The following is a 57,671-nucleotide window of genomic DNA, read 5'->3' on the forward strand; positions in this document are numbered from 1 at the left end:
TCTTGAACAATTTGTAATTTAAAAGACATTGTGTAGTCCTTTTGGGTGCGCTTTACATAGCGGCTTTCTTGGGCGTTTTCCATAACGATGAATTTTGTGTATCGTTATTTCAGGACAAGACATATTTTACATATAAAAAACTCATTCGTTATTGAATGAGTTTTTTTTATATTTTCTATTTATTTTTTTCTATTCCGAATCCTCTCCCTCCCATTTTCCAACAACTGATGTTGCCAAAGCATTTCCTAAAACATTTGTTGCACTTCTGAACATATCACAAAAATGATCAATAGGCAAGATTAAAGCGATACCTTCAATTGGAATTTTAAACATTCCGCAAGTAGCTGCAACAATCACTAAACTAGCTCTTGGCACTCCTGCTATTCCCTTGCTAGTAAGCATCAAAACTAAAAGCATTGTCATTTGAGTTCCCATATCCAAATCGATTCCATAGGCTTGAGCGATAAATAAACTAGCAAAAGTCATATACATCATACTTCCATCTAAATTGAAAGAATAGCCCAAAGGCAACATAAACGCCACTATTTTATCTTTTATCCCAAAACGTTCCAATTCTTCAGTTAGCTTTGGAAAAACAGCTTCGCTACTGGTCGTACTAAAGGCAATGATTAACGGACCAACAATGTGATTCAATAATGTTTTCATTCTTTTGCCAAGAAATAGGAAACCAATAGCTAGAAGAAAAATCCATAAAGATCCTATTCCAACCAAAAATGACCCAAAAAATTTGATGTAAGTAAACACCAACTCATTTAAATCTTTGATAGCAAAAACTCCCGCAATAGCTCCAAAAACACCCATTGGAGCAAACTTCATTACATAATTCACCATTTTAAGAACGATATGAGATAACACTTCTATAAAATGAGTAACTGGTTTGGCATAAGTACCAATTGATGCTGCTGCTAATCCAAAAAAGATAGAGAAAATTACAATTTGAATAATTTCATTATTCGCCATTGCCTCAACAATGCTTTTGGGAATAATATGTTCTACAAAATTTTGGGTAGAAAAACTTTTGGTATTTCCTGTCACTTCTGCAGCAGTAGATAAATCAATATTAGACAAATTCAGTCCAACACCAGGTTGCAATACATTGACCCAAAATAATCCTATTAAAAGCGAAATAAAAGAAGCGCTAAAAAACCAACCTAATGCTTTTCCGCCCACTCTTCCAACGGTTTTTACATCTCCTAATTTAGCAATTCCAGGGACTAATGTACTAAAGACCAATAAAGCAATTATCATTTGCACCAATCGAATAAAAACAGTGGCCAATATTTTTATCTTATCACTAAATTCTTTGGCAAAAGTTGCATCATAATTATGATGAACAAAAATTCCAAAAAATGCTCCTAAAAGCATTGCAATAACAATTTGAACAGTAAGATTTCCTAAAAAGGATGTTTTTTTGGTTTCAGTCATTTTTTTTGGGTATTCAGCATAGAGAGCGTTCTGTTTGCAGTTCGAACTGAAACTACAAATTATAAACCCAGAATACTATTTAAAGTAAGTTTTATTTATCAAATAAAAATCTGCCAGTACTAGAGCTGCCATCGCTTCGACAATGGGCACTGCTCGAGGAACAACGCAAGGATCGTGACGCCCTTTTCCTGTCATTTCGGTAATATTTCCTTGATTGTCTAAGGATTCTTGCTTTTGCATAATGGTCGCCACAGGCTTGAAAGCAACTCTGAAATAAATATCCATTCCGTTGCTAATTCCACCTTGAATTCCGCCCGAAAGATTGGTTCTAGTAGTTCCGTCTGGATTGTATAAATCATTGTGTTCGCTTCCTTTCATTTTTGCGCCACAAAAACCACTTCCAAATTCAAATCCTTTTACAGCATTTATAGAAAGCATCGCTTTGCCTAATTCGGCGTGTAATTTGTCAAAAACCGGTTCGCCCAATCCAATTGGAACATTTTGAATCACACAAGTTACAGTTCCGCCAACAGTATCACCATCTTTTTTGATTACTTTGATGTATTCTTCCATTTCTGCAGCCATCTTTTCATCTGGACAACGCACTGGATTGCTTTCAATTTTTGAAAAATCTAATTCTTGATAAGGTTTTTCTAAAAATAATGGGCCAACAGAAGAAACGTAAGCATTGATTTTTATTTCAGGAAGAACTTGTTTTGCAATGGCTCCTGCCACTACTCTACTGGCTGTTTCACGAGCTGAACTTCGTCCGCCACCGCGATAATCTCGAACGCCATATTTTTTTTCGTACACATAATCGGCATGACTAGGTCTGTAATTGTCTTTTATGTGTGAATAATCGTCCGACTTTTGATTGGTATTTGGAATGATAAACCCGATTGGAGTTCCGGTAGTTTTACCTTCAAAAATTCCAGATAAAAATTGAACATCGTCTGGTTCTTTTCGTTGGGTCACAATTTTGGATTGCCCGGGTTTTCTGCGTGACATTTCGAGCTGAATAGCATCAAAATCTAATGCGATTCCAGATGGACATCCGTCAATTATTCCGCCTAAAGCTTCTCCGTGTGATTCTCCAAAAGTGGTTATTCTAAATAGGGTTCCGTAGCTATTTCCTGCCATTATAATTAGTTTTGAACAAATATAATATTTTAGTTCAAAGTTCAAAAGTTAAAAGTACGAAGATTTGAATATCATTTCATAATCAACTGATTATTAATTCTTTTTTTATCTTTTGTAAATTGAAATTAATTTTTATATAAAATTTTACTCAAAAAAATTATACCTTTGTTTTATGAAAAAAATAATCTTCACCGAAAAATCACCAGCGCCTATTGGACCATACAATCAGGCTGTTCTTAAAGGAAATACTCTTTACACTTCAGGTCAAATTGCTATAAATCCAGCAACTGGCGAATTGGTCGTTTCCGATATCGAAAGCGAAACCAAACAAGTTATGGAAAACATGAAAGCCGTTCTTGAAGCAGCTGGAATGACATTCGAAAATGTTGTAAAATCAACTATATTCATTATGAATATGAATGATTTTGGGACTATCAATAGCGTTTATGGTTCTTATTTTGACGAAAAAACCGCTCCAGCTCGTGAAACGGTTCAAGTGGCGGGTTTGCCAAAAAATGTAAATGTCGAAATTTCTATGATTGCTATTTTATAGCTATAGCATCTATGAATAATTGAGCCGAAGCTTCATTTGTAGCTAATGGAACGTTGTGCACATCGCAAACACGCAACAACATATTCACATCCGATTCGTGTGCGTGACTTGATAAAGGGTCTTTGAAAAACAAGACCATTTTAGTTTTTCCTTCAGCAACTCTTCCTGCAATTTGAGCATCGCCTCCTTGTGGACCAGAAAGCATTTTTTTTACTTTAAAGCCAGCACTTTCGGCCTTTGATCCTGTTGTGCCAGTACCAATAAGTTTTATATCTTCTCGTTGCAAAACCGTTTTGTTTTTGTTTAAAAACTGAACCATATCGGCTTTTTTACCGTCGTGAGCAATAATTGCTATTTCCATTTTCAAATTAATATAAAATCTGTTAAAGAATTATTTGTTGGCAACATGATATGCAATAAGGCCATCTATTGGTCGTCTCAATACATTTCCTAATTTCATTTCATATTTATCAAACATAACTTGCAGTTCTTCTTTTAGATAAAATGCTATCGAACCTACGAAATGTACAGGAACTTCTTTACAATTATCATATTGTTGAACATAGTTTTTGATGAAAGATTTCATCCCTTTGAAAATGATTTTTTGACAAAATGGATGCTCTTTATTTTGGATAAGAAACTTTGCAAATGTGGCTAAATAGGCATTTGGATTAGGTTCTTTGTATAATTTATTTTTAATGAAATCAGGATCTAAATCATACTCTTTTTCAAATTCTACTGCCAATTCTTTAGGCATTTTATTGAAATAATATTTTCTGATTAATTCTTTACCAAGCACATTACCACTACAATCATCCATCACGATGTATCCTAATGATTGCACTTTTTGATGCAAAACTTTCCCGTCAAAATAACTACAGTTTGACCCTGTTCCAAGAATGCTAACAATGGCTTCTTCTCCTTTTGGGGTTGTAGCATACACCGCAGCATAAGTATCTTCTTGAACGTCAACAATTGCATTTGGAAAATAGTCTTGAAAAATTCTAGAAAGATCGATTTTCATTCTATCGGTTCCACATCCTGCACCATAAAAGAATAGATGTGTTGCTTTTTCTTTATTTTGCAAAATATCAAAACGATCGTTTAATCTTTCGACTATTTCATTTCCATCAAGAATTTCAGGATTTAAGCCTAATGTTTGTGTGGTGAAAAGTATTTTTCCATCTTCATCAATTGCAATCCAATCGGCTTTTGTAGAGCCGCTATCCACTAATAATCTCATTGGGTTTCAAGTTTTAGGTTTCAGGTTTTAGGTGGACTAAAAACTAAAAAAAATTAATAAAAAAATCCCGCTAAAATAAATCTAACGGGATTTTGCTTTGTAAATATAATTATTTTAAGCTTGTGATATGCACAGCAAGGTCAATTAATTTGCTTGAATACCCATACTCATTATCATACCAAGATACTAGTTTGAAGAAAGTTGAATTCAAACCGATTCCTGCAGTAGCATCAATGATTGAAGTTCTTTTATCAGAAATAAAATCTTGAGAAACAACAGCATCTTCAGTATATCCTAAGATACCTTTCATTGTAGTTTCAGAAGCATTTTTCAAAACAGCCATAATTTCAGCATAAGAAGTTTCTTTAGCTACTTTTACAGTTAAATCTACTGTAGAAACGTCTGCAGTTGGAACACGGAAAGCCATTCCTGTTAATTTACCATCTAAAGAAGGGATAACTTTTCCTACTGCTTTTGCAGCTCCTGTTGAAGATGGAATAATATTAATTGCAGCAGCACGTCCACCTCTCCAGTCTTTTCTTGAAGGACCATCGGCAGTCATTTGAGTTGAAGTTGTAGCGTGAACAGTTGTCATTAAAGCTTCAACAATTCCAAAATTATCATTGATTACTTTAGCTAAAGGAGCTAAACAGTTTGTTGTACAAGAAGCATTAGAAACTACTAAATCTGAAGCTTGTGCAGTTTCGTGGTTTACTCCCATAACAAACATTGGAGCATCAGCAGAAGGAGCAGAAATAATTACTTTTTTGGCACCTCCTTTGATGTGCTCGTTTGCAGTTGCAACAGTTGTAAAAATACCTGTACATTCAGCTACTACATCCACATCTACTTCATTCCATTTCAAGTCAGCTGGGTTTCTTTCAGCAGTAATACGGATATTTTTTCCGTTTACATATAATTTACCTTCTTTTACTTCAACAGTTCCATCAAAACGACCGTGAACTGAATCATATTTTAATAAATAAGCCAAATGATCTACATCTAACAAATCGTTGATTGCTACAACTTCTACATTGTCTCTATTAAAAGATTCTCTAAAAACGATTCTTCCAATTCTACCGAATCCATTGATTCCTAATTTTACTTTTGACATTTTTTGTTTGCTTTAGGCTTAAAGAACCCTCTTTAAGCGGATTAATTATTAATTTATTATTGTTTATTATTTAATTATTCTTTTGGACAAAGCCATATTAAATCGACATGATTTCAGAAACTCGAAGCAATTCTCTATCAATTACCGATTCTCCTTTTATAGCTTGTAATAATGGTGTTAGGGTAACCTCGTCATTTAACATACCCACCATAAAATTTGATTTTCCTTCTATTAGACTTTCTACTGCTTTCACACCTAATCTACTAGCCAAAACTCTATCGTAGCAAGAAGGCGCACCACCTCTTTGCATATGTCCTAAAACTGACACACGAATATCATATTCTGGTAAATTAGCTTCAACAAAATCTTTTAATTCGAATACGTTTTTACCAATTTTATCTCCTTCGGCAATGACTACAATACTAGATGATTTTCCAGTTGCTTTACTCTTTTGAAGTGATTCTAGCAATCTTTCTAATCCTAATTCAGCTTCTGGAATCAAAATTTCTTCAGCTCCTCCACCAATTCCAGCATTTAAAGCAATATGTCCAGCATCACGCCCCATTACTTCTACAAAGAACAAACGGTTGTGTGAACTTGCTGTATCCCGAATTTTATCGATACATTCAACTACTGTATTCAATGCTGTATCGTATCCTAAAGTATGGCTGGTTCCGTAAATATCGTTGTCTATAGTTCCTGGAATTCCCATAACTGGAAAACCATATTCTTGATTGAAAATTTCAGCACCTGTAAAACTTCCGTCTCCTCCAATTATTACTAAGGCATCAACTCCTACTTTTGTAAGTTCATCAAAAGCTTTTTTACGTCCTTCTGGAGTTCTAAACTCTTTTGAACGAGCCGATTTAAGGATTGTTCCTCCTTTATTGATTATATTATGAACACTTCTTGCTCCCATTTCAATAAAGTCACCTTCAATCATTCCTTGGTAACCTCTATATATTCCTACACATTCTATGTTGTGATAAGCGCAAGTTCTAACTACTGATCTAATAGCTGCATTCATCCCTGGTGAGTCTCCTCCAGAAGTTAATACACCTACCTTTTTTATTGTTTTTGACATTATTTAAGTATTAAAAGCGTAAATTTAATAAACATTCGGCAATTTTAAACCTTTGTTTTTAATAAATTAGTAAAACCCCTCAAATTCAAACGTTATCGTTAATAAGTTACATATTTATTGTAATAAAAATAATAATTGCCTTGAGAAACGTTAATTTAATGCAATACTATTTTTATTAACTTACTAATTTATGCGAATTCAAAATGAGTTTAGTCTTCCTCTGGAGCTCGCCCTTCTGAGTTGGGATTTAGCACCTTCGAATTGGGTTTATTCGATTTGGATGGGTCACTTTTTTCAGGTGCAAAATTGGAATCGTGGTCTATTACTCCTGGATTTGGAGCTTTTTCGATTTTTGTATTTTTAAATATTTTATTAGCTAACTCTTTGAAAGTATCAAAATCTACTTCGTATGAAATACCAACTCCCTGAGTATAACCAATTCCTTCTCCTATATAACTAATGTCGTTTTCTCTATTAAAAAAGCGCAGATTTACGGTTCCATCTTCATTAACTCTATATAAAATTTCGACATCACCAACAACCGCTGTTTGATTTATTCCCCCAAAAGGGACTCCGACTTTTCCGTTTATGGTAATTCTGTCATTAATTTTAGAAGAAATTGAAGCTACAAATCTTCCGTCAGTTTCTTGTCCTGTAGTTTTATCGGCTCCAATAATATCTAAATTTACTTGAAATTTTTCGTCATCAGAGTGTATCATACTTGTTAATAGACTTGAAGCCGTTTCAAATGCACTTTGCGATAATGCGGATTGACTCACCCCATCGGAACTTAAAAAACTTCCTGTAGATAACAAATATAAAGCTTGTGTTTGTCTTACTTCTTTGTCATTTAATTTATATTCTATTTCGGATTTCATCACATTACTCACCGTTGGAAATTCAAAATTAAAATCCGGTTCTGGACTTGTCAAATCTCCTCGAACACCTATAACAACATTTACATCAATCTTTTTATTATAAGAACTATTTTCTAGCAAAACAGAGGGATTAGCAGAGGCTTTATAAACAGCTTCTAAATTCAAACGGGCTTTCATCGGATTGCCTTCCCAAGAAATATAGCCTCCTTTTTTTACTATAAATTTTTTGTCGATTATACCTCCATATTTAAAATTATACTCTCCTTCATAGGCTTGAAAATCTCCCCACATATTAAACTTTCCTAATGTGTTTATTTTAAGAAGTAAGGTTCCATTTCCTTTTCCTTTCATTCCATGACCTGTGTTTCGATCTAAAATAACTTCTACTTCGGCATTTGGTGTAATATCTAAGTCAAACTCTAGTTCAAGCCCTTTGTAATTTCTAGAATTATCTACAATTCCTTTTTTAATATTAAACTTTTCTTTGGCCGTTAAAAAATGTAAAAAATCATTTTCGCTGACACTTTCCGAATCATTTATAGGGATTTTTAATGACGATCCTTTTTCAGATTTTGCATCAACTTTAATAAACAAAGCATTTGTTGGGCCTTTGATGGTTGCTGTTCCATTAATAAAGGCAACTCCATAATAAGCAGCGTCTTCAGAATCTTTGGTGTCAAGTACTAATAATCGCTTTGAATTAATTCCTAAATCCAATTTCCAATCTGAAAAATTACGGTGTTCTACACTTCCGTTCAAATACCCTTTGGTTCCAAATTTTGTATCGGTAAGCAGATCGTTTTTAAACAAAAACTTCTCGTCTGTCAAATCTACAATAGACCTTTTATTTAAGGTATAATCAACATTCAAATAAGGAATTTTTAATCCCGCATCATCTATATAAATACGCCCATTAATTTCGGGCTTATTAATATTGCCTTCAATACTGGCACTCCCTGTTGCAAAACCTCTAATATTCGAAACGACTTCACCGCCAAGCGGGCTTAAAATCCCCAGATTGAACTTGTCTAATTTTAACTGCAAGTTCAAAATGGTATTTTTATCTTCTATTTCAAAACTTCCATTAACCCCGAAAGACTCTACATTTTCATTTTCGATTGAGGAGTTAAGATAGAATTTTTTTAAACTTTCATCTCCTGTAATATCAAAATCCAAATTCCCTAAATTGGTATTATTAATATTTAATTTGTCTATTTGAATAGAAGCTGTGGGCTGAAAAACATTTACATTCTGTTTATAATTGACTAATGCATTCAGATTTCCATTGATGACAAATTTCGGATCAGATGGAGTAATTTGATTTAAATCAACATTTTTAAAACTCAATTTCAAATCTTTATACGTACTTCCTTTTATATCACCCAAAAAGGTAATTTCTTGTTCATTATGAGTTAGTATAATATTGTCAAAATTGAAATTTTTGAATGATTTATCAAAAACAATTTGATTATTAGATGTCTCTTTTTCATTCAAATACCAGAGATAATCTTTAAGTTTTATTTCGGATTTATTTAGTCCAACTACATTATTATTGTCTTTATTTATTGTGTGATACAAATTCAGATTAAAGTAATCTTGACCTTTTGAGCCTCCCTTAAACTCTGTACGAAAGAATAAAGTATCTTTCATTGTTACGTTTATCAAACTAAAATCTCGTATTTTATAATACTTAGTTTTGATGCTATCAAGTTCAATAAAAGCATTATACAACGGGTTTTTATTGTCAACTTTCACCCTAATATTATCGAAAGTATTGGTCGAAGCCGTGATTTTTGGCGAATTAAAATTGAGCTTAAATTCTCGACTATCTGAGTTAATATTTCCCTTTACGACTGTATGGGTAGCAATAGAAATTTCTGGATAAAAAATTTCGATTATTTTATTATAAATTGTAAAATTAAATTTCAAAAACTGCCCTTTTTTTACCGCAATAGGTTTGTAATTGGTATAAAGACTTCCTAGTGAATTGGTAACTAAATTTTGTAATTGATTGAATTGGAATTTTCCAACAATTTCACCTTCAACGATATCGGGAGAGTTTACTGTAATGGTTCTCACACGGTTTGAATCAAAAGTAGAATTGATATATAAATCATCAAAACGATACGTTGCTTTTGTGTTTTGATAAATGACTTGATTAACAAACACATCACCTTGTAGATTGTCTATTGTATTTCCTGCTAATTTCACCACAATATCTCCTTTGAATTTGGAAATAGCATCTTTCATGAAATTTAATTTTTTCAAATCAGCATTTTCAACATTGATATGAAAATCATATTTTGGTTGTTTTTTACTCAAATCGACCAAACCGTCAAAATTCAAATTCAAATTAGGATCATTGGCTTTGATTTGTCCTTTATATAGTCCTTTATTAAAATTTCCGTTCAGACCAATATTTGAATAAGTGTATTGGTTGTAATTTATTTTAGAAATTTCTCCTTTTAGAGTTGTATTCAAATATTTTTCAGAAAAACCGATACCATCAACATCCAAATTCAAACTTGTTTTTCCAATATCTTTTCGGTTAATGAAAGCGCCAATGTCAAAATCATCTAAGATAACCGTGCCATCATAGGCTGCCTTGTCTGTTAAATTCATGTTTTTTATTCTCAAATCAGAATTTAGATTACCAATTTGAGAGCTCATTGCAAAATTTGCGTCTAATGAAGTTGTAGTAACCTGAGCATCGCCTATCAAATTAATTGTACCCAATTTTTTCAAAATCACAGGCAATCTCTTACCCAAAACATTAGGCAAAATGGTTACTAAATCATCATAATTTGTAGAAAGTCTATCAAAGTTGGCATTCATATAAAATGCTCTGCCTTGACTTGGAAAAAAATTTTTAAAATTTATATTTCCAACAATTTGAGATTTCTTAGAGTCTATTAATCTTAAGTTCGATAATACCAAATTATTTAACGGTCCTTTGATTCTTCCCTTAATTTTAAACAGTTGATTTTTACCCAATTCATCATAAAAACAACGAATATCATTCGATGCCAAAGTTGCTTTTTCGAGTTGAATATCAAAGGCTACTTTATCGGTAAAATGAGCGAAATCCTCAATTTCATAATTCATCACCACCGATCCTTTTACTTTTGATTCTTTGGTAATTAATTCCAAATTTTCGAGTTTAATATGCTTTGTAGTATAACTAAATTTGGTTTTTAAATCTTCTACAAAAATACCTCGATGATCTTGAAATGATAATTCATTGACAGTTGTACTCACTTCTGGTCCATAGATTCTTAAGGCTGTGGCGGCTAAATTAATTTTTGTGAAATCGACATCTTTCGGGTTTTCTCTATTTTCATCAATTAGAGAATACCTTCCGTTTGTAATTTTTACTTTGGTCGCCGTTAACAAAAAATGCTCTTTAGATGGTGGAGCCCCTGTATCAAAAGCGGCAACAAATTTATCAAGATTGGAAATTTTTTCTTTTTTGTAAGTTTTCATATTGAAATACAAACCATCGGCTGCAATATCGCCAAAAATCAAATTGACATTCATCAATTTATCAAAGTCTAAAATATTGGTTTTGATACGATTGGCATAAATAAGAGTATCTTTGTGATGATCTAAAATCAATACTTTTTTGAGTTTTACTCCACCAAAAACGGTTAGCGAAACTTGTTCGACATTGATGTTTGTCTTATATTTTTCGTTGACAGCATTTGTCACATAATTTCCAATTGCAGTTTGAACAAAAGGTAGTGTCAATGCAATGCCAAGTACCAATAATAGTAGGATAAGTCCAAGAAGGATACGTAATACTATTTTAATTATTTTTTTGATACCTACTGTAATTTTAATGAAATGAAAAATATATTTGCCCCTTTAAAGAAAGTCTCTTTGATAAAAATTCTTTAATTTTGGCTTCTCCGTAACGTTTCTATTACGGATTGTCAAATATAATTCAAAATTTGTGCCTTTTTATGCAAAATTCCGAGGTTTTTATTCTTGCTATCGAAAGTTCTTGCGATGACACTGCTGCAGCTGTTTTACAAAACGATAAAGTTCTGTCAAATGTTGTTGCTAATCAATTGATTCACAATCAATACGGAGGTGTTGTGCCAGAACTTGCTTCTCGTGCTCACCAACAAAACATTGTTCCTGTTATTGATGCTGCACTTCGCAAAGCGAATATAACAAAAGAGCAATTATCTGCCATTGCCTTTACTCAAGGTCCTGGATTAATGGGTTCTTTATTGGTTGGGAGCTCGTTTGCCAAGTCATTATCGTTGGCTTTAAACATCCCGCTAATTGCTGTAAATCATATGCAAGCACATATTTTGGCTCATTTTATTGACGAAGAAGGGTTTGACAAACCAACATTTCCTTTTTTGGCCTTAACTATTTCGGGTGGACATACTCAAATCGTGAAAGTAAACCATTTTTTTGACATGGAAATTATTGGAGAAACCACCGACGATGCTGTGGGAGAAGCTTTCGATAAAAGTGCTAAAATACTAGGACTTCCCTATCCTGGTGGACCATTAGTAGATAAATATGCTAAGCTTGGAAACCCAAAAGCATTTGTATTTACCAAACCAAAAGTTCCCGGATTAGATTTCAGTTTCTCGGGATTGAAAACGGCCATTTTGTATTTTATCCAAAAGAAAAAACTAGAAAATCCGAATTTCATCGAAGAAAATCTTAATGATATTTGTGCCTCCATTCAACATACCATCATCGAAATATTGATGGATAAATTAAAAATGGCTGTCAAAGAAACAGGCATCAATCAAATTGCTATTGGCGGAGGAGTTTCGGCTAATTCTGGCATTCGAAACACTTTGACCGAAAATAAATACGGTTGGAAAACCTACATTCCAAAATTTGAATACACTACCGATAATGCTGCAATGATTGGAATTGTAGGTTATCAAAAGTTTTTATCCCAAAATTTTGAAACTTCTTCTGTGGTTTCGAAAGCACGAATTCAATTCTAAACTATGCAATTATTTTACAATCCAACAATTGATGAAACCACCGAAACCTTTTCTTTTGACAAAGAAGAAAGCAAACATATCATCAAAGTATTGCGAAAAAAAGATTCCGATATTTTGTTTGTAACCAATGGGTTCGGCTTGCTATTCAAAACCGAAATCACTTTAGCGTCGGACAATAAATGCACGGTTCAAATTCTTTCTTTTGAAAAAGTAGAACCTTCAAAATATCAGTTACATTTAGCCGTTGCGCCCACCAAAATGAATGACCGCTACGAATGGTTTTTAGAAAAAGCCACCGAAATTGGCATTAACGAAATAACCCCAATTATATGTGATCGTTCTGAAAGAAAAGTGATTAACAAAGAACGTTTTGAGAAAATTTTACTAACGGCTATGAAGCAATCGAATGTTTTATTTCTTCCTAAATTGAATGACGCTATCAGTTTCAAGGAATTTATAAAACGCAAAAACGATGGTTTAAATTTAATCGCACACTGCGAGGAAACCGATAAAAAAACTCTAAAATCAGTTTTAAAAACCAATGAAAACGTCACTTTATTGATTGGCCCCGAAGGCGATTTCTCTGAAAAAGAAATTGCATTGGCAGTCGAAAATAATTTTATTGCGGTTTCATTAGGAAATACACGATTAAGAACCGAAACGGCTGCTGTAGTTGCTTGTCATAGTGTTGTTTTTTTTAATGAAAGTATCTAAATCAAAACTAATGAAGAGACTGTTTTATTTATTGTTGCTAATTTCTTGCTCCTCTTTTTCACAAGAAATTGCCTTGCTGAAATACAGTGGTGGTGGCGATTGGTATGCTAATCCTACTTCATTACCCAATTTGATAAAATACTGTAACACCAACATCAACACCAAAATAAAACCCAAACCAGCTACTGTAGAACCTAGTAGTCCCGACTTATTTTCCTATCCTTTTGTTCACATGACTGGTCACGGAAATGTAGTTTTTAGTGATACCGACGTTCGCAATCTGAGAAATTACTTGACTTCGGGAGGTTTTATTCATATTGATGACAATTACGGAATGGATCAATACATTAGAAAAGAAATAGCGAAACTATTTCCCAATACCAATTTGGTAGAAATTCCCGCCAATCATCCTATTTTTCAAAAACCGAATTTGTTCGCCAATGGTTTACCAAAAATTCACGAACACGACGGAAAACGACCACAAGCTTTTGGGATTTTTATAGATAATAGATTGGTTCTTCTTTATACTTATGAATGTGATTTGGGGGATGGATGGGAAGATGCTGAAGTAAACAACGATCCTCTAGCAGTTCGCGAAAAAGCATTAAAAATGGGTGCTAATATTTTGAATTATATTTTTAATAATTAAACTACAACCATATGTAAATGTCTTTTATGTAAAATATTTGCCAATTTGACAAATTTGTTATATAATTGTTAAAAATTAACTTAAACCACTAATTATACAACACTTTTATTATGAAAAAAATTATCTTATCGGCAGCAGTTGTACTGATGCTTATTTCTTGTCAAAACGAATCAACTGAACCAACAACTAGTGCTATTACTCATCGTCTCTGTGCTTCACACGATGTTCTTCAGGAGCAATTAGAAGCCGATCCAACTTTAGCCATTAGAATGAACGAAATTGAAGCTTTTACGCAAAATAGAATTTCAAAATCAAATTTTAGATTAGTTAATGGTAAAGTTGTAATTCCAGTTGTAGTAAATGTTTTGTACCGAACTGCTTCCGAAAATATTTCTGATGCTCAAATACAATCTCAAATTGATGTATTAAATCAAGATTTTACTGCTACAAACACTGATTTTGGTAGTGTTCCTGCAGAATGGTCAGCAATAGCGGCAAATGTTGGAATTACTTTTGAGTTAGTAACTATCAACAGAAAATCTACATCTAAAACTTCTTGGGGAACGAGAGATGCTATGAAAAGTACTAAAAAAGGAGGTTTAGACCCTACTTCACCAACAACGACTCTTAATCTTTGGGCTTGTACTATTGGTGGTGGAATTTTGGGTTATGCACAATTTCCTGGTGGTTCATCTTCTACTGACGGAGTTGTGATTGATTCAAAATATTTTGGTCTTTCTGGCACAGCAAGTTATCCTTATAATTTAGGTAGAACAGGAACTCATGAAGTGGGTCACTGGATGAATTTACGTCATATTTGGGGAGATGCTTCTTGCGGAAATGACTTAGTTGCCGATACTCCAGTTGCTAAAACTTCAAACTTTGGAGTACCTGCATATCCTTATGTAAGCACTTGTTTGCCAGCACACAACGAAATGACAATGAATTATATGGATTATACTGACGATAGAGGAATGTATATGTTTACAAACGGTCAAAAAGCAAGAATGGCTGCCATATTTGTATCTGGTGGTCCAAGAGCTGCAATTGGTCAGTAATGTTATGTTTCATACGAATACAAAAACTCGCTATTTTTAGCGAGTTTTTTTTATCTTTATCCTCAAAATTATTCAAAGATGATTACATCAAAAATTATTGCAAACGGTATTTTAAGAGCTATTGCCATTTTAGTTTTTACAGCACTATCATTCTATTTTTTATATTTAATCCAATCGGTTTTAATTTATCTGGTCGTGGCTTTAATCCTTACTTTAATAGGAAATCCAATCCTTGATTTCTTTAAGAAAAAATTAAAATTCAAACATACTTTGGCTACTATTGCAACTGTTTCAATATTTATTATGCTTATTGCTGGTTTTATTTTGATGTTTATCCCATTAATTACTTCTCAAGGAGAAAATTTATCCTTGCTAAAATCTGCTGAAATAGAACGTAATATCACTCAATTAAAAACCCAAACTTTCACCTTTTTAGAAAATCATAATATTGACACCTCCAGAATGATGAAAGAAGCCAATTTAGCTTCCAAAATAAATTTAAATTTTATACCTAATTTCTTGAACTCCATTTTAGGAACCATTAGCAGTTTCGGCATCGGATTAGCCTCTGTATTATTTATTACTTTTTTCTTTCTCAAAGACCGATTAATGTTCATCATTGGTGCTAAAAAAATAATTCCAGATACTCACGAAGAGAAGATTCTGAATTCAGCACACAAAATAAATCATTTGCTTTCTCGCTATTTTATTGGCTTATTGCTTCAATTATTTATTGTGTTTATTTTGTATATCATTGTATTGTTCATCTTTGATATTCCAAATTTGTTCATCATTGCGTTTTTATGTGCCGTTTTAAACATTGTTCCCTACATTGGCCCATTAATTGCGTCGATTTTGGCAGCTATTCTAACGATGTTGAGCAACTTAGGTTCCGATTTTCAAACCATAATATTACCCACCACAATTTATGTTTTGATAGGATTTTGGATTGTGCAAATTATTGACAACAACTTGTCACAACCCCTAATTTTTTCTAAAAGTGTTAGTTCACATCCTTTAGAAATTTTCCTTGTTATCTTGATTGCAGGATTCTTATCTGGAATTTTAGGAATGATCATTGCCGTTCCTTTATACACCATTTTGAAAGTTATTGGAAAAGAATTTTTTCCAGAAAACAAGGTGATTCAATTGTTTACTAAAAATATTTAATTTTGGATTTAAAAATACTAAATCCTGAAATTCAACAATTTATCAATAACAATCTTGATAAAAATATTGCCCAATTAGCTTTGCAAAAAAATCCATTTCCTGAAATAGAATGGATTACTATTTTGAATCAAATTGAAGCTAAAACCAAATCAAAAGACAAACTACCTCATTGGTTTACGGCTAAAAACATCATTTATCCGAGCAAAATATCGGTTGAACAAACCTCATCTGAAAAAACAGCTTCCTACAAATCAGAACTAGTTTCTGGTGAAAGTCTAATTGATTTAACCGGAGGTTTTGGTGTTGACGATTTTTATTTTGCCAAAAAAATAAAAGAGGTAACTCATTGCGAAATCAATCCAGAACTCTCTCAAATCGTTCAACACAACTTCGAACAATTAAACGTAAAAAACATTGATTGTCAGTCGGGAGATAGTTTAGAAATTTTGGCAAAATCAAACTCTAAATACGATTGGATTTACATTGATCCTTCTAGAAGAAATGATACCAAAGGCAAAGTATTTATGCTCAAAGATTGTTTGCCCAATGTTCCTGAACATCTTGATTTTTTATTTAATTCTTCGGATAAAATTCTAATCAAAACAGCACCTCTACTCGATATTTCCGCTGGGTTATCTGAACTTAAAAATGTAAAATCGATACATATTGTAGCTTTAGAAAATGAAGTCAAGGAATTATTATGGGAATTACACAGAGATTATTTTGGAAAAACAAACTTAAAAACCGTCAATATTGTCAAGAAAAATCGTGAAACTTTCGAATTTGTTTTGGATGAAAATTCTATAATTCCTGAATATGGTTTACCCGAAAAATATCTTTATGAACCCAACAGCGCCATAATGAAATCTGGCGGATTTGATGAAGTGAGTGCTTTTTATAAACTCAAAAAGTTGCACAAACATTCGCATTTATACACGAATTCAGCAATTATTTCTTTTTCTGGTCGAATTTTCGAAATTGAAAATACTATTTCCTATCACAAAAATGAGATGAAAAATTTCCTACAAGGAAAACAAGCTAATATCACCACCCGAAATTTTCCAGAAACGGTTGAAAGCATTCGCAAAAAATGGAAAATAAAAGAAGGTGGACATCACTATTGTTTTTTTACAACTGATGAAAATGACAATAAAATAGTCTTAATTTGCAAAAAAATTACATCCTAATGAAACGAGTTTCCCTACTATTTTTTTTACTACTAAGTAGTTATTTATTTGCCCAAAAAACCTGTGAGTATAGCGCCGACGTAAAAGATTCAATTGGAACCTATAAATTGACCAAGGAATATCTAATTTACGAAAAGAATTTCGCTGGGAATAACAGTTATATCTTTCTCTCTTTGGCTTTGACCGATGGTACTCCAACTTTGAATATACAAATGATTCAAAAAAGCAAAGAATTTATGAAAGCCAATTGTTTTGACAAAAATTCAAAGTTATTTTTTCAATTAAATAATGGAAAAATAGTAACCTTACTACATATTGATCAAGAAAATTGTGGCTCCTTGGTTCGGGATGGAAATGGCTTTGACAACAGACTTTTAGTCGGGAATTTTATGTTTATAAAAGGTACTATGGAAGATTTGAAAAGTTCTCCTGTGAATCTAATGCGTATCAAATATTTGACCGATATAGAAGATTATGTGTTACGCAAAGAAATTACTTCGGAGCTTGACACTAAGGTCTATGAACCCGAAAATTACTTCCTAAATTATTTACACTGCATTCAATAATTAATCACATTTCCATTTGGTATTCGAAACTTTGTCGTTTGAAGCCGTTTTCAAATTGTAATGCCACCACTCTGAATCTAAAGGATTAAAACCATTTTGAATCATTGTGGTTTTTAATAATTCTCTGTTATTTTTTATTTCCTGCGAAAGATTTTGATAATTATGACTGGCTTCAATACCAAAAAAATCAAAAGAGGTTCCCATATCGAGTGCTTTTCCGTTAGCATCGACTAAAGTGATATCGACAGCTCCACCTCTATTGTGAATCGAACCTTTGCTTGGATCGGCAACATAGGAAGGGTTGGGTACAATTTTCCACATCCTTTTTTGAATGTCTAAAGGGCGGTAACAATCGAATATTTTGATTTTGTACCCCATTTTTATAAAATCGGCATTGGCACTAATCAATGCTTTAATGGTTTTTAATCGCAAAAAACATTCGGCACAATCATAAACTTTGGCTTTCAAAAAATTGTCTGAGGTGGCATATTTCATATCATAAACAAAATCTTGACTGTAGTCTTTCAAATTAACGAATGCTGTATCACTCACTATTTCGACTTTTTTGGGCGCAGTAACAGTTTGTGATTTACATGAATAAACACATAGAATTGCACAAAAAACAAAGATAGGTTTGATATTGAAAATCATGATTTTTATTGAACTTAAATCGATTGATACATTTTCAAATTTGGCAACTACTCCTTAAAAGCTAGTAGCTATTTACTTTTTTTGAAATTTAATATGCTCATTAGTATTATTGCCAAAATTAACCGATAAAATATAAACACCCGAACTTAAATTCGACACATCAATGACGTTTTGATTCGAAATATTCTCCTTAACATAAATAGTTTCACCCAGAATATTGGCAATTTTGAATGATTTAATGATCTTTCCATTAGGAATTTTAATATTCAAAGTATCCGAAACAGGATTGGGATAGACCACTAATTCGGTATCATATTTTTTAGCCTCAACCCCTAATGAACCTGAAGCTGCAATGGTCAATTTAGGAGAAAGACTTGAACCCAATTTCAATCCCCAACCCGCTGTCCAAAGTTCTACCAAAACATCATAATACTCGCCATTGGCTAAACTGGTACTTGGTGTTGTGGCTAAAGGTATGCTAAGCGTAACTTGACTAGGCACATTAACGCCTGTTGATGGAATTAAAAATTGATTTCCTGTACTTTCGGCAATAGTTTGCATCCAAGCTCCACTCGAATTCCTTTTAAATAAACCAACATAAAAATAATCGGTTGCGGTGTTGGCTGTATAGGTCAAATTTGTAGTTACCGTTTTGCCTTGTTCCACAGGATTGGCAACAAATCCGTTTATGGTAACTTGTTCCGCTTCAGAAACGGCACCGTCTTTAAAAGCGTCTAAAGCAGGCGAAGGTCTTCCATTGGATTGCCAAGCATTCAATTGATAGCCGCTCCAAGTTTTTTCGCCTTCTGGTTCCCAATAAATCACGCCAAGGCCTTTTTCGTTTGGAACACTTTTAACCGCAGAAATTACTGCAATCAACATATCTTTAGTGTTTTGAACCAAGGTGTAATCGCCTCCAACTTCTACTACCATTACTTCTTTTCCGTATCGGCTTGCCATATCTTTCAGATTAGTTCCCAAGGCGGCAATGGTCGCTGAATAATCGCTTCCCAGCCAATAAGGATAATAAGACATCCCTATTACATCATATTTTACGCTATTGGCAGTAATATTATCAAAAAACCATCTGAATCTTGCATTGTCATTTCCTTTGTCAATATGAACGACTACTTTGATGGCTGGATTTATTGCTTTTGTTGCGTCATAACCTTTATTCAAAAGTTGTGAAAGTTGACTAAAACTTGTCGAATTACTTCCCTCAGGCCATAACATTCCGCCTGGAATTTCATTGCCTATTTGAACCCATTCTGGAGTTACACCTGCCGTTTTAAGGTCAGTCAAAACATCAAAAGTATGATTGTAAACATCGTCTAATAATTGTGCAAAAGTATGGGTTGCCCAAGCTGCGGGTTTGGTTTGTTTGGCAGGATCGGCCCAAGAATCGCTGTAATGAAAGTCGATCATCACTCGCATTCCCAAATTTTGAGCACGAACGGCCATCGCAACCGTTTCGGCTTTGCTGCAATGTCCATTGGTTTTATCGTTCGAAGGATTGACCCAAACTCGAAGACGAATGGTGTTCATTCCACGGTCTTTTAGCAATTGCAAACAATCTTTTGGAGTTCCATCGGTATCATAAAAAACATAGCCTGTGGCTTCCATTTGTGACAACCATCCCACATCGGCTCCTTTTGAAAAGACAAAAGCTGATGAAGCCGATTGTTTTTGTAGAGAAGTTTGCGCTTCAGTTTTCGAAGAAAAAATCAATGCCAATAAAATGGTTATTGACAATAACAATGCGTTTTTTAATCTTTTCATAAGGTATTCTATATTTATATATTATTTGTAGTCAAGACTATTTCAAATCATTGATTTTTCTTTTCTAAGAAACTATTTTAATTCCCAAATTTACAAACTATTTTTATTAAAATAGAGAATCTGTGCTTGTAAATAATTTAAAACTATTCCCAAAAATAGCATAATAATTAGCATATGAAAGGATTTACCAATCAGTTTTTAGTTTGTACCTATCAGTTTCTGATATTCTAAAAAAACAGTCAAATTCTTTTTAGTTTTGAATTCTAATCAATACAAAAGTATGCCCTTCAGTTGCATTTGAATTCGTATATTCGGCCTTTATTTGGAAAGACAATATGATTGCAAAATGGAATGAAAAAAAATCCTATCCTTGGATTGTTGTAGGCTTGTTATGGTTTGTGGCCTTATTGAATTATTTAGATCGTCAGATGCTTTCGACTATGAAACCAGCTATGATGGTTGATATTCCAGAATTAGCAAAAGCCGAAAATTTTGGTCTCTTGATGGCCATTTTTCTTTGGATTTATGCTTTTATGAGTCCCATTTCGGGAATCATTGCCGACAGACTCAACCGAAAAAGAATGATTATTGGCAGTCTTTTTGTTTGGTCAGGCGTTACAATGGCAATGGGTTATGCCACCACTTTCAATCAAATTTATATTTTAAGGGGTGTTATGGGTTTCAGCGAAGCCTTCTATATCCCAGCTGCTTTGTCCTTAATTGCCGATTATCATCAAGGAAAAACGCGCTCTTTTGCCATAGCCATTCACACCACTGGAATTTATTTAGGACAAGCTTTGGGCGGATTTGGCGCTACTATTTCTAAATATTTTTCTTGGCATTTCACCTTTCATTCTGTTGGTTTGCTTGGTGTTTTATACAGTCTAATTCTTATTTTCTTTATAGAAGAAAAGAAAACTTATTTTTTTGATTCTACTCAAAAAATAGCCATTAAAACCGAATTTAAGCAACTGTTCAAAGGGTTGGGAATCGTGTTTGGAAATATTTCATTTTGGGTTTTGCTCTTTTATTTTTCGGCTCCAAGTTTGCCTGGTTGGGCTGTAAAAAACTGGCTACCCACTTTGTTTTCAGAAACTTTACATTTAGACATGGCGCTTGCTGGGCCCATCGCTACTGTTACCATTTCGATGTCGTCATTTGTTGGAGTTTTGATTGGAGGAATAGTTTCTGATCAATGGGTAATGAAACACCTAAAAGGACGAATTTACACTAGCGCAATTGGTTTGTCACTAACAATCCCAGCGCTTTTTTTATTAGGCAATTGTAGCAGTATCGAAGCCATTATTGTTGGTGGAATATTCTTTGGACTTGGTTTTGGGATCTTTGATACCAACAGTATGCCTATTCTTTGCCAATTTGTTTCGCCACGTTATCGAGCAACGGGATATGGGATTATGAACTTTGTTGGCATTTCGGCAGGAGCGGTAATTACTGAATATTTAGGAAAAGCTGCTGATAATGGAGGAATGGGACAAATATTTGTTTTATTGCTATTTGTGGTTATTGCTGCCATTGTTTTGCAATTGGTTAGCTTAAATCCAAAAACAATAAATATGACGGAGGAAGTTACCAAATCTTAATAAAATAAAACTAAAAAAAAGGGACGCATAGTTTGTGTCCCTTTTTTTATTCTATCATTTCAAGTCTTAAATATCTAATTTGTAAAATGATTTTGCGTTGTTGGTCCAAATCTGTTGTTGATCTTGATTTGAAAGTTGCGAAATATAATCTTCTAGTGTATTTACAATTTTCGAATAATCGGCAGCCAAATTGCAAACTGGCCAATCCGATCCAAACATTAAATTATGGGTCGAAAAATTCTCAAAAATAACATCTAAATAAGGTTTCAAATCAGCGGTTTGCCATTTATTCCAATTGGCTTCGGTTACCATTCCTGAAATTTTACACATCACATTTTCTGCTTTTGCAATTTCAATTATATCCTTTTTCCAAGATTTTATGTTCCCCGATTTTATATCTGGTTTGGCAATATGATCAATTACAAAAGCTTGGTCAGGAAACGAATGAACCAAATCTATAGCAGCTGGCAACTGTCGATGAAAAATAAGAATGTCATAAGTAAAATTATACGCTTTCAATTCACGAATGCCATTGCGAAAATCATGTCGAAACATAAAATCATCCGCTTCGCCTTGCACCACATGTCTAAACCCTTTGATTATTTTATTTTCCGAAAAATGATTCAATCTTTCACTCACGTTTTTATCTCGTAAATCAATCCAGCCAACGACTCCTTTTATGAAATCATTTTTGGAAGCCAAATCAACTAAAAAATCAGTCTGTTCTTCCGATTGATCGGCTTGAACAGCTACACAGCCTTGAAATTTATTTTCGGTCAGCAAAGGCTGTAAATCTTCTGGCAAAAAATCTTTTTGAATTTTTAGCATAGAATCATCAATCCAACTATCTCTTACGGGGTCGAATTTCCAAAAATGTTGGTGAGAATCAATTCGGTTTTTCATACAATTTAAAGACTTACATCATTAATTAAAGCACGATCCAAATGAATATAACCTCCATCAACGCAAACAAATTGTCCTGTGGTATGCGAAGAACGATCCGAAACTATAAAAAGTGCTGTATCGGCAATTTCTTCTGCTTTGGTCATTCTAGCTTCAAACGGAATACTTTTATTTATTTTTTGCAAAACTGCTTCTCCATCGGGTAGCGTTTTCAACCATTCGTCATAAGCTGGAGTAAAACTTTCGGCAATAATTATTGCATTAGAACGAATTCCAAACTGAATTAAATCGACTGCCCATTCTCTGGTCAAACCAAGAACCCCTCCTTTTGCAGCAGCATAACCCGATGTGCCTCCTTGTCCTGTTAAAGCCACTTTAGAACCAATATTCAGAATATTCCCTTTGGATGCTTTTAGATAAGGAAGCGCAAATTTGGTCAATAAAAAATAGCTCACCACATTTAGCTTCAAAGAATTCATAAACTCTTCATAACTAGAATCCAATCCAGCACCATCATTGACACCGACGTTATTGATTACTGCGTCAATTCTGCCGTATTTTTCAACAATTTTATTGACCGCATTTTCCATTTGTTCCGGATTTGTAACATCGGTTTGAACAAAAATGGCATCAATTCCTCTTTTTTTAAGTTCTTCAGCATAACCAAAACCTCGTCTATTTCTATCAACAAGAGCTGGAATAGCGCCTTCATCGGCCAAACGTTTGACAATGGTTTCGCCAATACTTCCTTCTTTGCCTGCTGAACCCGAAACAACAACTATTTTTCCTTTTAAATGTAAATCCATAATGATTTTTTTAAGAATTAATTCAATTCTATAATTGCTTTGATAGTATTATTTTTTGGATCAATCCATTGATCAAAAACATCAATCATATCGGTAAAATTAGCCCTATGAGTGATGTATTTTTTAGGGTCAATTTTTCCTGATTTCAGACATTTCATCACAAATTCAAAATCCTCGATGGTTGCATTTCGGCTACTCATCAAGGTGGTTTCTCTTTTATGAAATTCAGGATGACTGAAACTCAATTCTCCTTTTTGAAGCCCTACCAAAACAAATCGCCCTCCGTGAGCAACATAATTAAAAGCACCATTCATCACATTTCTATTTCCTGTGGCGTCTATAACTACATTGACCATATCTCCATTTGTAATTTGCTTAAGCCTTTCGGTTACATCTTCATTCATTGGATTTATGACAGCGTCAGCTTGAAGTTCTTTTTTGCAAAAATCCAATCTGAAATCATTAATATCCAAAACAATAACTTTGGCACCCGCAATTTTAGCAAACTGGATCAATCCAATTCCAATTGGCCCTGCGCCCATTACCAAAACAGTATCTTTGGCTTCAACAGCAGCTCTTCTTACACCGTGAGCGGCAATGGCTAATGGTTCAACTAAGGCTAATTCATCATAATCCAAACCTTGACTGTGTAGTAAATATTGCTCTGGAACAGTTATATATTCGGCCATTCCACCATCAATATGAACGCCAAACACTTTAATATTGGCACAACAATTGGTCAATCCGTTTCTACAAGCCACACATTCTCCACAATTAAAATAAGGTATCAAAGTCACTTTATCACCTGGTTCAAAACCTTTGGCATTTCCTTTAATGTATTCGGCAGCCAATTCGTGACCTAAAACTCTAGGATATTCAAAGTAAGGTTGTGTTCCGCCATAAGCATGAATGTCAGTTCCACAAACGCCAATTCTTTTTATTTTCAATAAAACTTCACCTTCTTTGGGTTCTGGCCTGGGTTTTTCTTTCAACTTAAACTCATGAGGTTTTTCACATACAATATATTTCATTTTAATTTTTCCTTTTTAATTTACTTTTTATACCCTACTGCCAATTGTTTACTAGATCCTAAACCTTCCATTCCCAATTCGATTACATCACCTTCTTTAAGATAAACAGGTTCTGGTTTGATGCCTAATCCAACTCCAGGAGGTGTCCCTGTACTGATAATATCACCTGGCAATAAAGTCATATATTGGCTAAGATAATGCACCAAAAATGGAATTTTAAACACTAAATTAGAAGTATTGCTGTCTTGGTATTTTTTCCCATTTACAGTCAACCACATCGACAAATTATCGACATCTGCAATTTCGTCTTTAGTAGCTAAAAAGGGGCCTAGTGGTGCAAAAGTATCGCAACCTTTCCCTTTTGCCCATTGTCCTCCACGTTCTAATTGAAAAGCTCTTTCGCTATAATCATTATGCAAACAATAGCCAGCTACATAATCCATAGCATCGTCTTCTTCAACATAACTTGCTTTTTTTCCAACAACAAAAACCAATTCGATTTCCCAATCTGTTTTTTCACTGTTTTTAGGAATGATTAAATCATCATTTGGCCCACACAAAGCAGTCGTTGATTTGAAGAAGATGATAGGTTCTGCTGGGATTGGCGCTCCCGTTTCAACACAATGATCGACATAATTCAGACCAATACAGATTATTTTTGAAGGCCTTGCAACTGGCGAACCTAAACGTACATCAGCACTAACCTCAGGCAAAACTGGATTGCTTTCTAATGCTTTTTGCAATTTTTCTAAACCATTTTCTTCAAAAAAAGCTTCATCAAAATCCTTTACAATTGATGACACATCATATCTTTTTTCGTCGATTAAAACTCCAGGTTTTTCTTTTCCAATGGCTCCAAAACGTATTAATTTCATTTTTTTATTTTTTTAAATTAGTTTATTTTTTTAAGGAACTGAGTTGCTGAGATAAAAAACTTAGAACCTTAGCAACTTAGCTCCTTTTCTTAGTTATTCAATTTTATAAAACCTCCGTCAATCGGATAATCACAACCTGTAATAAAACCTGCTTCATCGCTACACAAAAACAAAGCTAAGGAGGCTATTTCATCGGGTTTACCCATTCGACCAATGGGCTGTGATTGCGATAATTTTTCGAACATTTCTGCTTCTTTTCCTGGATAATTTTTCGATATAAATCCATCAACAAAAGGCGTATGAACTCGGGCTGGAGAAATCGAATTGCAACGAATATTCTCTCCCATATAATCTTTAGCAACCGACAAAGTCATTGCCATTACAGCACCTTTGGCTGTTGAATAAGCAAATCGGTCTGGAAGTCCAACCCAAGCAGCGATTGAACACATATTCACAATGACACCACCATTCGACAATCTTAATTGAGGTATTGCAGCAAACAAACAATTATAAACTCCTTTGACGTTCACTTCCATCACACGGTCAAAATCCGTTTCGGATGTGGTATCCACTTTTCCAACATTGGCAATTCCTGCATTATTTACCAGAATGTCTATATTCCCTATTTTTTCAAATGTAGCCAATACTTCTTTTTGGTTGGTTACATTACAAGCATATGAAAATACTTTTCCTCCTGCTTTTTGGATGTCAGCTAAAGCCTCTTGAGCACTCTCGATACTCAAATCAAGAATATGAACTTCAGCTCCTTGCTTTGCAAACAAAGTAGCAATTGCTCTTCCAATTCCGCTACCTCCACCAGTTATTACTGCTTTTTTATTGTTTAATGAAAACATATTAATTACTATTTAATTCATTTATATATTACAAACCTTTCTTTTTTTTAATCTTTAAAACACCTGAATAGGTAATCGATTACTCAAATAAAATTGAAAAAGAACAAAGATAATAATAATGACTTTAAAAAAGTGTATTATTTACACGTAATCGATTGCGTAATCCAATCTTATTTTTAAATTTGTCATTACCATCTCTGCTTTATTGCGATATGGATACTCAAAATATAATTAGAAAAAAAATGAAAAAACTCAAAGGGATTACGTGGAATCACACCAGAGGTTTATTGCCAATGGTAGCCACTTCCCAACGTTTTACGGAGCTGAATCCCGGCATCGAGATCAGCTGGGAGAAAAGAAGTTTACAGGAATTTGCCGATGCTTCCATCGAAGATTTAGCCAAACGATTCGACCTCTTGGTTATCGACCATCCTTGGACGGGTTTTGGCGCACACACCAATGCCATCCTTCCTTTATCCGATTATCTTTCTCCCGAATACATCAAAGACCAAGAAATAAATACCGTTGGGCGTTCTTATGGAAGTTATGTTTTTAGCGACAAACTATGGGCATTGCCAATAGACGCAGCTACTCCCGTGGCATCGGCTCGATTGGATATTTTGAAAGAACAAGGATTAAAAGTCCCTGAAACCTATGATGATTTATTGGCTTTGGCCAATAAAGGATTGGTCGCTTTCGCGGGAATCCCGGTAGATGTATTGATGAGTTTTTATATGTATTGCTGTAGTTTGGGCGAAGCACCGTTTCAATCTCAAGAAAAAGTAATTTCGGTCGAAACAGGAACAAAAGCCTTGCAACAATTTAGGGAATTGGCGCAATTAATCGACCCAGCCAATTTCAACAGAAACCCTATTCAGGTTTACGAAGCGATGGTCAACACCGATGAAATCGCCTACTGCCCTTTTGCTTATGGTTATTCCAATTATTCCCGAACAGGCTACAGCAAAAACTTGCTCCATTTTTACGACTTGGTAAAATTGAACGCCCAACCAATGATTAGCTCTTTGGGCGGAACCGGATTGGCGGTTTCTTCTTTTAGCCAACACATTCCCGAAGCTATCAAATATGCCGAATTCACGGGTTCGCCCCAAGTGCAACAAAATATTTTCGCCGACAACGGCGGACAACCGGGACATTTACAAGCTTGGAAAAGCGACCGAATCAATGGTGTAACACACGATTATTTCAAAAATACCTTGCCGGCTTTGGAAAGAGCTTTCTTGCGTCCGAGATATTCCGGGCATATGTACTTCCAAGACCACGCCGGTGATGTCGTTCGCGATTATTTGATGAAAGGCGGTAACGAAGAATCGGTTTTGTCAGCAATGAATGAGCTTTACGTGAAGTCTTTAAACTTGCAAGCGAAATGAAACCATTAGAAGGACTTATCGTTTTAGAATTTTGTCAATTTTTGGCAGGACCTTCTGCGGGATTAAAATTGGCCGATTTAGGTGCCAGAGTCATCAAAATTGAACGCCCCATAAAAGGCGAAGCTTGCCGACAACTCAGCATCAAAGACCTTTTTGTGGACGAAAGCAGTTTGCTGTTTCACACCATCAACAGAAACAAAGAATCTTTTGCCGCCGATTTAAAAAATCCTGAAGATTTAATTTTGGTAAAAAAACTGATTGCCAAAGCAGATATTATGACCCATAATTTCCGTCCAGGCGTGATGGACAAAATTGGGTTGACTTTTGAAGATGCCTTGACCATCAACCCAAAAATCATTTACGGAACCATTACGGGTTATGGCGAAAAAGGCCCGTGGGCAAAAAAACCGGGACAAGATTTACTGTTGCAATCACTATCAGGATTAAGTTGGTTGAGCGGACGAAAAAGCCAAGAACCCGTTCCTTTCGGCTTGGCCGTGGCCGACTTGATGTGTGGCAATCATTTCGTACAAGGAATTTTGACCGCATTGTTGAAAAGAGCCAAAACTGGAAAAGGTGTTCAAGTAGAAGTAAGTTTACTTGAATCGGTTTTGGATATTCAATTCGAATCGATTACCTCCTTTTTGAATGACGGCGGACAATTGCCCGAAAGAGGCGATGTCAAAGGAAGTGCGCACGCTTTTTTGAGTGCTCCGTATGGCGTTTACCAAACCCAGGACGGCTACATTTCCTTGGCAATGGGCGACTTGCTTTTCATTGGAAACCTATTGGGAATTAATTTAGAAAAATACGCAGACAAGCACCAATGGTTCGCTTCGAGGGACGAAATAAGAGAATTATTGACTGCCAAATTAATCACACACAAATCTGATTATTGGTTAAGCATATTACAAAGCAAAGGCGTTTGGTGTGGAAAAGTATTAAATTACAATGATTTAGACAGTCAAGCTTTCGTGAAGGATTTGCAATTGAAACAAACCGTGAAAAATTCGGCGGGAGAAACATTGGTGACCACCAGAAGCCCGATTCAATTGGACGGAGCAATTTTAGCCAGTTCGAAAGCCGCTCCAAAAGTGGGCGAAGATAATTTACAGATACACGAACAATTTTTAAATAACTAAAATGAAACCATTGGAAGATTATTTAATAGTAGATTTTAGCCAGTTCCTTTCCGGGCCATCGGCCAGTTTGCGATTGGCGGATTTGGGTGCTCGTGTCATCAAAATTGAGAAACCCGGCACTGGAGACATTTGCCGAACTTTATATACTTCGGATTTGATAATGAATGGCGAATCGTCCATTTTTCATACCATCAACCGAAACAAGGAATCCTTTGCCATCGATTTCAAACAGCCCGATGGACTCGAAAAATTAAAAAACCTATTGGCAAAAGCAGACGTGGTGATGCACAACTTCAGACCCGGAGTGATGGAACGCGTGGGTTTGAGTTATGATGAAGTCAAAAAAATCAATCCAAATGTGGTTTATGCCGAAATTTCGGGTTACGGAAACCATCCTGATTTAAAAGATTTGCCGGGACAAGATTTATTGTTGCAATCGCTGACTGCCTTGACTTGGTTGAGCGGCAATCAAGATGACGGTCCAGTTCCTATGGGTTTGTCAATTGTGGATATGTTGGCTGGAGCGCATTTGGCACAAGGAATTTTGGCGGCTTTGTACAGAAAAGCAACGCACAACATCGGAGCATTGGTGCAAGTAAGTATGTTGGAATCAGCTTTTGATTTTCAGTTCGAAACCATTACGACTTATTTTAACGACGGTGGCGAATTGCCCGTTCGAACCAAAAGCAACAATGCCCACGCCTATTTGGGTGCGCCTTATGGAATTTACAAAACCCAAAATGGATTTTTGGCTTTGGCAATGGGGTCGATTCCCATTTTGGCTGAACTTTTAAAATGCGATGCACTGTTGCAATTTCCCGAGAATAAATTTGGATTAAGAGACGAAATCAAGAATATATTGGCCACGCATTTGCTTACACAGAATACCGAATTTTGGTTGAACATTTTGGAACCCGCCGACATTTGGTGTGCCAAAGTATTGAACTACCAAGAGCTTTTTGCCGAAGAGGGTTTCAAAGTTTTGGAGTTCACTCAGGAAGTTCAAATGCTGGACGGCTATTCCTATCAAACGACCCGATGTCCGATTAAAATTGACGGCGAATATTTTACTTCAACTAAAGGCTCTCCAAAATTAGGGCAAGACAACGAACGAATTATTAATGAATTTATTGATTGCTAATGGACAAAATAAGAATCGCCATCCGAAAATTCGACCCTTTTGAAAGCACCTTGCAAAAGCTGTGGGACTTGTTTTGCCTAGAAAAGAATATCGACGTGAAAGCCGAAATGATTCCTTTGGAATTGAACGACTTGTACGAAGAAACCATTGCTAAAAATGGATTGAAAAATGGCGATTGGGATATTGCCCACCTCAACACGGACTGGATTTTTGACGCTGCGAATGAACAAGCGGTTCTCGATTTAAACCCATTAATTGCCGAAAATGCACCACAAAATTATCCCGAAGGTTGGCATCAATCGTTGTTGCATTTACAACAAATCAATGGCGGAACCTATGGTTTGCCTTTTCACGACGGGCCGGAATGTTTGATTTACAGAAAAGATTTATTTGAAAACCCAATCGAAAAACAAAATTTCAAGAAGCAGTTTGGCTATGAATTGCATCCCCCAAAAACCTGGACGGAATTCACCCAAATAGCCGAGTTTTTCAATCGTCCAGCAGAAAATTTGTACGGCTGTGTTTTTGCCAATTATCCTGATGGACACAATATGGTTTTCATCTTTTGTTTGTTGTTTTGGACCAAGGGAGGCTCTTTGTTGAATTCCCGAAATCAAATCGACATCAACCGCCCGGAAGCTGTTGCGGCATTGGATTATTACAGAAAAATTTCCAACAACAAGAAGGCCGTTCATCCCCAATCGATAGATTTTGGTTCGGTTGAGGCAGGAATGGCTTTCGCCAAAGGAGAAGTGGCGATGTCCATCAATTGGTTTGGTTTTGCCTCGATGTGTGAAGTCATCGAAGAATCGAAAGTGAAAGGCAAAGTCGACATTGCGGAATTGCCGCACGACGAAAAGCACGAAACAGCTTCTTTGAACGTGTATTGGCTTTATACCATTGGAACTGGAAGCAAGCATCAAAAACTGGCTTACGACTTTATTCAATTTGCCACCACGCCCGAAAGCGACAAATTATTGACAACCGAAGGCGGAATTGGCTGTCGAAAATCCACTTGGAACGATGCGGAAATCAACAAAACGATTCCGTATTACCACAAGTTGGAACTCTTGCACGAAACGGCCTTGACCTTGCCGCAAACACCGATTTGGCCAAAAGTCGCCGAATTGATAGACAAAATGATCTTGAAAGCATTGGAAACCGACATTCCATCCGAAAAACTAGTTTCAGCAACACAAATCACCATTCAAAACATTGTTTAAAATGAACATTCCCTATAAACCTTTATTGCCCGAAACCCAGCAACCCATCATCATCATTGGTGCCAGCGGAATCGTGAAAGATGCGCATTTGCCTGCTTATGAAATGGCTGGTTTTACCGTTTTTGGCATTACCAACAGAACGCTTTCGAAAGCACAGGATATGGCAAAACAATTTGGTATTCCAAATGTTTTTGAAAACGTGGCCGAGGCCGTAAAAAATGCACCATCGAATGCCGTTTACGACATTACGGTTTTACCCGATCAATACATCGAAATCTTGGAGCAATTGCCTGACGGAGCCGCGGTTCTCATCCAAAAACCGATGGGCAACGATTTGGCGCAAGCCCGAGAAATCGTGGCGGTTTGCGAAAGAAAAAAACTAGTCGCAGCCATCAATTTCCAGTTGCGTTTTACCTCTTTTGTCAGTGCTGCACGACACATCATCAATCAAGGAATTATTGGCGATTTGTATGATTTGGAAGTTAAAGTTACCGTGAACACACCTTGGGAATTGTTCCCGCTCATCAAGGAACATCCGAGATTGGAAATCCTTTTTCACAGCGTGCATTACATTGATTGCATTCGTTCGTTTTTGGGAAATCCAAAAGGCGTTTATGCCAAAACTAGCCATCATCCTTTGAAAAAATTATCCTCTTGTCGTTCTTCGATTATTTTGAATTATGACGAAGCGATGCGTGTGGTCATCAACACGAATCACGATCATCATTTTGGACCAAAACACGAAGAAAGCTACATCAAATGGGAAGGAACCAAGGGAGCGATTAAAGCCAAAATGGGCTTGTTGATGAATTATCCCGATGGAATGCCAGACGAATTTGAAATTGCATTGCCGAATGATGACGGTGCATTCGAATGGAAGAAAATCGAATTGGAAGGTTCTTGGTTCCCGGAAGCCTTTATTGGTACAATGTCCAATTTGATGCGCTTCAAGGAAGGTTCCGACGACAAATTATTGGCCAGCGTGCAAGACGTTCTCGACACAATGAAAGTGGTTGAAGCTTGTTACATCAGCAATAAAAATGGAGGCGTTTCAATAGATGAATTATAAAATAATTTAAACCATATAAGGCATATAAGTTCATATAAGCCACAACAAAAGCAAAAACTTAAATGACCTTATATGCCTTATATGGTGAACAAAACAAAATAAAAATATGTATTTCAAATCCACCTTTTTCGAAGATTACCAACTCAATGAAAAGCGAGTAACTTTAGGAAGAACCATAACCGAAACTGATTTTGTGGTGCACGCCGGACACACGGGCGATTTTTTTCCGCATCATATGGATGAAGAATGGTGCAAGACACAGCCTTTCGGCCAACGAATTGCCCACGGAACGATGGTTTTCAGCATTGGCATTGGCTTGACCGCATCGGAAATCAATCCGGAAGCTTTTTCGAAAGGCTACGACCGAATGCGCTTTGTGAAACCGGTTCATATTGGTGACACCATCCATTCCGAAATTACAATTTCTGAAAAAGGAGAAGCCAAAAGACCCGAAATGGGCACCGTGACAGAACATGTCGAAATCATCAACCAAAGAGGTGAAGTGGTTATGGTGTGCGACCATCTATTATTAGTAAAAAAGAAATAACCTTAAAACCAAAATTATAATTATGCAAGTAACGAACCAAATGGGCGATCAACACGAAGTGCCAACAGAAGAAGGGGTAGGAAACGGAAAAAAATATCTTTTGCCTTTTATTTTAATAACCAGTTTGTTTTTCCTCTGGGGAATGGCTCACGGTCTCGATGGTATTTTAATTCCGCATTTAAAAAAAGCCTGCCAACTCAACAACAGACAATCGACATTGATTGATACGTCTATCTTTTTTGCCTATTTTATAATGGCAATTCCGGCTGGAATGATTATTAAAAAAATAGGCTATAAAAACAGTATTATTACAGGTTTATTAGTTTTTGCTTCAGGAGCATTTCTTTTTGTCCCTGCTGCAAATAGCACAAACTTCGAGCTTTTCTTATTTGCTTTATTTGTAATTGGTTGCGGATTAACTATTCTTGAAACCAGTGCCAATCCGTATGCAGCTATTTTAGGCCCGGCAAAATCTTCCTCTAATAGGTTGAATTTGGCCGCATCGTTTAACGGTTTGGCGGTAACTATTGCACCTTATTTGGGAGGTGTATTTATACTATCTGGAATTAACTACACCCCAGAACAAATGGCTGCTATGCCCGACGCTACCAAGGCAGCTTATTTTCTTGAAGAAGCATCGGCAGTAAAATTACCTTATATCATTTTAGGAAGTATTTTGGTTTTGGTAGCCATTGTATTTTATTTTATGCACTTGCCTTCAATGGTTTCAAAAGAAACCGAAAATGAAGTTAAACCAGGTTTTTTCTCTGTTTTAAAATTTTCGCATTTGAGTTGGGCGGTTGTCGCACAGTTTTTTTATGTAGGCGCCCAAGTTTGTGTGACTAGTTTTTTCATTCGAATTGCTCAAAAAGAAGCTGGTTTAGATGAAAAAACGGCTGCATTTTATTTAACGGCTTATGGCTTCTTATTTATGGCCGGTCGTTTTAGTGGTACTCTCTTTTTAAAATTCATTAAAGATTATATTTTGCTTTCTGTTTATTGTGTTATTAGCGTATTATTATGTTTAGTAGCCATTTACGGAAGTGGCATTTACATTATTTATGCTCTTGGTGGTATTGGATTCTTTATGTCTATAATGTTTCCAACAATATTCTCTTTGGGATTAGTAGGCTTAAAATCGAATACCGAAACGGGTTCTTCTTGGTTGGTGATGTCCATCGTAGGCGGAGCCATTTTACCTTATGGAATGGGAACTTTAATCGATATGAAACACGATGATATTCAAGCGGGATATATTATTCCATTGGTTTGTTTCTTGGTCATTCTATTTTTTGGATTAGTGGGACATAAAGTAAAAACGGTGGAAAGTTAAACGAAATAAATTTATTTAATAACTTAAAAACCCAAGATAGTTTCATTTCTATCTTGGGTTTTTCTATTTATAATGCCTCTAAAACCGATTTGTTTTTATAGGCTTAAATAACGTTTTATTCCATCGAAACAACAATAAACTCACTTCGTCTGTTGGCTTGATGTTCTTCTTCGGAACATTTCACACCATCGGCACATTGGTTTACTAATTGGGATTCACCATACCCTTTTCCTGTTAGTATGCTAGCATCAACGCCATTTTTCACTAACCATTCCATAGTGGCTTTCGCTCTTTTTTCAGACAAGACTTCATTGTATTTAGCAGTTTGACGACTATCAGTATACGAACGAACATCAATTTTCATAGTTGGGTTTTGTTTCATTACATCCAATATTTTCTCCAATTCGAATGCTGCTTCTTTGGTAATTTCGGATTTGTTCAATGCAAAATAAATCACTTTGATTCCAAAACATTTAGCCAAATCACCTCCAACAACTACTTTACATCCTGCTTTCTCCAAAGCCACCGGAAAACTGGTCGTACCATCAGTTGTACTAACAATTACTTTGTTTTCTTTGGTCACATAATCTTCTGCTTGAACTCTTACATAATAGGATTTTCCGCAAACTGCTTCAAATGAATAATGTCCATTCGCATATGATATGGATTCTTTCTGCAATTCAAATTTCTCATTGAACAAACTCACTTTGGCATTAGGCAAAACAATTTTGCTTTCCATATCGGTAATAAGCCCCTCTATTTGTTGTTTGCAGATGATTTCCGATAATTTATAAATATCATCAAATCCCTTACCTCCTGCTCGATTGGAACTAAAAAAACCTTTTCCTTCTTGATCTATAATCATTGCAAAATCATCTTGAGAGCTATTGATGGGCGCTCCAACATTTTGTGCTTTTGAAATAGTTCCGTCTTGTTCAATAGGAGCAACAAAAATATCAAATCCTCCAAGTCCAGGTCGGCCGTCGGTGGCAAAATATAATTTGTTATCAGGTGATACAAAAGGAAAAGATTCTCTACCTTCGGTATTCACTGCGCTTCCTAGATTGACTGGTTTTCCAAAACTATCGCCTTGAATAGCTACTTTGTATAAATCCGATTGACCTAATGTTCCCGACATATCTGAGGCAAAATACAAAGTTTTTCCATCAGGACTCAAGGCTGGATGAGCTATACTGTAGTTGTTATTATTGAATGGCAATTCTATTACGTTGCCCCAAGAATCACCTGTTAACGTGGCTTTATATAATTTGAGTCGGGTGATTTTTTCATCATCTTTTCCTTTTTTACCATCCAAAAAGTTGTTTCTTGTGAAATATACGGTTTTACCGTCTTTGGAAAATACTGGAGTCGATTCGTGAAACTTGGAATTGATCTCTTTACCTCCAAACTGTTTTGGAGCATCTAATTTGCCATTTGGAAGAATTTCCGAGGCATAGATATCAGTAAAAGATTGATTGGTTTGTTCAAAGACCTTACTGGAATTATTTTCTGCCACTCGAGAGGAGGCAAAAATTAATTTATTTCCTAAAAGGGTACTTCCATAATCGGAATATTCGGAATTAATTCCAGCATCGGAAACGGTAAAATGTCCTGAATTGGCTTTTATTTCTTCTAGGTAATTTTTATTATCAGCATATAGCTTAGCTCTTTTGTCGTTGCCTGATTTTTTATTGAATTGATCCATCATTTCATTGGCTTTATCGTAGTTCCCAATAGATTTCAAACATTGTGCGTATCTGTAGCAATATTCTGGATCTTGTTCTTTGTTCATTGCAAAAAGTTCGCCATACCATTGGGCAGCCTTAGGCAATTCGGCATTAAAATAATAGGCGTTGCCTAATTTTTGAAACATTTTTTCGTCTTTGTAGCCTTTAGCGGCAATACGCTCATAGGTTGCTATGGCGTCAACGTAAGCATTATTATCGTATTTTTTATTGGCTGCTGCTACTTGCGATTTTTGAGAATATCCTTGTTGCAAAAATCCAACTATCAAAAGTGTACTGTAAAGGAGTGTTTTTATTTTCATAATGAGAACTATTAGAAGAATCTTGGGGATAATATTCTGTTTTTCTTAGTGAATAATTCATAGCGCAAGAAAAATTCGTGAGAGCCTGAATTGTAGTTGTTCAGTTTGGTAGAATCCATATCATAAGAATATCCGATAAACCAAGAATCGCTGGCTTGAAACCCAACCAAAGCACTAAAGGCTGCATCCCACCTGTAGGCTAAACCGAGGGTGAATTTTTGGTTAATCAAAAAGTTGCCTGATAAATCAACTTGTAGTGGTGCTCCTTGTACTAATTTGGTCAAAACCGAAGGCTTGAACTGAAGACTTGGTGACAAATCAAACACATAACCTGCAATTGCATAGTAATGGATTCTTTCGGTAGCCATAAAAGTAGTAGCGGTGTTGTTGGCACTTTTGTCATAATGATTGCTCTCTAAAATATAAGGAGCTGAGAAACCTAAATAGGCTTTGTCTGAATATAAATAAAGACCAACTCCCAGATTAGGTGAAAATTTGTTGTCGATGTTATTTTGATATCTAGGGTCGCCTGGGTTGTAGATGTTTAATTTCGTAAAATCAACATTCAACAAATTAGCACTTCCTTTTACTCCAAAAGACAACTTATAGTTTTCGGAAACATTAATAATATATGAGAAATCAACTGCTAAGTTATTCTCCTCTGATGGCCCTATTTTATCGCTTACAACCGAAACACCCAAACCAAGATTCTTTGCAATTGGTGAAGTAACCGAAAAATTAGCTGTTTGTGGTGCTCCATCGAGGCCTACCCACTGTGTACGGTATAAAGCAAAAACATTCAACGTTTCTCTCGTGCCTGCATAAGCGGGATTTACAACAGTTGTATTGTACATGTATTGTGTGTACTGAGCGTCTTGCTGGGCATATCCAAGACTTGATAGTAACACCAAAAGTAATCCTATAAATTTTGTTTTCATATGTTTTTTTTAAAATGGGGAACAAAAAAACTCCCCTAAATTAGTTTTATCGATTGATATACAAATAACCTGAACGCTCTTTTGTTACACCTGCTGAATTGACGTATTTAAGCGCATAGAAGTAAGTGCCTTCAGGTAATTCTGCAGATGGAGAAATGGTAGATCTTCCTTCGGACACTCCTTTGAAAAACTTGTTACCAACCCCATAACCTTCTGCTTCATACACTAATCCACCAAATCTGTTGAAGATATGTAAACTATTGTTTGGATATTTTTCGATATTTCTAATAGTAAACACATTGTTTTTTGGATCATCACTTGTAGGCGAAACTCCGTTGAAAATCTCTAAATCATCATCTGAATTTGACAAGTTATGATTATTTGCTTCGAGATAATCCGGCGTTCCATTTCCATTACTGTCAAAAGGATGTCCATAATTTGTTCCATATTCGTCCTTATTTGAAATTCCGTCTCCATCGCAATCGGCAGCCAAGAATGCGGCAGAATGTTCTAGCGTGGCGTTCTCTTGTTTGGAATCACAATAGTCATTTGGATTTGTTCCGTCAGCAATTTCTATCTTGTCCAATACACCATCTCCATCAGAATCTGAAATTACAATTATCGTTATTGTTGCTGAATTTGACACACCAGCTTGATTGTCTTGAATTATATAATTTATTGGGGTTGTCGTTCCTGCAAAAGATACCAAAGGATCGAATGTAACAGTTCCGTTTGCGTTTGCTGTATAAGTCCCTTGTCCAGCGACTGTTAATGTAGTTTGGATTCCGGTTGTAGCTAGATCTAAATCTATCGTAGCTGAATTGATTGTACCGTCAATATCAGTATCATTACTGGCTACTGATACAATTACGTTAGTATCCTTTTCTGTATTGGCTGTATCATTATTTGCCACTGGCGCATCATTAACTGATACAACAGTTATGGTCAAAGTGGCAATGTTAGATACCAATCCCAAATTGTCATATACTGTATAGTTGATTGGAGAGGCAATTCCATTGTAATTTAATACCGGAACAAATGTTACCAATCCTGCATTATTAAAGGTGTAAGTTCCTTGTCCTGTTACAGTAAATGTAGTTTGGATTCCTGTTGTAGCTGGGTCTAAATCTACCTTGGTTGCGTCAACCGTTCCGTCAATATCTGTATCCATTCCCGGTACATTCGTAACTACGTTAATGGTTGCTGAGATATCTTCATTTGTAGTTGCAACATCATTTTTGGCTACGGGTGCATCATTTACAGGTGTAATTGTGACTGTTAAAGTCGTAACATTGGAAACAAGACCTAAATTATCATTTACCGTGTAGTTAATTGTGCTGGAACCGTTGTAGTTCAATACAGGAACAAAAGTTACTAATCCAGTATTATCTATGGTATAAGTTCCTTGTCCTGTTATAGTAAATGTTTTTTGAATTCCCGCCGTGGCAAGATCTAAATCTACCGTGGCGGCATCAACTGTGCCGTCAACGTCTGTATCAAGTCCTAACGCATTGGTCACCACATTGATTGTTATGGAGGTATCTTCATTGGTAGTTACCACATCGTTTTTGGCCACTGGTGCATCATTAACCGCAACAACTGTTATGGTCAAAGTGGATATGTTTGATACCAATCCTAAATTGTCATATACGGTATAGTTGATTGGAGAGGCAATTCCATTGTAATTTAATACTGGAACAAATGTTACTAATCCTGCATTATTAACGGTGTAAGTTCCTTGTCCTGTTACAGTAAATGTAGTTTGGATTCCTGTTGTAGCTGGATCTAAATCTACCTTGGTTGCGTCAACCGTTCCGTCAATATCTGTATCCATTCCGGGTACATTCGTAACTACGTTAATGGTTGCTGAGATATCTTCATTTGTGGTGGCAACATCATTTTTGGCTACGGGGGCATCATTAACAGATGTAATTGTGACTGCTAAAGTCGCAACATTGGAAACAAGACCTAAATTATCATTTACCGTATAGGAAATCGAACTAGAACCATTGAAATTAAGTACCGGAACGAAAGTGACTACTCCCAAATTATTTACAGTATAAGTTCCTTGTCCAGCTACTGTGAATGTATTTTGAATTAATGCGGTTGCAGGATCTAAATCGACAGTAGTTGCATCGAGTGTTCCGTCTGCATCAGTATCATTGGTTACTACATTAACGGTTCCTGAGGTATCTTCATTTACTGTCAGTACATCATTATTTGCCACTGGTGAAATATTGGCTAACTTTAATTTGGCCGAAGCTGAAGTTTTATTTCCACATACAAAATAACCTGTAGCACCCGAATCACTCAGAACAGCATGATATTCAGAATTGCCTAATGCTGCGGTAATACCAGTTATGGTTAAAGAATTATCAAAACTACTAATGGCATAAGTTACACCTCCAACAGTACCAGAAACAATATCTGTCCAAGTAGAAGAGCCATTTAATTTTTGTTGCCATTTAAGTGTTGCTGATGCAGAAGCTCCATTGGGGGTTGCTGAAAAAGTGGCGGTTCCACCTATAAGTACGTTTGTAACATCGACTGGAGCACTTACTGCTGTAATTGTCACTACTGGAGCATAATTTACAATAACATAACTTGCCGCTACCACCTTACCATCTGATGTTACATTAAAAGTATCTACAGGAGTTATAGGAGCCACAGTGCCTACAGGATAAGCATTCATTCCATATTGTTTATTTGTATCAGCTAATGTACTGTTGCCATAAGCTTCATTGGAATCAGAACAGCCATCTCCATCAGAATCTAAATCAAATTGATTCGAAAATCCATTTCCATTAGCATCAGTAATATCAATAGTAGCAAATTTCATTGTAGGGCTTCCAGCACTTCGAATGCTTGAAGAGCTTCCAGTAAATCCCCAAACTAAATCTGCTTGAGTAAATGTATCATAAAATATAGTCATTCTATAGGGTGGAAGCTCAGCATTATTTGCAGGATTAACACCATCATTATTTCTATAATAAACATAACCACTGGCTGCTGCTGGGCCACCACCTTGTGTAAAACCACCAGGAGATAAACTAGTTCCGATTTCAACAGGTTTAGTGATATTAGGTGACGGCAAATAACCAGTTACTTCTTTATAATTACTACTACCATCAACATCAGCCGATACCACTGTAACTTTAGTAAGAGTAGCTCCTATGATTGGAGTTGTATTTTGATAATTGGCTAAAACAAAGCCAGCTGCTGGTACAAATTTAACAGAATAGGTAACATAAGGATCTTTATTAGGAACCCCTCCAGTTATTGTTAAAGGACCGTTGTTTTGTATGTTAACAATTCCTGGTGGCAAACCTCCTTTTCCCGTTATTTCCATTATACAATGATAGGACACCCCCCCAGAACTAACGGCATTATAAGCGATGGCTCTTCCTCCAAGTGGCAAATCTGTAGTTGAAGTTGACCCTACTGGATATATAGGATCAAATCCTGATACAACCGGAATATCACTTTTAGTCTCATCAGTATCTAGGATTCCATCATTATCATCATCTAAATCGACCGAATTAATAACCCCATCACCGTCAAAATCATCCGAAGGACCTGTGCCGCCTATTACAGCAACAACAGTTTCTTTCTTTATTGCAGATAAAGTAGTAAGTGATGATGAGCTAAGCTCAACTTTATTCCTTTTATTTTGTGCTTCCCCTTTTGTATAAAAAAGAATAAAAAACAAAAATAAAAACGCCATTTTATAAAGGAAAAAATTAAAAAAATGTGCGTTTCCATTTTTTTTGAGTAACATTTTTTTCATAAAAAAATAAAATTTAGATTATTAACCCCTTAATTACTGTTGTATTTTTTTTGAATACAACTTTTTAAACCGCTTTATGTAATCGATTGCTCAAAAATATATTTTTTTTTGAATTAAATAAAAAATTGTTTAAAAAATTTAATATAACCTAAAAATTTATACATAAAATTGCTTTATGATAAAAATAACTGCAAATAATATACAATCAAAACAAAGGCTAGAGTTGGTTTTACATAAAAATAAACGAATTTGATTACTGTTAATGAATTGGCACAACATCAAACTCTTGAAATCTATATTTACCATACGCAGAAATTGACTTATAATTTAATTAGACAAGTAAGAAATTTGCCTAATATCATATGCAGATAAATCATTTAAAAACAAATAAATATATACATATATTATTTTTTTGCCATTTATTTTTAAAATATCAAAAAAAATCATAGGTTTGAATTCTAATTTAAGAAAAACATTAAAGCAAGTTCTTGCTTTTAAAAAACATTCAAAATACATTTTTTTAGAACTCAGCTTAATAATTACATTAATACTATTTAAAATAGCGCAATCGATTACCTTTTGATAAATTACAATTAAATCTGTTGGCTATAAAACTAAAACCATTAAAATGAAAAAAATAGTTGTATTCCTTTTTATAATTATAACTTCAATAAATAGTTATGCACAATTTAGTAAAGTACATTACATCCCACCTATAACAGCAACTTACTCCACTTCGATTGGTGGAAAAAGTACTTGTGATCCTGACGTAGATCAATACATCTATATATCAACCCCAAGTACTACTCCAGTAACTGTAACCTTGACTCCTCTAGGAGGAACCCCTGTTATAAACACAGTAAGCAACAGTACACCTTGGATTTACACAATAAAAACACTTCCAAGTGCCATAAACGGATCTCAAACCTCTGGTGGTGTTACAACAGCAAAATTTGGATTTGACAATCAATTATTTGTTCCAAACACATTAACAGGGACAGTTCAAAAAAACAGAGGGTTTTTAATAGAATCGACCGATTTGGTCTATGCCAATCTTAGAGTATCGTCTGATGTAAGCGGTACTGGTAGTGCCGCTAAATCTTCTCAAGCTGGTGGTTTGGTAGCCAAAGGAACTAGTGCTTATGGAAAAGAGTTTCGAATTGGAGGGATGGAAAACAAATCAGCACTGACATCAGGCAACGAATTTTGTTTATTAAATTTTGCGTCATTCGTTGCAACCGAAGATAATACAACTGTTACAATCAACCTTAGCAATCCTGCTGCAATTGGCGCAATAATGGCTAATGGAGTAGCTTATAGCGGCCCTATTACTAAAACGTTAAATAAAAATGAGACTTATGTTATAGCGATGCAAAATTCATCCTCAACAACATTTGAAAGTAATTATATGCTTGGTGGTCTTATTACTTCAGACCGTAATATCGTTGTAAACTGTGGTTCTATTGGGGGAAACAGTCAAATTAAAAACGAAATTCCAGCAGTGCCTAACTCCATTAGTTTTAATACAGGAGGGAAAGATTATGGATTTGACCAAATTGTACCTTCTGATAAAACGGGAAAAGAATACATATTTATTGGAGGAGCTGGAATGTTAGCATCGGCCAAAGCCTATGATTTAGAACGTGTTATTATCATTGCTAACGTAAACGGCACACAAGTTTTTAAAGATGGCACTATCCTTGTCGCTACATTAGCTGCGGGGCAATATTATGTATTTAATGGAAATCATTACACCAATGGCAACTTGTATGTTAAAACATCCGAAAATGTTTTTGCCTACCAATGCATAGCAGGAAGTAATGATGCCGGAAATCAAAATATGTTTTTTGTACCACCATTAACTTGTGGTACACCAAGTTCTGTTAACAACATCCCTCTAATTGAGCAAGTGGGAATTGTGACCTATACTAATGCTGTTGTAAATATCACTACCGAAGCAACAGCAGCAGAAGCTACTCCTATAATAACAATCGGCAATACACCAATTTCATTGACTAGTCTTAATAGTTCAAGATTTTCAGTAACAGGAAAAACTGGTTTTTATACCTACACCTATCCTAAACCTGGAGTCACTCCAGCCCCTCCTGCTCTAGTAGGAAATATTTCTGTATCAGCTCCGCATCAAGTATATGTTTCTTATTATGGATCTAACTCTAACGCTACTTATGGCAGCTATTTCTCTGGATTTGATACCAAACCAATTGTTTCGTCACAAAGTGCAGTGACAGGTACTGCTTGCATAGGCAATACAACTTTAAACATTACTGGAGCATTAGCTACTGATACATTTAACTGGTATTATAGTACTACTCCAATTATTGACCCTGCAACTTCGACTCTAATTACGGGTGAAACAACAAGTTCTTATACCCCAAAATCTATCACAAGCGGAGGATTTGGTCCCGGTTATTATGCAGTAAGCAAACTCACAGGATGTGCTGCTATTGTATCTGATCCAATTGCTGTAAGCCAATGTCCTGTTGATGATGATAATGATGGTGTTTTTAACAATATCGATATTGATTCCGACAATGATGGTATAACCAACATATCTGAGTCTTATGGAAACAAAACAATCGATGTTTCTGTACCTTCAGGAACTTTAGCCGTAGGCACTTATAGCAATACATACACCAATACCACAACAACTTCTGGTATAGGAAACAGTTTCACAGGAAACTCAAACGGCAGTTTTACCACCAACCTTTCAGCAGGAAAGACCAATTCTGTTACACAAAACTTAATTTTTGCAGCCCCAATAAGTCTTGGAATTGTTTACAATCCTACAGCAGGCTCTACAGTTAGTTCTTTATCTAATGGCACTTTTATAATCAAATCAGATATCGCAAATACTATAACGGTTTCCAACCCATCCAATCAGCTTTTAATTGACACCAATTATGATGGAATTTATGAAAATGGAGTAACTCAATTTTCTTCTTTAGAGATTCGATTCATCTTAAATCCTGCAGTATTATTGGCTACACCTGCCCCTGCAATTGATTTTATATTTCAAACCTATTTGGCTAATTCAATTAGTTTTACACACCAAAATCTTTCCGATAGCCAACCTAATTCCTCCAGTTTTAGTTTCTATGCTGTTAATGTTCCTAAAGATTCTGACAGTGATGGAATTAACGACCAAGTAGATAAAGATAGTGATGGTGATGGAATTTTAGATATTGTAGAAGGTCAAATAGGGAACAAAACCATAGCAACCCCTTTTGCTGATATCAACAAAAATGGTCTAGCTGATAATTTCGAACCAATTATTGCTCCGGTTGATACTGATTTAGACGGAGTGCCTGACTTTATCGATTTAGATAGTGATAATGATGGAATTTTAGATACTGTAGAAAACGGAGCTACTAATTTAGATCCTGATGCCGACGGAATAAAAAATTACCGTGATTTAGACAGTGATGGAGATACTTGTAATGATGTTGTCGAAGCTGGTTTCACAGACCCAAATGCTGATGGCAAACTAGGAATTTCACCTATTACAGTGGATATAAATGGAAAAGTGACTAGCGGAACTGATGGATATACTGCTCCTGCGGGCTCACCTACTGCCTATTACTTAATCGCTGCTACACCAGTTATAACGGTACAACCAACCGCCAATCCAAATTGTACGGCAGGCACTGCCGTAATTTCAATGGTAGAAAATGGTGGAAACAACATCAAATGGCAAGTTTCGCCAATTATTGCTCCTATCGTCTGGACTGATATTACTAACAATGCTATTTATTCTGGAGCTAACACTAACACTTTAACTATTTCTAGTGCAGCAAACGGTTTCCAATACCGTGCTGTTTTAAACAAAAACGAAAGTGCTTGCACTCTTGTTATTTCTGATATTGTACCTGTAATTTTTAGCAATTCGCCTGTTGTAGTCGATGTTACTATGGAAGAATGTGATCCCGATTTGGATGGAAAAACTCTTTTCGATTTAACTGCAAAAAACACTCAAATTTCAGTTAATTCTGCCAATGAAACTTTCACTTATTACACTTCTTTAGCTGGAGCTAATGCCAACAATCCTTTAGAATTAATCAGTAATCCAACAACTTATACCAATACGACAGCACACACTATGGAAATTGGAGTAAGAGTAGCCAATCCAGCTGGATGTTCTAGTGTATCAAAAATAACACTAAATGTTGGCATTCAAATCCCTGCAAGTTATGTATTTCCATCGCCACCACAACCAGTTTGTGATGATGCAGTGCAAGATGGATTTACCACTTTTGACATAAGTGCTACAAAAACAACAATAGAAGCCCTTTTCCCAAGTACAGGATATACTGTTGCTTATTATCCAACGCAAACAGATGCCACGAATCAAACAAACGCTATAACGAATCTTTCAAGTTATAGAAATACCATTGCTAACACTCAACCTATTTGGATTCGTGTAAATAACAACAATGCTAATTTTAATACTTGCTATACTTTAGCAACCTACTTCTCATTAAACGTAGAAGCATTACCTATTGCAAATTTTGTTACAATTCCAAATCAATGCGATGATAATCATGATGGTAAACTATCTTTTAATACTTCAACTTTAGAATCTATACTTCTAGGCGGACAAACCAATAAAACAGTTACTTATTTTGATGCAGCAAACAACCCTTTGAAAGATGCTAATGGAAATTTGATAACAAGTCCTTTTCCAAATAATTTTGTAACCACTTCACAAACAATAAAAGCAGTAGTAACAAATAATACTGCTCAAAAATGTTCTGCTTCAACTACCATTTCATTTGTTGTAGAAACATTGCCTATTGCTAATCCTGTAATAATACCAAACCAATGTGATGATAATAATGATGGAAAATTATCCTTCGATACTTCTACTTTAGAATCTACTGTATTAGGTGGACAAACAGGTGTAACGGTTACTTATTTTGATGCTGCAAACAATCCTCTGAAAGATGCTAACGGAAACTTAATAACAAGTCCTTTTCCAAATAATTTTGTAACCACTTCACAAACAATAAAAGCAGTAGTAACAAATAGCAGTGGGTTAAACTGCTCTGAAAGTACCAATATTCAATTTACAGTAGAGCCATTACCCATTGCAAATTCTGTTACAATTCCAACCCAATGTGATGACAATCATGATGGAAAATTATCTTTCAATACCGCCTCTTTAGAATCTACTGTATTAGGTGGACAAACCAATGTGTCAGTTACTTATTTTGATGCAACAAACAACCCTCTGAAAGATGCCAACGGAAATTTGATAACAAGTCCTTTTCCAAATAATTTTGTAACTATTTCGCAAACAATAAAAGCAGTAGTAACTAATATCTCTGGATTAAAATGTTCAGCAAGCGCCAACATTCAATTTGTTGTAGAACCATTACCGACTGCAAATCCAGTACTCATTCCTAAACAATGTGATGATAATCGAGATGGAAAATTATCTTTCGATACCTCCACTTTAGAATCTACTTTATTGGGAGGACAAACGGGTGCAACTGTCACTTATTTGGATGCTGCAAACAATCCTTTGAAAGATGCTAACGGAAATTTAATAACAAGTCCTTTTCCAAATAATTTTCTAACTATTTCACAAACAATAAAAGCAGTAGTAACAAATAGCACTGGATTAAACTGCTCTGAAAGTACCAATATTCAATTTACGGTAGAGCCATTGCCTATTGCAAATCCTGTACTCATTCCTATACAATGTGATGATAATCGAGATGGAAAATTATCTTTCAATACCTCCTCTTTAGAATCTACTGTATTAGGTGGACAAACGGGTGTAACCGTTACTTATTTGGATGCTGCAAACAATCCATTGAAAGACGCTAATGGAAATTTAATAACAAGTCCTTTTCCAAATAATTTTGTAACCACTTCCCAAACAATAAAAGCGGTAGTAACCAATAACACTCCACAAAAATGTGCGGATCAAACCTCTATTACATTTACAATTGAACCATTGCCTGTTGCTAATCCAGTAATTATTTCAAGACAATGTGATGACGATCAAGACGGAATATTATCCTTTAATACCACCAATTTAGAATCGACTTTATTAGGTGGACAAACAGGTGTAACTGTCACATACTTTGATTCTGCAAACAATCCTTTGAAAGATGCTAACGGAAATTTAATTACAAGCCCTTTTCCAGCAAATTTCATTACATCCTCACAAATCATAACGGCTGTTGTAAAAAACAATTCAACACAAGGTTGCACCGATAAAACAACTATTACATTTACAGTTGATATTAAACCAATTGCTAATCCTGTTGCCCCTTTCATTGAATGTGATAACGAATCAGACCCTTTATTACAAGATGGAAAATATACTTTTGATACAAGCACTATTCAGTCCACAATTTTAGGAACACAAACAGGAATGACTATCAAATATTTTGACGGAAATGGAAATCCATTAAACCCATTACCGAACCCATTTACAACAGCAACACAAACCATTAAAGCCGTTGTCGAAAACCCATTAAACACAAATTGTCCGGCAACACAATTCATATCATTTACAGTAAATCCATCTCCAAAAATTAATACAAACATCGATGGAAATGACGATAAGCTAATTTGCTCTAACTCATCCGTATTTACGTATGACTTAGACGCTAGCCTTCAAGATGGATCTTCTACAACAAATTATAAGTACCAATGGTCTAAAGACGGAGTAGATTTACCTGGAGAAACTGCATACACTTTAAACGGTGTAAACACAGAAGGAAAATATGCTGTAGAAGTAACTAATATAGCAACAACTTGTCGAGCAATGAGAATCATTAATGTCTCTGCTTCAGAACAAGCTAAAATTAAATCTATCGAAATTTCAGATTTAACCGATAATAATACTGTAACAATAAATTTAGAATCTGGATTAAAAGGCAATTATGAATTTAGCTTAGATGATGAAATGGGCAATTATCAAAGTTCAAATGTATTTACAAATGTTTCGCCTGGAATGCATCAAATTTTTGTAAGAGATATTAATGGTTGTGAAACTACACCTGATATAGCTGCAGTAATTGGAGTACCAAAATTCTTCACACCAAACGCTGATGGATTCAACGACTTTTGGAATATTAGAGGAATCAGCGGAAACACAAAATACTCTATCTACATCTATGATCGATATGGCAAGCTTATTAAAGAGTTAATCCCAACAAATCTTGAAGGTTGGGACGGAACCTATAACGGTTCACCACTACCAGGATCCGATTATTGGTACTCTCTAAAACTAGATAATGGTAGAGAAGCCAAAGGACATTTTTCTTTGAAAAGATAAACAAAAAAACAAAGCAATAAAAAATGGGTTTAGAAATTTTCTAAACCCATTTTTTATTGCCAAACCCAAATTTCGGAATAGAAATTTGGATTAAAATAAGATTATTTATTAACTCTTTGGGATGTATTATTTAATAGACTAGGTAGGATTTCCAACTATTTCAACGTCTTCCTTATCTCCTTTTTTTCGCCAATAATTAGCCAATAAAGAACCAGAAACATTCATCCAAGGGCTAAACACTGCCGATGCTAATCCTAGTGTTGCCAGTTTCCCCATAGAACCTGCGAGTCCTGATGCCATTCCGCCATTTTGCAAACCGACTTCGAAAGCAATGGTCTGACTGCTTTTTTTGTCTAAACCACTTAATCGGCTCAACCAATAGCCAAAAAAGTAACCCGCTCCATTATGCAAAACAGAAGCCAAGAACAATAAAAATCCTATCTGGATTAAATTATCTCTTCCAGCAGCAGTGGTAACCAAAGTAAAATAAATAATCCCGAACATCGAAAAATAAGGCATAATCGCATCGATTTTTGGATAGGCTTTGTACAACCAATGGTACAAAACGCCAATGATAAAAGCGCCACAACTAAAGTTTAGTATTTCTAATAAATGTGCAGCAGTACTGACTTCGACTAATTCAAAAGCATTACCAAAGAAAACAAAAACAGCCAACCAAAGTGCGGACAAAACGGTCAAAAAGTAGATTCTTTTTTTAGCGACATTTCCATAATTTTTCAAAATATCGTGAATCATCGCAGCCGCCAAAGGCACAAGAACAATCTTGATAATTTCCATCATCATATTGAAAAAATGAACCTCAACCATCGTTCCCGCAAATATTTTCATCAAAAACGGAGTCATAATGGGTGCTGCCAAAGTGGACATAGCCGTTACAGTAACCGATAAAACCAAATTTCCTTTGGCAATATAAGTCATTACATTCGAAGCCAAGCCGCTGCTACAAGATCCAATCAGGATAATTCCTGCTGCAATTTCGGGTTGAAAACCAAAGGTTTTGGCAATGAGAAAACCCATAATCGGCATAATGGTAAAATGTCCCAATAAGCCAATAAGCACACCTTTACCTGATTTTCGAATACCTGTAAAATCTTCGATACTCATCTGCGTCCCCATTCCGAACATCACCATTTGAATGATAATCAGAATAAGCCATTTGTTGCGCATATCGAAACTACCCACGTGAAGGAAAAATTCCGGATACAGCAATCCAGCACAAACGGCTGTGATAATCCAAAACGTATATTGATAACCGCTTAAAATTTTAACATAACCAATCCCAACAGACAAACTTGCAAAAGCTAAAATGAACGTTGTTTTCCAAAGGGAATCCATTTGTTGAAAAAGTCCAAAACTGGTTATCAAGAAAAAGGCTAAAGCAAGCCAAAGAAAATATTTACGCATAAAAAGGGTTGGTTAATTGGGCTGGTTAGTAATAGTAGAAAATCAATTTAAAAATAAAGCTCCGCCAGTTTTTTCATAGCAATAGCAGGACTTGCCAAAATCGGCACCAGTTTTTCATCGGCACTCAAGCCATCGACTACCCTTGCCATTGAAGCCTGCGCCAAAACAATGACATCTACTTCTTTCATTAATTCTTTCAGGGCTTTGGCTACCATTTCGTCGTGCTTGGCTGCGTCTCCACTCATCAAAGCTTCAAAAGCACCTTCGCATAATTTGGACGTAATCGTTACATTTTTGCCTGCCAATTCCGCTCTTCTTCTCACCAAATCACTGGTGGGTTCCAAAGTCGTTGGCAAGGTTGCAATTACGCCAATTTTGTTGCTGATTTGCACAGCTTCATCCGCCATCGCCTGATCAACGCGAATTACGGGAACTGTCGCCAATGTTGCAGCCGTTTCGATGGCCCTGCCAATGGACGAACAGGTTACCAAAATCACGTCGGCACCTGCGGCTTCGGCAGCTTGAACGTGGCTCACCACCCTCGCAGCCGTGTTGGGCATTAATTTACCTTTTTTGATGACGTCTTTTATCAAACTGTCATCAACTATGTTGAAGGTTTCTACTCCACTTAAAAACTCGTTTGTCAACTGTTGAAACAACGGAACCAAAGTTGCCGATGTATGTACGAAACCTAAAACTTTTGTGCTCATAATTTTTCTCCTTTTAATACTTTTATAAAATAATCGGCGGTACCTACTTGCCCACCTTTAAAATTCATTTCTATTCCGTTGACCCATTCATTATCCGAAACTGCCTTGCAAAGCGGCGCTCCTGGAGCCAATGGCGCAATCATTTCCAATGCCAGAATATCCAATTCGGAGGCGGCATAACTCGAAGTATCGCCACCGGCAAAAAGGATTCTTTTTAGCGGAACAGCCTTTAAAACTTCTTTGGCAATCTGCCCTAACACTTTACCATAAATGCTGCTACACTGTTTTTGAATCTCATTTTCGGCAATTCCTTTTGATTTAAAAAATAATTCTGTTTCTGCAATACGAGGATCGTTTGAACCTGTACTGGTATGCAAAATCGTGCTTTTTCCATCATTGAAATTTTCAATAATTTGGGCAACGGTTTTATTAATAATTGCTTCCTGATTTTGAATAGCAACTGCTTTACTTTCTAATGGAATTTCTAAAAATCCGTTTTCCAAAGCGTATTCAATTTGTTGGGATGTTACTGGCGAACAACTTCCCGATAAAACGAGTATAGGCGAAACTTCACCAACTGATTCAAATGCTGTTGGATTTCCAATGATTTTTTCGTCCTTCCACGCCAATCCCAAAGCCATTTCGATTCCCGATGAGCCTACTGAAAACAATGTTTTTTCAGATGTCAATTGATTGAAAACACTTCCAATCGTTTTGAGATGTTCCAAATTAAAACCATCAAAAAACAGAATTTCCGCTTGATTATTTTCAACCGCTTCTAGAACTTCCGAAGCTCCTTTTTCGATTGTTGTTAAATTAATTAAACTTATGGATTTGTCAGTTTGCTTTGCCAAATGAATGGTCAAATCTCCTTCCAAAGCTGGCGTTACAGGGTGTTTGCTCATTGATGGATGGCGGTCAATGCGGTAAATTTCTCCGTTTCCGATAGTCCCCATTCGGGCAAAAAGGTTTCCGAACACACAAAAACGTCCCAAATGTGGCGCTGATGGCGAAACCAAAACTGCTTTTTGATTGAAAACTACACTTCCTATTTCGATAGCTTTTCCAATGTTCCCAACGTGTGGCGCCGAATCAAAAGTGGAACAAACTTTATAATGAAAATGATTTGGTTCAAAACTTTTCAAATTTTCGAAAGCAGGAAACAATTCTGCTTCCATATCCAAAGGCGATAATGACCTACTTTTTCCAGCCAAGCCAATGGCCTGAATTCCCGGAAAACGATCCAAATCTTTTGGGGTCGGTTTTTGAAGAAAGAGAACGGTTTTCACTCCGGCCAATGTCAAAAATTCCAGGGCATCCGTAGAACCCGTGAAATCGTCGCCATAATAAGCTAAAAGCAATTTGTTTTTCCGACTCATTATTTACCAAATTTTTTAACCGATTCGGCAAATTCTGGATATTTCAAAGCGGTTTCTGCGACAGACAAACCATCCACAGCTCCCGTCCAAGCTTGTTGCAAAGCGTTTACACCTGCTTTCGGTCCCATTGGGTGTGCCAAAATTCCGCCTCCCGCCATATATAATAAATCTGTGGTTTGGGTTCTTCGATAGGTTTCTACCGCTTGTCCGCCCCATTGTCCTGAAGAAACTACTGGCAGAATTTCGTTTCCGCCCAAAAAGGGTTTCAAACACGATTTTATCGAAGTCACAACCGAATCATCGGATTCCCAAAATTTATTCTGGATTCCGTTAACGTGCAGTTGATCCACTCCTGCCAAACGCTGAATTTTTTGATAAGCAGGAAATTCAATTCCCAATAAAGGATGTCTGTTCAACATTCCCCAACCGTTTCTATGTCCGTGAATGACAAGTTCACCTCGGTCGCAGATTTTCTTTGTCCCTGCCAACCCAACGCTGTTAATGCTAACCATCGCACAGCTTCCTTTTTCTTGTAAAATCAAATCGTATTTGCGTTGCATTTCGTCTATTTCATCACTGATATTGAAGGCATACATTACTTTTTTACCAGTTTGTTGTTCGTTGTCACGAATGACTTTCATAATCGCTTTTACTCGATCATCAAAAAAAGAATTCGCTGCCGAGCCCATCAGTTCGTCATCTTTGATAAAATCGATTCCGGCATCAATCAGGGATTTCACCAAAGCTGCGGTTTCCTCCACGCTCATCCCGATGCTTGGTTTAATGATGGTTCCAATCATTGGCCTGTCGCTAACGTCACAGGATAATTTAGAACCTTTGATTCCGAATTTTGGTCCCGTAAAATGAGTTCCACAAGAATCTGGCACTTCAAAATCCATTAACTTCAAGCCTGTAAACTGTGTGATTTCGTATAAATTCCCCTGTAAAGTACTGATTAAAACGGGCAAGTTATATCCAAAGTTCTCTATCGACCAACTCACTTTCACTCTTGCCTGTTGGTATTTTTTTCCAGGAATATTACCTCCCGGAATGGATGGTTCTTCTGCCAAATCCAACAATTGAATATCCTCCACACGAGCCGCAAAACGCTTTTTCAATTCTTCGGTTTCGCCTGGAACAGATACAAATGTCCCCGATGACTGCTCACCCGCTAAAACCGCCGCAGCCTGTTCTACCTTATAAGGCGTTTCTATGAGATATTCTGCAAAAACTCTTTCCATTGTATTTTTATTCTTTATGATTTTAAAAATCTAAATTAAATAAATTAAAATAGTATAACTATCCTGCTTTGTCTTGTATAATTCAGTTAACCTTTAATTTGAAGTTTAATAAAAAACAACTTTTTGTAACCCGAATTTCCGATTGGTATCTATGTTTTCTGTTCTGTTTTTAACACATTGGGTAATTCAAAAAAAATGTCCTTTTCACCAAATAATTCAAAATCACATATTAATTTTCGACTACCTAATATTTCCCAGAAATAAAGCCAGTCTTTGACCAAACAATTGTTGTATTTCTTCTAAATTGTTGCAGATTTAAGAATCAAAACATTTTTTTTCAAAATATGCTAACTTTTAACACTCTGTTTCTGAATGCTAATTTTCAGAACAAACTTCAACTTAAAACTAAAAACCAGTTCTTCTTTCAATTACTCTTTAACTGTTACAATTACTCTTTGATACCTTGTTAAACGTGGTGTTCCGTGATCCGAAACTGCTAAAATAATATGGATAGTTCCTAGACCTGGTTCCATAATACGTTTTGTAGGTACTACAAAAAAAGCTTCTTGTTGATCTGAATTTTGAATTTCTATTGGCTGACCACTTCGTGCACTTGAAACCGCAAAAGTACCTGCTTCTTCATAAACAAACCAATTGTATGAAAGTGCATCGCCATCCGGATCAATGGAGCCTTTTGCGCTTAACATTATCTTGTCTCCTTTTTTTGCAACAATAATAGTTTCGCCTTCTATTTTTGCAACAGGAGGGTGATTTGCGTTTTTATACTCTTTTATTGTCCAATCAATTCTTGCCGCAAAATCGTTTTGAAACGCCTCTCTCCATCGCCAAATAGTTTCGTGATTACCTGTATGCCAACGACCATCAACACCCAAAACCTCATCTTGAGCATCTGTCCAAATCGATCTGGTTTCAGGATACAAATGCCATTTTTGCATCCTTGGGGTATAAAATTCATAACGACCACCCCAACCTCCATATTCTGGATGTTCAGGACTATTCAAACCATTATTAATAAGACCTAAAAATGAAGGAGTGTCACCTTCCATCAAATATTCCCAGAAAGGATATTCGGCTCCCAAAGCTCCTTTTTTGCGAATATTTTTATCGAGCCATTCATTAGAAACTAAACTGAAATCCGCTCCATCACATCTTGCGTGAAAAAAATCACCACTAATTCCACTCCAAGTGGCGTGATGATAAGCGCCTCCTGAACTGAATCCTGGACTTACTATATAAAACAACTCGGGAAATTCTTTTCGAATCCAAGGGCCACTATCATCCTGATCAGAAATGGCATATACCCGAATTTTAGAAACAAATTTCGCAAGCTCTTTTTTAGAACGTGTTTGTTTTACCTTCCATAATGCTTGTCCTAAAACATTTGGTCCGCCCCAAACAGGAACCCATAATGGTCTTTCATCATTTTTATCAATAGCTTTTATCAATAATTCTGATGCTGGGGAATCGTATTCTTTTCCAATGGCGTGCATACCATAATCAGGAAGCCCTTGGGTAATTATTGTTTTTAAATAGTCGGCTGTGGGAAAACCCGTTTCGTGTTTTTCTAAATTATCTCTAACTTTTCCATAAGCCTCGACAATTTGTTTTATTCGCTCTGGCGCTATCCTTTTTTGTTGGTGGATAGAAGTGGTTGCTGCCAAACCTTCAATATCAAAATTATTCGAATAGACCAAAAAACGAACTAATGACATTGCATCATCTGGTTCGTTTTCAATATCTGTTAGTACAAATACCCTTGATTTTTCTTGGGCAGCAACAACATTGGCTCCCAAAATAAATAAAACCAAAACTATAGTAAATATTCTTTTTGAAAATTTAGGCAAGGTCATTTTTTTCAGTCTAATCATCATTTTTTTATTTAAACCTATTAATATCCAACACTTTAAAACTTGGTATTCTTAACCAGCATTTTTGATAAACTTATTCCTCTTTAAGCCAACTCCAGCGTTTTGCCCAATCTAATAATATGTCGTTTTTCCATTTCAAGATGGTTTTTCCGCCTTGGATCTTTCCATCATAATAATCAGGGCTGGACTTATCGGTGTACCAATTGGAGCCTAATTTATAATCGGTGGTATAACGATTTTTACCAGGCCATAAATTGTCGATGACCAATTTCCCTTCTTTTCCATTCAGTTCACTAATAGAAGAGGTAAACTTGTAGTTCAAAATTTCAGCTTTTTTGGGAATGTATTTAATGGAATAATTGCCTTTGCCAAGATAATAGCCAGGCCATTTTTGAACATTATCTTTATTATAGGGAACTTCCATCCAAAAACAGGCCGAATCTTTCGGGATGTTTTTTTCAGGCCCTTTCAAATGGAATTCAAGAATCGAACAAAAAGCTACCGAATCCTTTAAACTAGTAACATTATCATAAACAATGCGGGGACTGTGGGTAAATTTCTCAAAACTGCCGCCCCAACTTTCCCGTGTAGGGTTATTTGGATTTCCATCCATCATATAAAGAAGCGAAGGAGTATCGCCCATTTTAACTTCACCATTGTAGTAGCTTTTAAAATCCTTTCCAAAATTTCCAGCGCCTTCAATGTATTTACCGTAATAATCGGAATTCTTTATGTTATCGGGAGCATCATTGGTTGAAAACAAACTATAATAGGAAGAATTCACTTCAATAAACCACAGATTTGGAAAATTTGCTGCGATATAGGCATAACTGTTGGCGCTCCATTTTTTGTTCGGTCCGCCAATCCAATACACTCGGATGTTTTTCTGAATTTCCGGAGCGTCGTGCAAGGCTTGGGCAATATCTTCCAATCCGCCCCATCCCAATATCCAAAGGGGCTCTAAACTTTTCTTTTTGGCACATTTTATAATCCAGTCCGAACCTTCGGTAGCTTTGGTGTAACCAATGTAAGGTGCGTTTCCTTGACGTCCTTGTTTTGCAATGGAACGCAGATAATCAGGTGTCAGAAAACCATTTTTATGTTTTTGCAGTTTAGGTAAATCCTTTTCATACAAATCAATCATACGAAGAATTTCCTTTTTGTTTCCATTGCCATAAGAAGGAGAGGAAACCAGCCCCTCTATATTGAACAAATCACTATACATTAGCAAATGAGCCATCGACTGATTATCGTCAGGATCTGTTCCGCCAATATCGGTACTAATCAGAATTCGGGGTTTGACAAGTACCGGATTTTGTGCCGTCAGGCTAATGGAACAAATACAGAAAAATAATATTGCTATTTTATTCATAGTTTTAATTAACCAGCTTGTTCCAAACCTGAAAGTGTTTTTCTGCTTCCAAATATTTACCCGAATGCAAGACTTGCCTTTCTCCAAACAATTGTTGCACTTCCTCCAGATTTTTGAAAATTCCTGCACCCAAGCCAGCCAAATAAGCCGCCCCCAAAGCCGAAACATCGGGCATCGTGCTTTTTATTACTTTACTGTCGAGCAAATCCGTCAAGAAATCCATAACAAAATTATTGGCCGTTATGCCGCCATTGACCATCAATTCCTGGATGGGAACGCCAGTATCTTTTTGCATCGCATCCAAAACAGCCTTGATTTGGTAAGGAATGGTTTCCAAAGCCGCTCTCACGATGTGATTTTTTTTGCAGTCGAAAGTCAAACCTTCGATGGATGCTTTTCGGCTCATATTCCAATAAGGTGCACCCAATCCGCTGAAAGCTGGCACAATGTAAACGCCGTTATTATCTTGAACTGATGTTGCCATCGCTTCAGTTTCTCGGCTTTCACCAAAGAGTTGCAGTTCATTTTTCAGCCATTCGATGGTGGAACCACAAGAAACAATTACTCCTTCGAGGGCATAATCAACCCGTTCTTCGGTGCTCCAACAAATGGTCGTTATCATTCCGCTGGCAGACGATTTCGGCTTGTCACCAATGTTCATCAAGACCGAACAACCTGTTCCCAAAGTGGCTTTGGCTGTTCCGGGATTTAGGCACCCTTCACCAAAAGCCGCCGCGTGCGAATCGCCAATCATTGCCGTAATAGGCAATGGTTTTTCGAACAAACCTTCAAAAAGAGATTCTCCAAAATGAAAAGCCGATGGTTTGGGTTCGGGTAAATTGATTCCTTTTAATCCAAAGGTTTCGATTAATTCTTTGTCCCATTCCAACTTTTCAAGATTAAAAAGTAATGTTCTGGAAGCGTTTGAATAATCTGTTAAATATTGAGTTCCGCCCGTTAATTTATACAACAACCAAGTATCAACAGTTCCGAAAAAAGCTTCTCCTGATTGTATCTTGTTTTTTACTGTTTCGTTATTTTGGTTCAACCAAATCAACTTCGTTCCCGAAAAATAAGGATCGATGATTAATCCGGTTTTGTTTTTTACTTCGTCGGCAATTCCGATTTTGAAATTTAATTCTTCGCAAATCGCTATCGAACGTTTGCATTGCCAAACCACAGCCGGAGCAATCGCTTTTCCGGATTTATCCCATACCACAAAAGTTTCCCTTTGATTCGAAATTCCCGCTGATTTGATGTCTTCCAATTTTCCGCCATTCGAAGTAAAAACAGCCAAACAAGCCTTAACCGAAAGCAGGACATTTTGGTATATTCCTTCGGGATTTTGTTCGACAAAACCGCCTTCCAAATAATTGGTTTCCAAAATTTCAGTGGCTTTCGCCAAAACTTCGCCTTTGGTATTGAAAATAATAGTTTTGGTACT

At 35.9% G+C, this 57,671-nt stretch carries 41 protein-coding genes (1 of these 41 running past the window's edge); 17 read left to right on the forward strand and 24 right to left on the reverse strand.

Going from position 1 to position 57,671, the window contains the following annotated elements; translation table 11 throughout:
• Positions 1-189: 189 nt before the first annotated feature.
• Positions 190-1,446 carry a dicarboxylate/amino acid:cation symporter gene (locus tag C3L50_RS09540; RefSeq protein WP_103805959.1) on the reverse strand — a complete coding sequence of 419 codons (1,257 nt, stop codon included), beginning with the start codon at positions 1,444-1,446 and terminating at the stop codon, positions 190-192.
• Between the two features lie 75 nt (positions 1,447-1,521).
• Positions 1,522-2,586: a chorismate synthase gene (gene aroC / locus C3L50_RS09545; RefSeq protein ID WP_103805960.1), complete on the reverse strand. Its 1,065-nt coding sequence runs from the start codon at positions 2,584-2,586 to the stop codon at positions 1,522-1,524.
• Positions 2,587-2,758: 172 nt separating this feature from the next.
• Between aroC and C3L50_RS09550 the strand changes: the two genes are divergently transcribed.
• Positions 2,759-3,139, forward strand: coding sequence for a RidA family protein (locus tag C3L50_RS09550; RefSeq protein ID WP_103805961.1), 381 nt, complete (start codon positions 2,759-2,761; stop codon positions 3,137-3,139).
• On the opposite strand, the gene C3L50_RS09555 is transcribed toward C3L50_RS09550, so the two are convergent.
• The 5 genes from C3L50_RS09555 to C3L50_RS09575 all read right to left on the reverse strand — a co-directional run bounded on the left by C3L50_RS09555 (position 3,129) and on the right by C3L50_RS09575 (position 11,223).
• Positions 3,129-3,500 (reverse strand): methylglyoxal synthase, encoded by a 372-nt coding sequence (locus C3L50_RS09555; protein WP_103805962.1) that lies wholly within the window; start codon positions 3,498-3,500, stop codon positions 3,129-3,131. The two genes, C3L50_RS09550 and C3L50_RS09555, sit on opposite strands and share 11 nt — an antisense overlap.
• Before the next feature lie 30 nt (positions 3,501-3,530).
• Positions 3,531-4,382, reverse strand: coding sequence for an N-acetylglucosamine kinase (locus tag C3L50_RS09560; protein ID WP_103805963.1), 852 nt, complete (start codon positions 4,380-4,382; stop codon positions 3,531-3,533).
• A gap of 109 nt (positions 4,383-4,491) precedes the next feature.
• Positions 4,492-5,496: a type I glyceraldehyde-3-phosphate dehydrogenase gene (gap, locus tag C3L50_RS09565; RefSeq protein WP_103805964.1), complete on the reverse strand. Its 1,005-nt coding sequence runs from the start codon at positions 5,494-5,496 to the stop codon at positions 4,492-4,494.
• A 97-nt stretch (positions 5,497-5,593) separates the two neighbouring features.
• Positions 5,594-6,580 carry a 6-phosphofructokinase gene (pfkA, locus tag C3L50_RS09570; RefSeq protein ID WP_103805965.1) on the reverse strand — a complete coding sequence of 329 codons (987 nt, stop codon included), beginning with the start codon at positions 6,578-6,580 and terminating at the stop codon, positions 5,594-5,596.
• 209 nt (positions 6,581-6,789) lie between these two features.
• Complete coding sequence (locus C3L50_RS09575) at positions 6,790-11,223, reverse strand: translocation/assembly module TamB domain-containing protein (RefSeq protein WP_243400360.1); 4,434 nt, start codon at positions 11,221-11,223, stop codon at positions 6,790-6,792.
• A gap of 197 nt (positions 11,224-11,420) precedes the next feature.
• Here C3L50_RS09575 and tsaD point away from each other — a divergent pair, with 197 nt between their 5' ends.
• The 7 genes from tsaD (at position 11,421) to C3L50_RS09610 (ending at position 17,781) form a co-directional block, all read left to right on the forward strand.
• The gene (gene tsaD / locus C3L50_RS09580) at positions 11,421-12,437 is read left to right on the forward strand and encodes a tRNA (adenosine(37)-N6)-threonylcarbamoyltransferase complex transferase subunit TsaD (RefSeq protein ID WP_103805966.1); all 1,017 of its coding nucleotides are present in this window, start codon (positions 11,421-11,423) and stop codon (positions 12,435-12,437) included.
• Positions 12,438-12,440: 3 nt separating this feature from the next.
• Entirely contained in the window at positions 12,441-13,151 is a 711-nt protein-coding gene (locus tag C3L50_RS09585; protein ID WP_103805967.1) for a 16S rRNA (uracil(1498)-N(3))-methyltransferase, read from the forward strand.
• Between the two features lie 10 nt (positions 13,152-13,161).
• Entirely contained in the window at positions 13,162-13,800 is a 639-nt protein-coding gene (locus C3L50_RS09590; RefSeq protein ID WP_103806197.1) for a DUF4159 domain-containing protein, read from the forward strand.
• Positions 13,801-13,910: 110 nt separating this feature from the next.
• Positions 13,911-14,858, forward strand: coding sequence for a zinc metalloprotease (locus C3L50_RS09595; RefSeq protein ID WP_103805968.1), 948 nt, complete (start codon positions 13,911-13,913; stop codon positions 14,856-14,858).
• A gap of 78 nt (positions 14,859-14,936) precedes the next feature.
• Complete coding sequence (locus tag C3L50_RS09600; RefSeq protein ID WP_103805969.1) at positions 14,937-16,028, forward strand: AI-2E family transporter; 1,092 nt, start codon at positions 14,937-14,939, stop codon at positions 16,026-16,028.
• 2 nt (positions 16,029-16,030) lie between these two features.
• A complete protein-coding gene (locus tag C3L50_RS09605; protein ID WP_103805970.1) occupies positions 16,031-17,215 on the forward strand; it encodes a class I SAM-dependent methyltransferase in 1,185 nt (394 codons plus the stop codon).
• On the forward strand, positions 17,215-17,781 hold the full coding sequence (locus tag C3L50_RS09610) for a hypothetical protein (protein WP_103805971.1): 567 nt from the start codon (positions 17,215-17,217) through the stop codon (positions 17,779-17,781). The genes C3L50_RS09605 and C3L50_RS09610 overlap by 1 nt, the downstream gene beginning before the upstream one ends.
• Here the strand turns inward: C3L50_RS09610 and C3L50_RS09615 are convergent, their stop codons facing one another.
• Together C3L50_RS09615 and C3L50_RS09620 are read right to left on the reverse strand one after the other, a co-directional pair.
• The gene (locus tag C3L50_RS09615; RefSeq protein WP_103805972.1) at positions 17,782-18,432 is read right to left on the reverse strand and encodes a M15 family metallopeptidase; all 651 of its coding nucleotides are present in this window, start codon (positions 18,430-18,432) and stop codon (positions 17,782-17,784) included.
• 72 nt (positions 18,433-18,504) lie between these two features.
• Positions 18,505-20,211 carry a glycosyl hydrolase 53 family protein gene (locus C3L50_RS09620; protein WP_103805973.1) on the reverse strand — a complete coding sequence of 569 codons (1,707 nt, stop codon included), beginning with the start codon at positions 20,209-20,211 and terminating at the stop codon, positions 18,505-18,507.
• Positions 20,212-20,546: 335 nt separating this feature from the next.
• Between C3L50_RS09620 and C3L50_RS09625 the strand changes: the two genes are divergently transcribed.
• Positions 20,547-21,812: an MFS transporter gene (locus C3L50_RS09625; RefSeq protein WP_103805974.1), complete on the forward strand. Its 1,266-nt coding sequence runs from the start codon at positions 20,547-20,549 to the stop codon at positions 21,810-21,812.
• Positions 21,813-21,878: 66 nt separating this feature from the next.
• Here the strand turns inward: C3L50_RS09625 and C3L50_RS09630 are convergent, their stop codons facing one another.
• The 5 genes from C3L50_RS09630 to C3L50_RS09650 all read right to left on the reverse strand — a co-directional run bounded on the left by C3L50_RS09630 (position 21,879) and on the right by C3L50_RS09650 (position 26,281).
• Positions 21,879-22,715: an amidohydrolase family protein gene (locus C3L50_RS09630; RefSeq protein ID WP_103805975.1), complete on the reverse strand. Its 837-nt coding sequence runs from the start codon at positions 22,713-22,715 to the stop codon at positions 21,879-21,881.
• Between the two features lie 5 nt (positions 22,716-22,720).
• The gene (locus C3L50_RS09635; RefSeq protein ID WP_103805976.1) at positions 22,721-23,521 is read right to left on the reverse strand and encodes an SDR family oxidoreductase; all 801 of its coding nucleotides are present in this window, start codon (positions 23,519-23,521) and stop codon (positions 22,721-22,723) included.
• Positions 23,522-23,538: 17 nt separating this feature from the next.
• Entirely contained in the window at positions 23,539-24,552 is a 1,014-nt protein-coding gene (locus C3L50_RS09640; RefSeq protein WP_103805977.1) for a zinc-binding alcohol dehydrogenase family protein, read from the reverse strand.
• Positions 24,553-24,572: 20 nt separating this feature from the next.
• Positions 24,573-25,427, reverse strand: coding sequence for a fumarylacetoacetate hydrolase family protein (locus C3L50_RS09645; protein ID WP_103805978.1), 855 nt, complete (start codon positions 25,425-25,427; stop codon positions 24,573-24,575).
• An 89-nt stretch (positions 25,428-25,516) separates the two neighbouring features.
• Positions 25,517-26,281 carry an SDR family NAD(P)-dependent oxidoreductase gene (locus C3L50_RS09650; protein ID WP_103805979.1) on the reverse strand — a complete coding sequence of 255 codons (765 nt, stop codon included), beginning with the start codon at positions 26,279-26,281 and terminating at the stop codon, positions 25,517-25,519.
• A 242-nt stretch (positions 26,282-26,523) separates the two neighbouring features.
• Here C3L50_RS09650 and C3L50_RS09655 point away from each other — a divergent pair, with 242 nt between their 5' ends.
• The 7 genes from C3L50_RS09655 to fucP all read left to right on the forward strand — a co-directional run bounded on the left by C3L50_RS09655 (position 26,524) and on the right by fucP (position 34,127).
• Positions 26,524-27,672, forward strand: a complete 1,149-nt coding sequence (locus C3L50_RS09655) for an ABC transporter substrate-binding protein (RefSeq protein ID WP_103806198.1) — start codon at positions 26,524-26,526, stop codon at positions 27,670-27,672.
• Entirely contained in the window at positions 27,669-28,814 is a 1,146-nt protein-coding gene (locus tag C3L50_RS09660) for a CaiB/BaiF CoA transferase family protein (RefSeq protein ID WP_103805980.1), read from the forward strand. The genes C3L50_RS09655 and C3L50_RS09660 overlap by 4 nt, the downstream gene beginning before the upstream one ends.
• A 1-nt stretch (position 28,815) precedes the next feature.
• Positions 28,816-29,955 (forward strand): CaiB/BaiF CoA transferase family protein, encoded by a 1,140-nt coding sequence (locus C3L50_RS09665; protein ID WP_103805981.1) that lies wholly within the window; start codon positions 28,816-28,818, stop codon positions 29,953-29,955.
• On the forward strand, positions 29,955-31,178 hold the full coding sequence (locus C3L50_RS09670; RefSeq protein ID WP_103805982.1) for an ABC transporter substrate-binding protein: 1,224 nt from the start codon (positions 29,955-29,957) through the stop codon (positions 31,176-31,178). Before C3L50_RS09665 ends, C3L50_RS09670 begins: the two co-directional genes overlap by 1 nt.
• 1 nt (position 31,179) lies before the next feature.
• Entirely contained in the window at positions 31,180-32,247 is a 1,068-nt protein-coding gene (locus C3L50_RS09675) for a Gfo/Idh/MocA family protein (protein WP_103805983.1), read from the forward strand.
• A 106-nt stretch (positions 32,248-32,353) separates the two neighbouring features.
• A complete protein-coding gene (locus C3L50_RS09680; RefSeq protein WP_073367223.1) occupies positions 32,354-32,794 on the forward strand; it encodes a MaoC/PaaZ C-terminal domain-containing protein in 441 nt (146 codons plus the stop codon).
• 22 nt (positions 32,795-32,816) lie between these two features.
• Complete coding sequence (fucP, locus tag C3L50_RS09685; RefSeq protein ID WP_103805984.1) at positions 32,817-34,127, forward strand: L-fucose:H+ symporter permease; 1,311 nt, start codon at positions 32,817-32,819, stop codon at positions 34,125-34,127.
• Between the two features lie 115 nt (positions 34,128-34,242).
• Here the strand turns inward: fucP and C3L50_RS09690 are convergent, their stop codons facing one another.
• Genes C3L50_RS09690 through C3L50_RS09700 form a run of 3 tightly spaced genes read right to left on the reverse strand, consistent with a single transcriptional unit; the run spans position 34,243 to position 40,836 of the window.
• Positions 34,243-36,174: an OmpA family protein gene (locus C3L50_RS09690; RefSeq protein ID WP_103805985.1), complete on the reverse strand. Its 1,932-nt coding sequence runs from the start codon at positions 36,172-36,174 to the stop codon at positions 34,243-34,245.
• Between the two features lie 11 nt (positions 36,175-36,185).
• On the reverse strand, positions 36,186-37,112 hold the full coding sequence (locus C3L50_RS09695; RefSeq protein ID WP_103805986.1) for a PorP/SprF family type IX secretion system membrane protein: 927 nt from the start codon (positions 37,110-37,112) through the stop codon (positions 36,186-36,188).
• A gap of 46 nt (positions 37,113-37,158) precedes the next feature.
• Positions 37,159-40,836 (reverse strand): tandem-95 repeat protein, encoded by a 3,678-nt coding sequence (locus C3L50_RS09700; protein ID WP_165783997.1) that lies wholly within the window; start codon positions 40,834-40,836, stop codon positions 37,159-37,161.
• Between the two features lie 691 nt (positions 40,837-41,527).
• Between C3L50_RS09700 and C3L50_RS09705 the strand changes: the two genes are divergently transcribed.
• A complete protein-coding gene (locus C3L50_RS09705) occupies positions 41,528-48,211 on the forward strand; it encodes a T9SS type B sorting domain-containing protein (RefSeq protein WP_103805988.1) in 6,684 nt (2,227 codons plus the stop codon).
• A 138-nt stretch (positions 48,212-48,349) separates the two neighbouring features.
• On the opposite strand, the gene C3L50_RS09710 is transcribed toward C3L50_RS09705, so the two are convergent.
• The 7 genes from C3L50_RS09710 to C3L50_RS09740 all read right to left on the reverse strand — a co-directional run.
• Complete coding sequence (locus tag C3L50_RS09710; protein ID WP_103805989.1) at positions 48,350-49,636, reverse strand: bile acid:sodium symporter family protein; 1,287 nt, start codon at positions 49,634-49,636, stop codon at positions 48,350-48,352.
• A 47-nt stretch (positions 49,637-49,683) separates the two neighbouring features.
• The gene (locus C3L50_RS09715; protein WP_103805990.1) at positions 49,684-50,346 is read right to left on the reverse strand and encodes an aspartate/glutamate racemase family protein; all 663 of its coding nucleotides are present in this window, start codon (positions 50,344-50,346) and stop codon (positions 49,684-49,686) included.
• The gene (locus C3L50_RS09720; protein WP_103805991.1) at positions 50,343-51,725 is read right to left on the reverse strand and encodes a four-carbon acid sugar kinase family protein; all 1,383 of its coding nucleotides are present in this window, start codon (positions 51,723-51,725) and stop codon (positions 50,343-50,345) included. The genes C3L50_RS09715 and C3L50_RS09720 overlap by 4 nt, the downstream gene beginning before the upstream one ends.
• Positions 51,725-52,966, reverse strand: coding sequence for a ribulose-bisphosphate carboxylase large subunit family protein (locus C3L50_RS09725; RefSeq protein ID WP_103805992.1), 1,242 nt, complete (start codon positions 52,964-52,966; stop codon positions 51,725-51,727). The genes C3L50_RS09720 and C3L50_RS09725 overlap by 1 nt, the downstream gene beginning before the upstream one ends.
• A gap of 428 nt (positions 52,967-53,394) precedes the next feature.
• Positions 53,395-54,858 carry a nucleoside hydrolase-like domain-containing protein gene (locus C3L50_RS09730; RefSeq protein WP_243400361.1) on the reverse strand — a complete coding sequence of 488 codons (1,464 nt, stop codon included), beginning with the start codon at positions 54,856-54,858 and terminating at the stop codon, positions 53,395-53,397.
• A 70-nt stretch (positions 54,859-54,928) separates the two neighbouring features.
• Positions 54,929-56,227, reverse strand: coding sequence for a nucleoside hydrolase-like domain-containing protein (locus C3L50_RS09735; RefSeq protein ID WP_103805993.1), 1,299 nt, complete (start codon positions 56,225-56,227; stop codon positions 54,929-54,931).
• Positions 56,228-56,231: 4 nt separating this feature from the next.
• A protein-coding gene (locus C3L50_RS09740; RefSeq protein WP_103805994.1) for an FGGY family carbohydrate kinase crosses the window boundary here: on the reverse strand, positions 56,232-57,671 show its 3' portion. Its footprint extends 42 nt past the window's final position; the window shows 1,440 of its 1,482 coding nt (coding positions 43-1,482); its start codon lies beyond the right edge, outside the window — the gene reads right to left on this strand; its stop codon occupies positions 56,232-56,234.

The organism is Flavobacterium alvei (assembly GCF_002920895.1).
Lineage (GTDB): Bacteria > Bacteroidota > Bacteroidia > Flavobacteriales > Flavobacteriaceae > Flavobacterium > Flavobacterium alvei.

Bases quoted from the DNA above. Each gene is read 5' to 3' on its own strand.
- C3L50_RS09655 (WP_103806198.1), top strand. From the start codon at position 26,524: ATGAAAAAACTCAAAGGGATTACGTGGAATCACACCAGAGGTTTATTG.
- C3L50_RS09695 (WP_103805986.1), bottom strand. From the start codon at position 37,112: ATGAAAACAAAATTTATAGGATTACTTTTGGTGTTACTATCAAGTCTT.
- C3L50_RS09615 (WP_103805972.1), bottom strand. From the start codon at position 18,432: ATGATTTTCAATATCAAACCTATCTTTGTTTTTTGTGCAATTCTATGT.
- aroC (WP_103805960.1), bottom strand. From the start codon at position 2,586: ATGGCAGGAAATAGCTACGGAACCCTATTTAGAATAACCACTTTTGGA.
- C3L50_RS09540 (WP_103805959.1), bottom strand. From the start codon at position 1,446: ATGACTGAAACCAAAAAAACATCCTTTTTAGGAAATCTTACTGTTCAA.
- C3L50_RS09645 (WP_103805978.1), bottom strand. From the start codon at position 25,427: ATGAAATTAATACGTTTTGGAGCCATTGGAAAAGAAAAACCTGGAGTT.
- gap (WP_103805964.1), bottom strand. From the start codon at position 5,496: ATGTCAAAAGTAAAATTAGGAATCAATGGATTCGGTAGAATTGGAAGA.
- C3L50_RS09560 (WP_103805963.1), bottom strand. From the start codon at position 4,382: ATGAGATTATTAGTGGATAGCGGCTCTACAAAAGCCGATTGGATTGCA.
- C3L50_RS09590 (WP_103806197.1), top strand. From the start codon at position 13,162: ATGAAGAGACTGTTTTATTTATTGTTGCTAATTTCTTGCTCCTCTTTT.
- C3L50_RS09610 (WP_103805971.1), top strand. From the start codon at position 17,215: ATGAAACGAGTTTCCCTACTATTTTTTTTACTACTAAGTAGTTATTTA.
- C3L50_RS09675 (WP_103805983.1), top strand. From the start codon at position 31,180: ATGAACATTCCCTATAAACCTTTATTGCCCGAAACCCAGCAACCCATC.
- C3L50_RS09630 (WP_103805975.1), bottom strand. From the start codon at position 22,715: ATGAAAAACCGAATTGATTCTCACCAACATTTTTGGAAATTCGACCCC.
- C3L50_RS09690 (WP_103805985.1), bottom strand. From the start codon at position 36,174: ATGAAAATAAAAACACTCCTTTACAGTACACTTTTGATAGTTGGATTT.
- C3L50_RS09620 (WP_103805973.1), bottom strand. From the start codon at position 20,211: ATGAAAAGATTAAAAAACGCATTGTTATTGTCAATAACCATTTTATTG.
- C3L50_RS09635 (WP_103805976.1), bottom strand. From the start codon at position 23,521: ATGGATTTACATTTAAAAGGAAAAATAGTTGTTGTTTCGGGTTCAGCA.
- C3L50_RS09705 (WP_103805988.1), top strand. From the start codon at position 41,528: ATGAAAAAAATAGTTGTATTCCTTTTTATAATTATAACTTCAATAAAT.
- C3L50_RS09600 (WP_103805969.1), top strand. From the start codon at position 14,937: ATGATTACATCAAAAATTATTGCAAACGGTATTTTAAGAGCTATTGCC.
- C3L50_RS09550 (WP_103805961.1), top strand. From the start codon at position 2,759: ATGAAAAAAATAATCTTCACCGAAAAATCACCAGCGCCTATTGGACCA.
- C3L50_RS09715 (WP_103805990.1), bottom strand. From the start codon at position 50,346: ATGAGCACAAAAGTTTTAGGTTTCGTACATACATCGGCAACTTTGGTT.
- C3L50_RS09720 (WP_103805991.1), bottom strand. From the start codon at position 51,725: ATGAGTCGGAAAAACAAATTGCTTTTAGCTTATTATGGCGACGATTTC.
- C3L50_RS09595 (WP_103805968.1), top strand. From the start codon at position 13,911: ATGAAAAAAATTATCTTATCGGCAGCAGTTGTACTGATGCTTATTTCT.
- C3L50_RS09625 (WP_103805974.1), top strand. From the start codon at position 20,547: ATGATTGCAAAATGGAATGAAAAAAAATCCTATCCTTGGATTGTTGTA.
- C3L50_RS09660 (WP_103805980.1), top strand. From the start codon at position 27,669: ATGAAACCATTAGAAGGACTTATCGTTTTAGAATTTTGTCAATTTTTG.
- C3L50_RS09735 (WP_103805993.1), bottom strand. From the start codon at position 56,227: ATGAATAAAATAGCAATATTATTTTTCTGTATTTGTTCCATTAGCCTG.
- C3L50_RS09725 (WP_103805992.1), bottom strand. From the start codon at position 52,966: ATGGAAAGAGTTTTTGCAGAATATCTCATAGAAACGCCTTATAAGGTA.
- tsaD (WP_103805966.1), top strand. From the start codon at position 11,421: ATGCAAAATTCCGAGGTTTTTATTCTTGCTATCGAAAGTTCTTGCGAT.
- C3L50_RS09650 (WP_103805979.1), bottom strand. From the start codon at position 26,281: ATGTTTTCATTAAACAATAAAAAAGCAGTAATAACTGGTGGAGGTAGC.
- C3L50_RS09555 (WP_103805962.1), bottom strand. From the start codon at position 3,500: ATGGAAATAGCAATTATTGCTCACGACGGTAAAAAAGCCGATATGGTT.
- C3L50_RS09730 (WP_243400361.1), bottom strand. From the start codon at position 54,858: ATGATGATTAGACTGAAAAAAATGACCTTGCCTAAATTTTCAAAAAGA.
- pfkA (WP_103805965.1), bottom strand. From the start codon at position 6,580: ATGTCAAAAACAATAAAAAAGGTAGGTGTATTAACTTCTGGAGGAGAC.
- C3L50_RS09710 (WP_103805989.1), bottom strand. From the start codon at position 49,636: ATGCGTAAATATTTTCTTTGGCTTGCTTTAGCCTTTTTCTTGATAACC.
- C3L50_RS09670 (WP_103805982.1), top strand. From the start codon at position 29,955: ATGGACAAAATAAGAATCGCCATCCGAAAATTCGACCCTTTTGAAAGC.
- fucP (WP_103805984.1), top strand. From the start codon at position 32,817: ATGCAAGTAACGAACCAAATGGGCGATCAACACGAAGTGCCAACAGAA.
- C3L50_RS09585 (WP_103805967.1), top strand. From the start codon at position 12,441: ATGCAATTATTTTACAATCCAACAATTGATGAAACCACCGAAACCTTT.
- C3L50_RS09680 (WP_073367223.1), top strand. From the start codon at position 32,354: ATGTATTTCAAATCCACCTTTTTCGAAGATTACCAACTCAATGAAAAG.
- C3L50_RS09640 (WP_103805977.1), bottom strand. From the start codon at position 24,552: ATGAAATATATTGTATGTGAAAAACCTCATGAGTTTAAGTTGAAAGAA.
- C3L50_RS09665 (WP_103805981.1), top strand. From the start codon at position 28,816: ATGAAACCATTGGAAGATTATTTAATAGTAGATTTTAGCCAGTTCCTT.
- C3L50_RS09700 (WP_165783997.1), bottom strand. From the start codon at position 40,836: ATGGCGTTTTTATTTTTGTTTTTTATTCTTTTTTATACAAAAGGGGAA.